The organism is Psychrobacter proteolyticus (genome assembly GCF_039762275.1).
GTDB lineage: Bacteria > Pseudomonadota > Gammaproteobacteria > Pseudomonadales > Moraxellaceae > Psychrobacter > Psychrobacter proteolyticus_C.
In genome coordinates, this window is record NZ_JBDLOB010000001.1 from 115,343 (window position 1) to 173,013 (window position 57,671).

Annotated in this window: 44 protein-coding genes and 1 tRNA gene (2 of these 45 running past the window's edge); 28 read left to right on the forward strand and 17 right to left on the reverse strand. The window is 43.3% G+C overall.

The genetic code is table 11. The features are described from left to right. From ABFV72_RS00485 to ABFV72_RS00495, 3 genes are all read left to right on the forward strand, one after another. Positions 1-251, forward strand: the 3' portion of a protein-coding gene (locus ABFV72_RS00485; RefSeq protein WP_347161781.1) for an extracellular solute-binding protein. 874 nt of this gene lie to the left of the window's left edge; only the last 251 of its 1,125 coding nucleotides appear in the window; the start codon falls outside the window, past its left edge; its stop codon occupies positions 249-251. A gap of 198 nt (positions 252-449) precedes the next feature. Next, a complete protein-coding gene (locus tag ABFV72_RS00490) occupies positions 450-2,126 on the forward strand; it encodes an ABC transporter permease (RefSeq protein WP_347161783.1) in 1,677 nt (558 codons plus the stop codon). A gap of 124 nt (positions 2,127-2,250) precedes the next feature. After that, entirely contained in the window at positions 2,251-3,576 is a 1,326-nt protein-coding gene (locus ABFV72_RS00495) for an ABC transporter ATP-binding protein (RefSeq protein ID WP_347161784.1), read from the forward strand. A gap of 33 nt (positions 3,577-3,609) precedes the next feature. Here the strand turns inward: ABFV72_RS00495 and ABFV72_RS00500 are convergent, their stop codons facing one another. Further along, entirely contained in the window at positions 3,610-4,461 is an 852-nt protein-coding gene (locus ABFV72_RS00500; protein WP_347161786.1) for a methyltransferase domain-containing protein, read from the reverse strand. Positions 4,462-4,517: 56 nt separating this feature from the next. Continuing rightward, the gene (locus ABFV72_RS00505; protein ID WP_101206189.1) at positions 4,518-4,799 is read right to left on the reverse strand and encodes a hypothetical protein; all 282 of its coding nucleotides are present in this window, start codon (positions 4,797-4,799) and stop codon (positions 4,518-4,520) included. A gap of 941 nt (positions 4,800-5,740) precedes the next feature. Here ABFV72_RS00505 and gyrA point away from each other — a divergent pair. From gyrA to ABFV72_RS00535, 6 genes are all read left to right on the forward strand, one after another. Beyond that, positions 5,741-8,539: a DNA gyrase subunit A gene (gene gyrA / locus ABFV72_RS00510; protein ID WP_347161789.1), complete on the forward strand. Its 2,799-nt coding sequence runs from the start codon at positions 5,741-5,743 to the stop codon at positions 8,537-8,539. A 176-nt stretch (positions 8,540-8,715) separates the two neighbouring features. Continuing rightward, the gene (rarD, locus tag ABFV72_RS00515; protein WP_347161791.1) at positions 8,716-9,786 is read left to right on the forward strand and encodes an EamA family transporter RarD; all 1,071 of its coding nucleotides are present in this window, start codon (positions 8,716-8,718) and stop codon (positions 9,784-9,786) included. Positions 9,787-10,026: 240 nt separating this feature from the next. Further along, positions 10,027-11,097 carry an EamA family transporter RarD gene (gene rarD / locus ABFV72_RS00520; protein ID WP_347161793.1) on the forward strand — a complete coding sequence of 357 codons (1,071 nt, stop codon included), beginning with the start codon at positions 10,027-10,029 and terminating at the stop codon, positions 11,095-11,097. Positions 11,098-11,309: 212 nt separating this feature from the next. Then, a complete protein-coding gene (locus ABFV72_RS00525; RefSeq protein ID WP_201605409.1) occupies positions 11,310-11,978 on the forward strand; it encodes a glutathione S-transferase in 669 nt (222 codons plus the stop codon). Positions 11,979-12,072: 94 nt separating this feature from the next. Next, positions 12,073-12,384 carry a hypothetical protein gene (locus tag ABFV72_RS00530; protein ID WP_347161795.1) on the forward strand — a complete coding sequence of 104 codons (312 nt, stop codon included), beginning with the start codon at positions 12,073-12,075 and terminating at the stop codon, positions 12,382-12,384. Between the two features lie 103 nt (positions 12,385-12,487). After that, entirely contained in the window at positions 12,488-13,612 is a 1,125-nt protein-coding gene (locus ABFV72_RS00535) for a ribonuclease Z (protein ID WP_347161797.1), read from the forward strand. Positions 13,613-13,652: 40 nt separating this feature from the next. On the opposite strand, the gene ABFV72_RS00540 is transcribed toward ABFV72_RS00535, so the two are convergent. Next, on the reverse strand, positions 13,653-14,624 hold the full coding sequence (locus ABFV72_RS00540; RefSeq protein ID WP_347161799.1) for an ATP-binding protein: 972 nt from the start codon (positions 14,622-14,624) through the stop codon (positions 13,653-13,655). A gap of 192 nt (positions 14,625-14,816) precedes the next feature. On the opposite strand from ABFV72_RS00540, the gene ABFV72_RS00545 reads away from it, so the two are divergent. The 3 genes from ABFV72_RS00545 (at position 14,817) to ABFV72_RS00555 (ending at position 17,031) form a co-directional block, all read left to right on the forward strand. Beyond that, positions 14,817-15,857: a serine/threonine protein kinase gene (locus ABFV72_RS00545; protein ID WP_347161800.1), complete on the forward strand. Its 1,041-nt coding sequence runs from the start codon at positions 14,817-14,819 to the stop codon at positions 15,855-15,857. Positions 15,858-16,012: 155 nt separating this feature from the next. After that, entirely contained in the window at positions 16,013-16,573 is a 561-nt protein-coding gene (locus ABFV72_RS00550) for a DJ-1/PfpI family protein (RefSeq protein WP_323969952.1), read from the forward strand. A gap of 59 nt (positions 16,574-16,632) precedes the next feature. Further along, positions 16,633-17,031 carry a ribbon-helix-helix domain-containing protein gene (locus ABFV72_RS00555; protein WP_347161802.1) on the forward strand — a complete coding sequence of 133 codons (399 nt, stop codon included), beginning with the start codon at positions 16,633-16,635 and terminating at the stop codon, positions 17,029-17,031. Positions 17,032-17,243: 212 nt separating this feature from the next. Here ABFV72_RS00555 and ABFV72_RS00560 read toward each other — a convergent pair. From ABFV72_RS00560 to ABFV72_RS00570, 3 genes are all read right to left on the reverse strand, one after another. Next, positions 17,244-17,328 (reverse strand) — tRNA-Leu (locus ABFV72_RS00560). Between the two features lie 218 nt (positions 17,329-17,546). Then, positions 17,547-19,328, reverse strand: a complete 1,782-nt coding sequence (locus tag ABFV72_RS00565; protein ID WP_347161803.1) for a sigma 54-interacting transcriptional regulator — start codon at positions 19,326-19,328, stop codon at positions 17,547-17,549. 98 nt (positions 19,329-19,426) lie between these two features. Next, positions 19,427-20,791, reverse strand: a complete 1,365-nt coding sequence (locus tag ABFV72_RS00570; protein ID WP_347161805.1) for a two-component system sensor histidine kinase NtrB — start codon at positions 20,789-20,791, stop codon at positions 19,427-19,429. A 135-nt stretch (positions 20,792-20,926) separates the two neighbouring features. Here ABFV72_RS00570 and rimO point away from each other — a divergent pair, with 135 nt between their 5' ends. From rimO to ABFV72_RS00630, 12 genes are all read left to right on the forward strand, one after another. Continuing rightward, positions 20,927-22,513: a 30S ribosomal protein S12 methylthiotransferase RimO gene (gene rimO / locus ABFV72_RS00575; RefSeq protein ID WP_347161807.1), complete on the forward strand. Its 1,587-nt coding sequence runs from the start codon at positions 20,927-20,929 to the stop codon at positions 22,511-22,513. A gap of 172 nt (positions 22,514-22,685) precedes the next feature. After that, positions 22,686-23,411 carry a UMP kinase gene (gene pyrH / locus ABFV72_RS00580; protein WP_057759121.1) on the forward strand — a complete coding sequence of 242 codons (726 nt, stop codon included), beginning with the start codon at positions 22,686-22,688 and terminating at the stop codon, positions 23,409-23,411. 112 nt (positions 23,412-23,523) lie between these two features. Then, the gene (frr, locus tag ABFV72_RS00585; protein WP_057759123.1) at positions 23,524-24,078 is read left to right on the forward strand and encodes a ribosome recycling factor; all 555 of its coding nucleotides are present in this window, start codon (positions 23,524-23,526) and stop codon (positions 24,076-24,078) included. 389 nt (positions 24,079-24,467) lie between these two features. Then, a complete protein-coding gene (gene uppS / locus ABFV72_RS00590) occupies positions 24,468-25,226 on the forward strand; it encodes a polyprenyl diphosphate synthase (protein WP_347161809.1) in 759 nt (252 codons plus the stop codon). Between the two features lie 186 nt (positions 25,227-25,412). Then, positions 25,413-26,222 carry a phosphatidate cytidylyltransferase gene (locus tag ABFV72_RS00595; protein WP_347161811.1) on the forward strand — a complete coding sequence of 270 codons (810 nt, stop codon included), beginning with the start codon at positions 25,413-25,415 and terminating at the stop codon, positions 26,220-26,222. A 179-nt stretch (positions 26,223-26,401) separates the two neighbouring features. Continuing rightward, positions 26,402-27,610, forward strand: coding sequence for a 1-deoxy-D-xylulose-5-phosphate reductoisomerase (ispC, locus tag ABFV72_RS00600; RefSeq protein ID WP_347161813.1), 1,209 nt, complete (start codon positions 26,402-26,404; stop codon positions 27,608-27,610). Between the two features lie 96 nt (positions 27,611-27,706). Continuing rightward, entirely contained in the window at positions 27,707-29,083 is a 1,377-nt protein-coding gene (gene rseP, locus ABFV72_RS00605; RefSeq protein WP_102094404.1) for an RIP metalloprotease RseP, read from the forward strand. A 262-nt stretch (positions 29,084-29,345) separates the two neighbouring features. Continuing rightward, the gene (gene bamA / locus ABFV72_RS00610; protein WP_347161815.1) at positions 29,346-31,745 is read left to right on the forward strand and encodes an outer membrane protein assembly factor BamA; all 2,400 of its coding nucleotides are present in this window, start codon (positions 29,346-29,348) and stop codon (positions 31,743-31,745) included. Positions 31,746-31,890: 145 nt separating this feature from the next. Next, a complete protein-coding gene (gene lpxD, locus ABFV72_RS00615; RefSeq protein ID WP_347161816.1) occupies positions 31,891-32,907 on the forward strand; it encodes a UDP-3-O-(3-hydroxymyristoyl)glucosamine N-acyltransferase in 1,017 nt (338 codons plus the stop codon). Positions 32,908-32,959: 52 nt separating this feature from the next. Next, positions 32,960-33,496, forward strand: a complete 537-nt coding sequence (gene fabZ, locus ABFV72_RS00620) for a 3-hydroxyacyl-ACP dehydratase FabZ (RefSeq protein WP_057759133.1) — start codon at positions 32,960-32,962, stop codon at positions 33,494-33,496. Positions 33,497-33,669: 173 nt separating this feature from the next. Continuing rightward, entirely contained in the window at positions 33,670-34,449 is a 780-nt protein-coding gene (lpxA, locus tag ABFV72_RS00625) for an acyl-ACP--UDP-N-acetylglucosamine O-acyltransferase (RefSeq protein WP_347161819.1), read from the forward strand. A 318-nt stretch (positions 34,450-34,767) separates the two neighbouring features. Further along, on the forward strand, positions 34,768-36,120 hold the full coding sequence (locus tag ABFV72_RS00630; protein ID WP_347161820.1) for a sodium-dependent transporter: 1,353 nt from the start codon (positions 34,768-34,770) through the stop codon (positions 36,118-36,120). A 141-nt stretch (positions 36,121-36,261) separates the two neighbouring features. Here ABFV72_RS00630 and tgt read toward each other — a convergent pair whose 3' ends face one another. After that, positions 36,262-37,413 (reverse strand): tRNA guanosine(34) transglycosylase Tgt, encoded by a 1,152-nt coding sequence (gene tgt, locus ABFV72_RS00635; RefSeq protein ID WP_057759140.1) that lies wholly within the window; start codon positions 37,411-37,413, stop codon positions 36,262-36,264. A gap of 361 nt (positions 37,414-37,774) precedes the next feature. On the opposite strand from tgt, the gene ABFV72_RS00640 reads away from it, so the two are divergent. Further along, the gene (locus ABFV72_RS00640; RefSeq protein WP_347161823.1) at positions 37,775-38,425 is read left to right on the forward strand and encodes an SOUL family heme-binding protein; all 651 of its coding nucleotides are present in this window, start codon (positions 37,775-37,777) and stop codon (positions 38,423-38,425) included. Between the two features lie 64 nt (positions 38,426-38,489). On the opposite strand, the gene asd is transcribed toward ABFV72_RS00640, so the two are convergent. After that, on the reverse strand, positions 38,490-39,623 hold the full coding sequence (gene asd / locus ABFV72_RS00645) for an aspartate-semialdehyde dehydrogenase (RefSeq protein ID WP_347161824.1): 1,134 nt from the start codon (positions 39,621-39,623) through the stop codon (positions 38,490-38,492). Positions 39,624-40,035: 412 nt separating this feature from the next. Here asd and ABFV72_RS00650 point away from each other — a divergent pair, with 412 nt between their 5' ends. After that, positions 40,036-41,166, forward strand: coding sequence for an endonuclease/exonuclease/phosphatase family protein (locus ABFV72_RS00650; RefSeq protein WP_347161825.1), 1,131 nt, complete (start codon positions 40,036-40,038; stop codon positions 41,164-41,166). A gap of 473 nt (positions 41,167-41,639) precedes the next feature. Here the strand turns inward: ABFV72_RS00650 and ABFV72_RS00655 are convergent, their stop codons facing one another. After that, positions 41,640-43,031, reverse strand: a complete 1,392-nt coding sequence (locus tag ABFV72_RS00655) for a peptidylprolyl isomerase (protein ID WP_341608888.1) — start codon at positions 43,029-43,031, stop codon at positions 41,640-41,642. A 156-nt stretch (positions 43,032-43,187) separates the two neighbouring features. Next, positions 43,188-46,265, reverse strand: coding sequence for an LPS-assembly protein LptD (locus ABFV72_RS00660; RefSeq protein ID WP_347161826.1), 3,078 nt, complete (start codon positions 46,263-46,265; stop codon positions 43,188-43,190). A 381-nt stretch (positions 46,266-46,646) separates the two neighbouring features. On the opposite strand from ABFV72_RS00660, the gene ABFV72_RS00665 reads away from it, so the two are divergent. Both ABFV72_RS00665 and murU read left to right on the forward strand, forming a co-directional pair. Beyond that, positions 46,647-47,750, forward strand: a complete 1,104-nt coding sequence (locus tag ABFV72_RS00665; RefSeq protein ID WP_347161827.1) for an aminoglycoside phosphotransferase family protein — start codon at positions 46,647-46,649, stop codon at positions 47,748-47,750. 46 nt (positions 47,751-47,796) lie between these two features. Next, positions 47,797-48,534 carry an N-acetylmuramate alpha-1-phosphate uridylyltransferase MurU gene (murU, locus tag ABFV72_RS00670; RefSeq protein ID WP_347161828.1) on the forward strand — a complete coding sequence of 246 codons (738 nt, stop codon included), beginning with the start codon at positions 47,797-47,799 and terminating at the stop codon, positions 48,532-48,534. A gap of 178 nt (positions 48,535-48,712) precedes the next feature. On the opposite strand, the gene ABFV72_RS00675 is transcribed toward murU, so the two are convergent. From ABFV72_RS00675 to ABFV72_RS00705, 7 genes are all read right to left on the reverse strand, one after another. Beyond that, the gene (locus ABFV72_RS00675) at positions 48,713-48,829 is read right to left on the reverse strand and encodes a DUF2474 domain-containing protein (protein WP_101206161.1); all 117 of its coding nucleotides are present in this window, start codon (positions 48,827-48,829) and stop codon (positions 48,713-48,715) included. Between the two features lie 95 nt (positions 48,830-48,924). Then, positions 48,925-49,941: a cytochrome d ubiquinol oxidase subunit II gene (gene cydB / locus ABFV72_RS00680; protein WP_057759155.1), complete on the reverse strand. Its 1,017-nt coding sequence runs from the start codon at positions 49,939-49,941 to the stop codon at positions 48,925-48,927. Continuing rightward, on the reverse strand, positions 49,941-51,437 hold the full coding sequence (locus tag ABFV72_RS00685; RefSeq protein WP_101206159.1) for a cytochrome ubiquinol oxidase subunit I: 1,497 nt from the start codon (positions 51,435-51,437) through the stop codon (positions 49,941-49,943). The genes cydB and ABFV72_RS00685 overlap by 1 nt, the downstream gene beginning before the upstream one ends. 451 nt (positions 51,438-51,888) lie before the next feature. Then, positions 51,889-54,366, reverse strand: coding sequence for an esterase/lipase family protein (locus tag ABFV72_RS00690; protein ID WP_347161829.1), 2,478 nt, complete (start codon positions 54,364-54,366; stop codon positions 51,889-51,891). A 299-nt stretch (positions 54,367-54,665) separates the two neighbouring features. Further along, positions 54,666-55,790 carry a tetratricopeptide repeat protein gene (locus ABFV72_RS00695; protein WP_347161830.1) on the reverse strand — a complete coding sequence of 375 codons (1,125 nt, stop codon included), beginning with the start codon at positions 55,788-55,790 and terminating at the stop codon, positions 54,666-54,668. A gap of 236 nt (positions 55,791-56,026) precedes the next feature. Continuing rightward, positions 56,027-56,665, reverse strand: a complete 639-nt coding sequence (coq7, locus tag ABFV72_RS00700; RefSeq protein WP_347162391.1) for a 2-polyprenyl-3-methyl-6-methoxy-1,4-benzoquinone monooxygenase — start codon at positions 56,663-56,665, stop codon at positions 56,027-56,029. A gap of 252 nt (positions 56,666-56,917) precedes the next feature. Continuing rightward, on the reverse strand, positions 56,918-57,671 hold the 3' portion of the coding sequence (locus tag ABFV72_RS00705; RefSeq protein ID WP_347161832.1) for an MFS transporter. Its footprint extends 578 nt past the window's final position; 754 of the gene's 1,332 nt are visible here — the last part of the coding sequence; the start codon falls outside the window, past its right edge; the stop codon is at positions 56,918-56,920.

Sequence of the window (57,671 nt, forward strand, 5' to 3'; positions counted from 1 at the left end):
CAGGTGCTGGTGTGGTTGCAGGTTCAGACAATCCAGATGGCACGCTTAAACTGATAGAGTGGTTGTCATCTGACGAGGCACAAGGTCTTTATGCTAGCTCTGACAAAGAATTCCCAGTAAAAGTAGGTATCGATGAGTCAGACATGCTCAGATCATGGGGCGAGTTCAAAAAAGATGATATCAATGTACAGAAATTCGGTGAACTACAAACTCAAGCTATCCAAATGATGGATAAAGCGGGTTATAAATAAGGGATCGCCAGTAATATTGATACCAATCTCAAAATCATAACTTTTAGACAATAGTTCTCAAAGCACGGCTTTTAAACAACAGCTTTTAAAGAATAGGTTCAAAGGTTAGTCATTACAGATCAGTTATTCATGTAATGACGATTTTAAGGTTGGTATAAGCTTACAAGGTCTCTATACGTATGACACGGTAATGATAATATGATCACAACGCCAGATGCGTCTGTTAGTCAAAACGATACTGTCAATGATGGTGTTAATGACAAGCAGACTGTCAGCCAAGACCACGCCCTTCGTAAACGTATTATTTCGAAATCAGTCTTAGGGCTGATTTCGTTGTTTATGCTAGTACCGATTTTAATCGTGCTGCTGTCGTGGACTCAGCCAGTGGCAGAGATTTGGACACACATGGCAGACTATGTACTGCCGCAAGTGCTCAAAAACACGGCGATTTTATTGCTTATGGTGACTGTCGTTTCAGGTACTATTGGTACTGCTCTGGCTTGGGTTACTAGTATGTATCGTTTCCCTGGTCAGCGTTTCTTTTCGTGGGCGTTGATGTTGCCACTTGCCATCCCTGCTTATGTGTTGGCATTTGTCACTATCGGCATTGTTGACTTTAGTGGGCCGCTACAGACAGCTTTACGCGATTCCGGTATTAGTACTGCCATACCGTCGATAAGAAATGTATGGGGCGCAGGCTTGGTATTATCGCTAGCGTTTTATCCTTATGTATATTTGCTCGCGCGTCAGGCATTTTTGTCGCAAGGCAGGCGAGCGATAGAAGCGGGACAGATGCTAGGTTTGAGTCGTAGCCGCGTGTTCTTTCGGTTGGCATTACCGCAAGCACTGCCTTGGATCATTGGCGGCTTGTTGCTAGCCAGTATGGAAACCTTAGCAGATTTTGGTGCAGTATCTGTATTTAATGTCGATACTTTTACTACCGCCATTTATAAGGCATGGTTTGGTTTTTTCAGTTTGACCACAGCGGCTCAATTAGCAGCCTTGCTCATTGGTGTGATCTTCATTGTGGTATTGTTTGAGCAGTATTGGCAAGCGAAGCGTGGTAGCTCACTTACCCAAGGTAGCAGCCAACGCTTTGACGCCAGTAAACCTGCTAAGCTCGCCATGACACTGCTGTGTACGCTGATCTTTTTAGTTGCCTTTTTAATTCCTTTCTTACAGCTCATCTATTGGACAGCACTTAACTTTCGCCAAGATTTTGATGCGCGTTACATTGATTTTGTTACCAACAGCCTCATGATTGCTAGTATGACCACGCTATTCATTGCCTTTTTGGCCATTATTATTGCGTGGATCAAACGGCAGTATCCTGATAAATCGACTAAGCTAATGACCACTTTAGCCAATTTGGGCTATGTCGTACCGGGGACTGTGTTGGCGGTAGGGATATTTATACCTATTGCGTGGCTTGATAATCAAATGATTGCGTTTGGTATCACCTCACAGCAAGTGCTTTCTGGCAGTGTCATTGTTATGCTACTGGCGCTATCGACACGTTTTATGACGGTGAGTTTTCAGCCAGTTGATAGACAGTTGCAGCGATTGACTGTCAATCAAGAAGCTGCTGCAAAATTACTGAGCGACAGTCCTTATCAGCGCTGGCGTCATGTGATGCTGCCTGTGCTTAGCCCTGGTGTATTGACTGCATTACTGATGGGCTTTGTTGAAGTGATGAAAGAGATGCCCATTACGCTAATGACACGGCGTCAAGGCTGGGATACGCTTGCAGTACGAGTGTTTGAAATGACGAGTGAAGGTATGTGGGGACGAGCCGCATTACCGAGTTTGCTAATCGTGTTAGTTGGCTTGCTTCCTGTCTGGATACTATTGCGTCAAAGCGATAAACACAGCTAATAGCAACAAAGTTAATAGCAATAATTTGTTATAAGTTTAACAGCACACTCGTAGTGTCAGCTATATTATAATTTGCTCTGTTTTATCGATGGTTTTACTTACTAATAGCGAACTGGTACCGTTTATGTACACTGATTCAATGAACGACTCAACAAATTCTAAGTCAGAAAAGGCTCGGGCTAGCCATACGCCTGTAGCAAAATCACCACTGTCACAAAATAGAATCAATCCAGTGCAGCCGAATAAAACTGTAGAACAAAGCAATACCTCACAACAAAATACTGAGAAATATATCGCGACAGATCCTTATTTTAGTGTGCAAAATCTCATCGTAGGCTACGACGATACTATCGTCGTCAACGGTCTATCGTTGATGCTAGAACAAGGCGAGATTGGTTGCTTCTTAGGTTATAGCGGCTGCGGGAAGACCACAGCGCTTCGAGCAATCGCGGGACTGGAGCAAAGTCGCGGCGGTACTATCTATCTAAATAATCAGCGCCTAACTGAAAAAAATGCTTGCCAATCATTTGCAGTGGCGCCAGCCAAACGTGGCATGGGCATGGTGTTTCAAGACTATGCTCTGTTTGGTCATTTAAGCGTGGCAAAAAACATCGCCTTTGGTCTTAATAAATGGTCATCTGCTGACAAAAAAGCTCGAGTGGCTGAGATGCTAAGCTTAGTTGAATTGACTGAGCATGCAGACAAACGTCCTAATGAGCTCTCTGGTGGTCAGCAGCAGCGTGTAGCTCTAGCAAGAGCACTAGCCCCCAAACCAAAACTACTATTACTTGATGAGCCCTTCTCTAATCTAGATGTGGTGCTGCGTGAGTCATTGGCAATGAATGTCCGTGATATCCTCAAACGTACTAATACCACCGCGATTTTGGTCACTCATGATCAAAATGAAGCGTTTGCGTTAGCGGATAAAGTAGGGGTAATGGATAAAGGGCGATTGGTACAGTGGGCAAGGCCAAGCGAGCTGTATCATGAGCCTGTCAGTCCTTTTGTCGCTGAATTCGTAGGCGAAGGCGCGATGATAGACGGCATTATCAAAGAAGGTCATGTTGAGACGGCACTGGGGAATATCTATCGCCGTATGGAAGTCTATGATGAATCAGGACAACCACAGTACTGCGAATATGATTATCCAAATGGTACACCGATCAAAGTACTCGTGCGCCCTGATGATATTATTCATGATGATGACAGTACGCAGACAGCTTTGGTTATCGGGCGTGTGTTTCGCGGTGCTAACTACTTGTACCGTCTGCAGTTAGATGACGGACAAACTGTCTTATCCTTGGTTGCGAGCCATCATAATCATGCAATCGGTTCTCATATTGGCATTCTGCCTTTGCTAGAGCATGTCGTAGTCTTCGATGAAAAAGACATCAATGCCACTACTTGGTCAGAATATGATAGATCATCGCGAATGGATGAAGAGGTTTAGTAGCATTTACCACTCTTGAGCTGTTGTCTCAATTTAACGTTTAGCTAGAATATGTAAATAACGGCCAAGCCATTTGTACGGCTCTAACTGTGAGTAGCGCAACTCCATTCTAATCACTGCATCTGGATCGTTATGACCGCCACGTTTGAGCGGTGCATAATCATGAAACACTCGTAAACCACTGCTACGTACCGTCTGATAATCATGCGCTTTGAGCCAAGACTCAACTTCTTCTTTGGCCACGGGATGGTTGGGGGTTAGACTTTTCTTATTGTCTGCCTTATAGTTTGTATTATCGAGTAGATTAAAATTCCCCATGATAAGATTGCGATAATCAAAACTCGCGGGGTTGTAGAAGCAGACGGATAGCGCGCCACCATCTGTTAAATGCTGATCAAAAAAGTCCATGACTGCCGCTGGTTCTGCCAACCATTCAAGTAGCGCGTGCGACATAATCAAATCAAACTTATCGTTTTCCTCTTTACCTAGCGTTTCTTCAAGCGCTTGGTATGGACAGACGTACCATGTGATATCCAGCGCTTGATCGATCTGTTCTGCGTTTGCTTTTGCCTTTTCAAGCATATTTTCTGAGATATCATTGATGACTACGCTATGACCTTGAGCAGCAAGTTCTATCGCAATTTGTGCAAGCCCTGCACCCACATCCAAGATATGTAAAGGTCGCCCAAGCGCCTCACTCATTTGTGCGCTATATTCGAAAATATCACGTCGTAATACGGCCAATCGAATCTCGCCTTTTAAACCACCATACACTTTCTTTTCAAAATGATCGGCGATAGCATCGAAACTACGATCTGCTCGTTTGTCTTCTGCTGGTATAGAAAGGTTTGAGTCAGGCTGGCTATCTTGATGTTCAGTTGTCATAAGGCGTTCAGATCAATAGATGAGAGATTGAGAGCAATAAAAATATCCAATATAGCCTAGCGTTTTAAACGTCTGTTAATTACCCATTTAAAAACGACCTTCGCTAAAACAATAACCACAAATACGACGATAACAAACACCCACATACCATTACCCTGTAGATTTTCTTGGTAGGCTTTTGACAAGTATGCTGATAAAGCCATAGCGACTAAAAGTGCTCCCCAACGGACATAAGGGACAGCGCGATTGTTATGGTTAGGAAAGCTAGCAACATAATCGCTCGAAAAGCTGTATAGCACCATTGCTAAAATCCAAACAATTGCAAGAATGATATCCATAGTAATAGTAGCCTGTTAGGTCGTTATTTAAGTGCTATAAAAGATGAGGTAGTGTAGCGTTTAGAATTTTTTTGTCCAGCATCACTAGAAAATAACTGCATCAAAGTGGTTTAAATCATAATGTGCTCATGAGAATAATATGATTTTGAAAGCTATTAGCTCATGGCAAAGCATTATGCTTATGAAAACAATATGACCATAACAACAATCAGTTCACGTCAGAGACAGTTGTAGGTGTTGTTGTATTGGCTAAATATTCTAAGCATCCTAGTTGCTTGGTCAATAGAGCTTATATGCAAACCACGTATGAGCCCTATGCTCAAGATTTTAGCGTTAAATTAAATGTCATGTTGAACTGTAGATAGAAATATAAGTATCCACTCAGTTAGCCAAAATAAATCTTGTCGAGCTGTACTGAATGAGTATAGTATTTTTCTATTTAATATCCATCAGATACGGAGAATAAACAATAAAATCAATCAGCACAGCACTACTAGCTCTAGTATTTGCCTTTACATCTATGAGCCAAGCACAAGCTCGAAATACGCCCTGTTCAGGTAAAATGGGCGGGGTATCTCATTGCTCAGCAGATGGTAAGTTTGTCTGTAAAAATGGCAAAATCAGCCAATCAAAAAAAACCTGCCATTAGAATTATTTTAGCGTGTATGGATAATTCAAAATATCACTGCGAATGAACCGCCTAGCTTGATTTTAATGGTACTCAGAACCCCCTAAATCAGCAAATTTGTGCTAAAATAGCTTCTTTTATTAAACATTAAAACTATCGCTATTTTCCTATTGTTTTGCACGTGTAGCAGTGTTTTTTTATGGTGTCTATTTTGGTCATGACTGCCCATTTATGTGGCAGTATTTTTATATGATCTATGGGTGCCATAAGCGATGTGTCAACGTTAGAAAAAAATGTGAGTGAAGGAGTGTATATGAGCGAATCGGTCAGTCCTATTGGCATCGTAGATGAACTAAAGCAGTCGTATTTGGATTATGCGATGAGCGTGATCGTCTCGCGTGCGCTGCCTGATGTGCGTGATGGGTTCAAACCTGTACACCGCCGCGTGATGTATGCCATGCACGTGCTATCAAACGATTATAATAAACCGTACAAAAAATCAGCACGTGTGGTCGGTGATGTTATCGGTAAGTACCATCCACATGGCGATAGTGCTGTCTATGATGCCATCGTCCGTATGGCGCAGGATTTCAGCTTGCGCTACCCAATGGTTGATGGTCAAGGTAACTTTGGCTCGATCGATGATGATCCTCCGGCAGCGATGCGTTATACCGAAGTACGTATGACCAAACTGACCCACCAGATGCTCGCTGATTTGGACAAGGACACGGTCGATTGGGAAGACAACTACGACGGCTCTGAGCGCATGCCAAGCGTGATGCCAGCACGTATTCCTAACCTATTGGTCAATGGTGCGACGGGTATTGCCGTTGGTATGGCGACCAATATGGCACCCCATAACCTGACCGAAGTGATCAATGCTTGTCTAGCCTATGCTGAAAACCCACAAGTTTCAGCTGAAGAGCTGATGTCGCATATCTCAGGTCCTGATTTTCCTACGGGCGGTATTATCTATGGTCGCGCGGGCATTTTAGATGCTTATCGTACGGGTAAAGGCCGTTTGCATATCCGTGGTCGCTATCATATCGAGCCGATGAGCAGTTCTGGCGTCAACCGTGATCGTGAGCGCATCGTATTTACCGAAGTACCTTATCAGGCTAATAAAGCCAAACTGATCGAGCGTATTGCAGAGCTGGTTCGTGATAAAAAAATCGAAGGCATTAGCGAAATTCGTGATGAGTCTGATAAAGACGGTATGCGTATCGCTATTGACTTGCGCCGCGGTGAGACTGCTGAAGTTATCGTTAATAACCTATTTCTACAAACGCCGCTAGAGTCTAGCTTTAGTATCAATATGGTGGCATTAGACAATGGTCAGCCTAAACTATTGACCTTGCGTCAGCTTATCGCTGCATTTGTCCGTCATCGTCAAGAAGTGGTGACCCGCCGTACGATTTATGAATTGAACAAAGCCCGCGTTCGTGGTCATTTGCTAGAAGGTCTAACGGTCGCACTAGCCAATATCGATGAGATTATTGCGACGATTAAAGCGTCAGCAAACCGTGGATTGGCTCGTGAAAGTCTATTAAATAATACATGGGGTTCAGGTAGCGTCGTTGCGATGCTTACGGCTGCTGGTAGTCAATCAGTACGTCCTGAGTTTATCGATGGCGAAGATCCTAAAGCGCCGTTTGGTCTGATCGAAGGCGAAGAGCGTTATCGCTTGTCACTTGAGCAGGTCAATGCGATTTTAGATATGCAATTGCATCGTTTAACAGGTCTTGAGCAAGATAAATTGACCGAAGAATACCAAGACCTATTGCGTGAAATCGCGCATTTAGAGTCTATCCTTGGCGATTTTGATAAGCTGATGGCTATTATCTCTAATGAGATGATCGAGATTCGTGATAACTTTGGTGATGAGCGCCGTACCGATATCATCGATTCACGCATGGACTTTAGTCGCGAAGACCTTATCCCTGAGCAAACGGTCGTCATGACGGTATCGCGTACTGGCTACGCCAAAACTCAGCCGATTGATGACTATGTCGCACAAAAACGCGGCGGTAAAGGTAAGTCTGCCACAGCAATGAAAGAAGATGATGTAATCGATCATTTAGTCGTGACATCAACGCATTCTACGGTACTGTGTTTCACTGATAGTGGACGTGTCTTTAGTTTACGTGGTTTTGAAGTGCCGATTGCCAGTCGCGGTGCTCGTGGTCGTCCATTGGTCAATCTAATTGGCCTAAATAGCGACGAAACCGTTACGACGATATTGCCAATTCCAAAAATCGTAGAAGAGCTACCTGCGAAAGGCGACGCATCACTAGCAGACGACTTAGTAGACAATAATGAGCTAGAAGATAGCAACCAAGCAGAGCCACCTTTTGTATTCTTTGCTACGGCCAACGGTACAGTGAAGCGGGTAGAGTTGAAGCAGTTTGCCAATATCAGATCGAACGGTTTGATTGCAGTTGGATTAGAAGACGGTGATAAATTGGTCAGCGCTCGTATTACTAATGGTAGCCAAGAAGTGATGTTGTTCGCTTCAAGTGGTAAAGCGATTCGTTTTGATGAGAATGATGCGCGTGCGATGGGTCGTACGGCAAAAGGCGTCCGCGGTATGCGTCTGGCTACTGATGAATTTATCAAGTCATTAGTCGTTATCGAAGATGATGTACGTGAAATCTTGATTGCTTGTGAAAACGGCTTTGGTAAACGTACCTTTATCGATGAGTTCAATACGCAAAATCGTGGCGGTGGCGGTGTGATCGCTATCAAGACCAGTGAGCGTAACGGCGCACTAGTACGAGCGACCAAGGTTGACTCTACCGATGATATCATTTTAATCTCTGATAAAGGGACGTTGGTTCGTACTCCAGTTGAGCATGTTGCTAGCTCTGGTCGTAATACGCAAGGCGTAACATTGATTCGTCTGTCAAAAGATGAAAAACTGGTTGCCATGGCACGTGTTGAGCACGAAGAGAGCGATGACGAGCTTATCGATGCCATGAGAGAAGACGGTACGTTTGAAGTAGAAGGTCAGGAGCAGATAGATATTGATGCGACAACTGACAATGCTGCAACTACTGACGTCGATGATGTGATTGATATTGCAAACGACCATAAACCAAGTGACAATCTATAATAGACTAACTATGCATAAGACAATGACGAGTAATAGTCTTGGTAATTAGCTTTTGAGTCTAGTCTCTTAGCATCTTTCTAGAAAAAAGCCTCTGACGTTATCGTCGGAGGCTTTTGTTTTTTCATTCTCATTTTTTCAATACTGTAAATAAGGTTCTATTTTTTAAGGCTGTTGTTATGCTTACGACCAATCAAACTTTTCAGGGAACGGTTGCTTCGGTATCATCGAGCTTTTTATTCTCGATGATGTTTTTGTTTGGACTGTTTATGTTGCCCTTAACAGGGACGCAGGTAGCATCATGGCGTGTGCTCATGATGTTACTCAGTTTGGTGATATTGGTCAGTTTGACTAAGCAGTGGCAACGTGTTTTTGATTATATAAAGACGCTAAAGACAGTCAAAGAATGGTTAATATTTATATTGCCTGCGCCAATCCTAGGTGGGCAGATTTGGTTGTTTATGTGGGCGCCGGTCAATGGGTTTGGTCTCGATGTGACGTTGGGCTATTTTTTACTGCCGCTAGTGATGATTGTGCTTGGTCGATTCTTTTACCATGAGTATATGAGCATCTTGCAGTGGGCTGCCGCGATATTTGCAGCGCTCGGCATCGGCTACGATATTGTTCAGTATGGCTCAGTCTCTTGGGTGACACTGTTTGTATGCTTGGGTTATCCACCGTATTATCTGCTACGGCGCACCCTTTCTGTACCGCCCATTACAGGGTTACTGTTTGATTTGACGCTGTTGACACCAGTCGTGCTCGTCGTGCTATATATGACGGGCGGTTTTGATGTTGCGGTGCAAGACATGAAGTTCTGGTATCTGTTACCGCTGCTTGGTGCTTTTAGTGCGCTTGCGATGTCGCTGACGATGATTGCCAGTAGCAAGTTGCCTGTTTCACTGTTTGGGGCGTTAAGTTATATTGAGCCAATGCTGTTATTTGTGTTGTCTATTACTATTCTGAGTCAAAGCCTTGAAGAAGGTGGTTCACTCTTTATGTACGGCATGATTACGCTTGCGCTACTGGTCATGATGGCTGATAGCGTAAAAGGCTATCTCGTTCGTCAGCGTAATGACCGCTTGCACGGCTATAGAGAGCTTCAAATTGGTGGCTTCCCACCGCGTCGTCATTTTATCAATCAGCGTATCGATGGCGTGCTAAAAGCCCATCGTTTTCGTAAGATTCGTCGTTATCAAAAAAAGATGGATAAGATACAGCAAAAAATCCAACAACTTGATGCAAAATAAGCACTTACCTGTATTAAATTTACTCAATTTAAAAGTTTAGACACTAGATGAACAGTGGCATTGCTTATTCATTCTGACTTTGACATAATGCCGACCATGATGTAAGCCTAATACATCAAAAGCGTTCAACTTAGATTGCGCGACGACCTTATATGCAAAAGCCTCAGACGTTCTCGTCTGAGGCTTTTGTTTTTTTTAAAAATTGCCATGGATGTGCCCCAATCTTTAAAGGCTGTTGTGATGCTGACTACTAACCAAACCTCGCAGGGTACAATCACTGCTGTCGCTGCAAATTTTTTATACTCATTGCTGTTCTTATTTGGTCTACTGCTGCAACCATTATCAGGTACGCAGGTCGCTTCGTGGCGCGTGCTGACAATGTTTTTTAGTCTAGTACTGCTGGTCAGCGTACTAAAGCAATGGCAGCACATTTTTGATTATCTAAAAACACTAAAGAACGCAAGAGAGTGGTTTTTATTTATATTACCCACACCGATTTTGGGCGCGCAAATCTGGATATTTATGTGGGCGCCAGTCAATGGTTTGGGGCTTGAGGTAACGTTGGGTTACTTTCTATATCCGATGATTATGATTGTTGTCGGCAGGTTCTTTTACAACGAAGACATGAGCTTACTTCAGTGGGCTGCCATTGTGTGTGCAGGTCTTGGTATCGCTTACGATATTTTTGAGTATGGCGCTATTTCTTGGGCGACTTTGTTTGTTTGCTTGGGTTATCCTCCTTACTATCTACTACGTCGCAAGTTGGCAGTACCACCTATTACTGGTTTGATTTCAGACCTTGTATTGTTATTGCCAGTGGTATTGGTCGCGCTGTATATGAATGGTGGTTTTGAAGTAGCAATCACCAACCACAAGCTTTGGTATCTGTTGCCGTTATTAGGCATTATCAGTACCGCTGCAATGTCACTAACAATGGTGGCCAGTCAGAAGCTGCCTGTCTCATTGTTCGGGACTTTGTGCTACCTTGAGCCGATATTCTTGTTTATCTTCTCAATCGCAATTTTAGATCGTAACTTACATGATGGTGGCTCCATGCTGATGTACAGCATGATTTTCATCGCACTGCTGATTATGATTGCTGATAGCGCACTGGGCTATATGGCACGTAAACGTGAAGACCGCTTACACGGCTACAATGAGCCACAAGTGGGCAGTTTCCCACCACGTCGTCGTCTTAAAAATCGCCGTATCAAAGGCGTGCTAATCGCGCATCGATTCCGTCAGATCAAAAAGTATCAGCAAAAGATAGATAAAATGACGCGCAAGATTGAAGCATTACATTTAGATTGATGTTGAAGAGTACAGTGTCTTAGGCGTAGGTTGAGATGTAAATTGAACTGACTTGGTAGACATTGTTTTCCAGTATGTCTGCCAACTCGCAGTATTAAACAAGTAGAAATTACGCTATTATCGAGAGCAGTAGTGTCGCGATTGAGTGAACGTATGGCGCTATATCTGAGATATTATGGCTGATTTACTACAATATATAACTAGGACGGTTTATGTTACATCTTCATCATTTAGCAAACTCGCGCTCGTTTCGTATTATTTGGCTGTTGGAAGAGCTCGGCGCCGATTATAAACTGACTTGCTATGAGCGCAATAAGGCATACCGTGCTCCTGACAGCCTAAAGCAAGTGCATCCGATTGGTAATGCGCCGATACTAGAAGCGGACGATCGTGTGCTGATTGAGTCAGGGTTTATCATTGAGTATCTGATTAAGCACTATGATAAAGAAAAGCAGTTCAAACCTGAAGATAATAACGAAGCAGCGTGGGAAGCCTACACGTTTTGGCTACACTTTGCAGAGGCTTCATTGATGCCACTGTTGGTCATGCGTTTGGTATTCACAAAAGTAGTGTCTCAGTCGCCAATGCTAATCAAACCTATCAGCAAAAAAATCCAAGGTCAGATTGAAAAAAACATGATCAGTAGCGGTTTGGAGAAGATGCTAGATATGATGGAGCGTCATCTACATGAAAACCATTGGTTTGCAGGTAGTGAATTTAGCGCCGCTGATATTCAAATGCATCTTGCAGTCTTGGGTGCCAATGCTGGTGCAGGTTTAGATCAGAGTAAATATACCAATCTTTTGAACTGGCTCAAACGCTGCGAAGAACGAGATGCCTTTAAACGAGCAGAAAAAAAGGGTGGCCGTCTGAATTTTTAGAGGATACTGGTATAATCCTCTCTCAACGCTTAAGTAGCCATGTAGACCAAAGGCTTTGTTTATGAATAAACAAAGCCTTTTTTAGGATAATGTTATGACAGACCTAAAGACCTCGAATAAAGACAATTTAAAGCAAGATAGCCTAGACAAAAATGACAATCAGGCAGCAACTCAAACATCACTCAATAAGCAAGATACCAGTATGCAAGAAAATAATAGACAACAGATTAATAGCCAACAAGTCTCTATCAAATCGTGGTCACAGAAAATTCTGGTGGTCATTCTATGTGTGGCAAGCTTTTATGGTGGCTGGAAATCTTACGAATCGAATATGGTAAATGAGTGCACTGCCAATGGTGGGCAAATGATTGAAGGTCAAAAGACCATGATATGCCAACTGTCGTAGCTAGGGCATACTCTTCGTTTATTCTACTTCTGTAATCGTTTTAGAGTGAAGAGACGCTCTCGTACTTCTGAGCCAGTACTCCTGATAAATAAAAGGCATCATTATGCTAAAGCTAACCTTTTTGGGTACGTCCGCGGGTGTACCGACCAAACAGCGTAATGTGACTGCACTGGCAATAGAGTGTCTGAATCCACATACCTCTGGCGTACAGCAAGGAAGTCGTCAACAGAATAATCAGAGTAAGAAATCGCGCCCATGGGTGCTGATTGATTGCGGTGAAGGCACGCAGCAGCAATTGCTACATACTAAGCTTTCATTACATCAATTAGCTGCTATTTGCATCACCCATGTGCATGGTGACCATTGCTACGGTCTGCCAGGGCTATTAGCAAGCGCTGCTATGTCAGGACGTCGTGAGCCATTAACTTTGATTGCCCCAAAAGCGATTGCTACTTTGCTTGATGCCATTACCGCCACTACAGAGCTGTATCTACCTTTTGCTCTCGATTTTATAGCGATTGAAGAGGTGTTAGCTGAGCAAGGTGATACGAACAAGGTTAACATTAGCTTAAGCGACCAACATCAGCTTGATATTGATATCACGCTGCTCTCACATCGGGTTGCTTCTCATGCCTTTGGTATTACTCAGACTATTAGCCGCCGCATCCTTAATACAGATAAGCTTGTGGCAGATGGTATTCCAGCAAGTGCACTATGGGGCAAGTTACAGCAAGGCGAAGATGTCACGACTGAGGATAATAGACAATTGCACTCAGTAGATTATGTTGACAATGAGATACAGCGGACGCGAATAGTGGTGGCAGGAGACAATGATACGCCAAATTTGTTAAGCGAAGCCGTTGTCGATGCGGATTTATTGGTGCATGAAGCCACTTATACGCATGAGGTCATGATGGCTATTCAAGCCAGAAACCCTGACTATGACCCAATGCATAGCAGCGCGAATGTGGTGGGCATATTCGCGCAAAAGATGAAACTGAAAAACATCATTTTGACCCACTTTAGCGCTCGCTATCAGAACTTTGATAATCCAGATAGCGAAACGCCAAATATGGCATATATTCGCTTAGATGCGCAAAGTGTCTATCAAGGCAATCTATGGCTGGCAGAAGATTTTGCTCAATATACAGTTGATGGGGCTACCGATTTGGCAGACGATCGAGTGGACAACCGCGTGCAGTATATAGGATCTGCACGCAGTGATTAGACATGGCTAAGCTTAGATATGATTTAGCGTTAAATATGACCTAGTGCTTACTGTCTTCGATAGCCAATTGTGTTTTACCACTCCAAAAGCGGCTGAACTGGTAAGCGACTCGTCCTGAGCGACCACCACGTTCTGAGGCCCAACGTAGCGCATCCTTTCTGATCTTATCAGGCATAGACTGACTTTCCAAAATGTCCTTAGCATCACTATCCATATCAGCTGAGATTTTTTGCTGCTCTAAATTTAGATAGTGCTGAACAATATGCAGATAAGTCTGCTGATCCATAGGATGGAAGGTGAGGGACAAACCGAACCGATCTGATAATGACACGGTTTCATCAATGGCCTCATAGGGATTGACTTCATCCGTCTGCCCATTATAAATATCGACATTGTCTTTCATCATCTGCGGTAGCAAGCGACGACGATTACTGGTGGCGTAGACCAGTAGTTTGTCTTGCTCAGAGTCTAGCGAGCCATCGAGTACGCTCTTTAGCGCACGATAGCTTTCGTCTTGACCATTAAAAGCGAGGTCATCACAGTATACGATATAGCGGCAATGACAATCTGCTGGTAGGGCATTAATAGCAGCACGGATCTTATCCAATACTTGCAGATCATCGCGGGCCACTTCAATAATACGCAAGCCTTCACTATGATGGGCTTGTAGCAAGGCGCGAATCAATGATGACTTACCGGCACCGCGTGTGCCTGACATCAATACATGGTTGGCAGGGTAACCTTTAATAAACTGGCGGGTATTCTGTACCAGTTTCGATTTTTGCGTATCGATACCATGCAAGTCATCTAAGCTCAAAAACAGGTTGACCGACAAAGGCTGCAGGTGACCAGTGCGTCCACCAACCCAGCGATAAGCAAGCTGGCTCGGGTCGATTTCAATAGTTGGTGTGACTCGCTCTTGTAAGTACTGACTGAGTAAGTCTAGCAGCGGTGCGGGCAGGGCATAAGTAGGTTGATCAGATGGCGTGGTTGGGATAGTTGGTTGTGACATAGTGGCTCTAGCAGTTAAGGTTGTCTTTAATACCATACCCAAAAATACAATTAACGCTGCTGAAATTTCAGTACCTACAATCTTAGTGCCTACTAAGCGTAGTACTTGTAATCATTATTCGCGCTATTATTATCTTTGGAAATTATACGAATGGGAAGGCAGTAATCTCACTATATTATGAGAAACAATACCATGGAAAATAGTGCCAGTAATCCGTCTATTACGCAAGCTTGGCAAGCGCAGGCGATACAGCTATTGCCCATTATTACCAAAGAACTAGACGCACAAGATTTTAGGAAAATAGTGCATCAACGTATTGCTCAGCAAAGCACAGAACAAACGCAAGATGAGCATGTGCAAGTTGTTAAAACACAAGGTATCGACAAGACTTACTTCCAAGGGCTAACACGTGCCCAGCATCCGCAATTTGGTAGCGTGATGATTAAATGGCAGTTGAGTGATGGTGCTTATCCTATTGCTGCCGATTTAACTCATGAAGCGGATATTTTAGCTGCTGTAAATGCTTCATCGAAAATCAAAGATAATGCTATCGCACCGCCGCTATTGGCTCATCATTGCGTGGACGTTCAAATACTAGAGTCGTCTCAACAGCTCGTGATAGTAGTTATGCCTTATTACTCTAATGGTAGCTTGGCAGGACAGTTGAGTGATCGAAATCAGCACTCATTGACGATGCAACAAAAGCATCATTTCATCATGAAGTCTGCATACTTGATAGCCAATTTGCATCAGGCTGGCTGGCTACATAATGATATCAAGCCCAGCAATATTTTGATTAAAGGTTCTGACGATGAGTGGTCGGCAGATACTATGAGCAATAGTCTGCCTCCTAGATTATTACTCACTGATTTTGCTTTATCACAACATATGACGATGGCTAATAGCCAACCAAATCCTGCTGGCACACCAGCATATCTCGCACCTGAGCGCTGGCAAGGACAGAAGGCAACTATACAAAGTGATATCTACGCGTTTGGCGTAATGATGGTTGAGATACTAACAGGGAAACGCCCGTTTCAGGTAAATGCCGACAGCCATGATAAATCAAAAGCGTGGGCGATTCAGCATTGCCAACAACCTATTCTAAAGCTGTCATCAGAATATAGTCGTTATCAATGTATGGTCGATAAGGCATTGGCGAAGCAGGTAGAGAGACGGTATCGGAGTATGGATGATGTTTTGATAGATTTAACATCATTAGACAGTCGCTAAGTTTATGATTTAATTTTCAAAAAGTGATTGTTTGTAGTATTCACATGTTACCCAGTCGTTGTTTTTTATGTTTGAATGGATATTCAGGCTCATTTTAAGCGAAGTCGCTATAAACTAATTTGGGTTCCCATATTTCATTACAATACAGTGAGAAGATCATGGCTAAAGTACTTATCATTACCGGTGATTTTGTTGAAGACTATGAAAACATGGTTCCGTTCCAAGCACTACTAGCAATGGGGCACGAGGTTGATGCGGTATGCCCAGATAAGGTTGCAGGTGATAGCATTGCTACCTCAATACACGACTTTGAAGGTGATCAAACTTATACCGAAAAACGCGGTCATAATTTTGTCCTTAATGCGTCTTTTGCTGATATCAATGTAGAAGATTACGATGCTTTGTATTTGCCAGGTGGACGTGCACCAGAATACTTGCGCTTGAATGCTAAGGTCATTGCGATGATTCAGCATTTCGCAAATACTGATAAACCGATTGCCTCAGTTTGTCATGGGCCACAAATGCTGACAGCTGCTGGCGTATTGAAGGGTAAAAAAGTATCTGCTTATCCTGCATGTCAGCCAGAAATAGAAATGGCTGGCGCTGAGTATGTCGAGTTACCTATGGATGGCGCTATTACAGATGGCCAACTGGTAACGGCACCTGCATGGCCTGCCCACCCAGCGATGCTAAAGCAGTTTGTTGCCTTGCTATAAGCATTAATTCGGGTTTGTTGAACGTTCAATAGACCCCAGTATCGAGAGAGGATATATATATGTGCCAACTTTTTATTAGTGCTGACGATAGCTTGTGGAGCTCTAAAACCAAATCGCTTCGAATTCAGGGCGTTGTCACTTCAATTCGTTTAGAAGTGTTTTTTTGGGATATATTAGAAGAGTTATCATTTCGCGATCAAATGACGGTTAATCAGCTGATTACCAAGCTATACCTTGAATCTCTCGATGCTGACCATGATATTGGCAATTTTACCTCTTTTTTAAGAGTTTGTTGTTCTCGTTATTTATCTTTAATAGCCGATGGCGATCTTTCTCGCGAAACAAGATTACCTTTAGAAAAAGTCGATGCCAAAAATATCATTCAACGTGAAGCTCTTCGTAAAAATCAACGTAGTGCAGTATTCAATGATAGTGAGGGAAACCTTTCTATTAATTAGTTCTGTCTATGGTAGGTGAATGAAAGCATTTATGCAGTGGGTAAGTGGGCGCTATCAGAGTATGAATGAAGTGCTAAAAGACTTATAAAGTGTAGAAAAGAAGATTAATGCTCTTGATGAGATGTTTTATAGTTTTAATATCAAATTCCAGACACAAAAAAACCTGCTAAAAGCAGGTTTTGATATTTGGTCTAAGATTTACTATCCGAAAATGGTGGGGCTGGAGAGACTCGAACTCTCACACCTTGCGGCGCCAGAACCTAAATCTGGTGCGTCTACCAATTCCGCCACAGCCCCATTTTCGTTACTCTATCATCAAAAGCGATTAAACTCAAACGCTATTTAGATAGTTAACTGATTCGGTAGTGCGTCTCAGTGGTTGGCTATTATATAGAGTTTTAATTGTTTGGCAACCCCTATTTGCAATTATTTTTAATTATTTATCATTTATTTTCGATATTAATTTTAAGTAATTGATATTTATATTAATTTAATATCGTGTTTTATGCGTTTATTTATTCTTTAGTTGGTACTCTCGGGGCAGAGATATCCAATTGCTGCAATTTGCGTGTCAGAGTATTGCGTCCCCAACCAAGTAAGCTCGCGGCTTCTATCTTTTTACCGCCGCTATGATTGAGTGCTGCTGTTAATAAAACACGCTCAAACTCAGGGGTTGCTGTTTGCAAAATATCAGTTTCACCCGTGCTTAACGACTCCTCAGCCCAATCAGCCAATGCTTGCTGCCAACTTTGGTTTTTAGGCAACGGGCTACTTCGCTCATTTTGATGACTGTTTAATGAACTGCCATTTAACACATCGCCACTTTGTGCCAAATGCTCTTGAGCATCTTCCTTCAATGAGCCATGCTCTTCATAAAGCACCGTATTAGGTGAGATGTTTTCAAGTAGCTCTGGTGGCAAGTCTGTCGCCATCACCGTATCACCAGTGGCCATCACCGTGAGCCACAAGCAGACGTTTTCTAATTGACGCACATTACCGCGCCAGTCAAACGTCTGCATAATTTGCAATGCGGCAGGATGGAGATGCTTCGGGGTAGTACTCATTTGCTCTGCGGCAGACTGCATAAAGTAGAGGGCTAATGCAGGAATGTCTTCAGGACGTGTACGTAATGGTGGTAGGGGTAATCGAATGACATTGAGGCGATAAAATAAGTCTTCGCGGAATCGGCTTTGTTTTACCAGCTCTTCTAAGTTTTGATGAGTGGCTGCGATGATACGCACGTCGACCTTGATTGGCTGCTGACCACCAACACGATAAAACTCACCGTTGGCCAGTACGCGTAACAGCCGTGTCTGAGTGCTAAAAGGCATGTCACCGATTTCATCTAAAAATAGAGTACCGCCGTCTGCCTGTTCAAAACGGCCTTGACGCATCGTCGTTGCACCAGTGAACGCACCTTTTTCATGACCAAATAGTTCAGACTCGATCAAGTCGTGTGGTATGGCTGCCATATTAAGTGCAATAAACGGTTGCTGTTTACGCGGAGAGTGTTGGTGCAATGCACTGGCCACCAACTCTTTACCTGTTCCAGACTCACCAGTGATTAAGACGGAAATGGGAGATTGTGCCAACCTGCCAATGGCACGAAACACCGTTTGCATGGCTGGAGATTGTCCAATGATGCCGCTAGGGTTACCATTATCTTTGGTTACGGCGGCACCTTTGCTCTTATTGTCTTTGGTTGTCTTACTAGCAGGTGCTACTTTAGGTTTTAGCAAGTTTTCAGTAGACGTGTCAGACGTTATATTGGTATTGGATTCATCTGCAAGGGAAACAGTCGTTGTTTCTAAATTCGGCTGATAGTTGATGGCTTTATAAATCGTTGCAACCGCGTCATCTAAGTCAAAAGGCTTGGGTAGGTATTCAAAAGCACCAGTCTGATAGCTATTGATAGCAGAGGTCAGGTCTGAGTGTGCCGTCATAATTACGATTGGCATTTTAGGGAAGTGCTGATGGACCCAGTCGCTAAAAGACAAGCCATCCATCATTGGCATGCGAATATCGGTCAATATAACGTCTGGCAATTGCTCAGCTGACTCTTGCTGTTTTAAAACATCATTAAGGCGAGTCCATGCTGCTTGTGCTTGAGTAAAACTGATAACGGTCAATCCAGCATCTTCAAACGTGTCTGCCAACACCATACGTAGGGCTGCATCGTCATCGATTAACCACAATGTTGCAGGGTGGTCGCTGGGTGCATTATTCACAGTTACTATTTGTGATTGTGTTGATTGATCATCGCTTTTAGGTTGGAGGTCGTCGCTATATTCAGTCATGTATTGGGCCTAATCAGCAATTATTGATGGTAAGTTGGGGATTGGGAGTTGGCGTTATGAAACTTAGCAGCCTTTAATTCACAAATTCATAATTTGTTTTATGTCTCAGTGATGGGTTGAGTAAATGGTAGATATAGCGTAAATCGGGTTTGCTTATCTTCTTGCTCTTTTGTCGAGCTCACATCAATCATACCATGATGATGACTGATAATATCTTGGACGATGGATAATCCAAGACCTGTACCGGCTGCACGGCTAGTGACCATCGGGAAAAATATCTGACCGATCAATGCTGGATCAATACCTGAGCCATTATCAGTAATAGTAATTTGCATCACTTGCTTGTGCTGCTGCCCGACGATCGTATGCTGAAAAGCAACCCGTGTTTGAATATGCAATGTCGGTTGATAGTCAGAATTGCTCTCAGTTTGCGTAGTAGCTTGTGGTGATTCTTGAGACTCTGAGATTTTATTTTGTTGTAGCGTTTGTTCGAACTCAGTCATCGACTCACAAGCATTGTTAATAAGGTTTAAAAACACTTGAATCAGCTGATCCTTATCTGCACACAACTCTGGTAATGATAAATCATAATCACGCTGTAACACTACCTGTGGATACTGATTGGTCACTAAGGTTAAGACATGCTCTAGGGGCTCGTGGATATTAAGCGTTTGCCAGTTTGGTAGTTGATTGGAACCCAGAAGCTGCCCAATAAGATGAGTCAATCGATCAGTTTCTGAAATAATAATGTCCGTATAGTTGCGCAGCTTTTGATTCATTTTTTGCAAATCATGCTGCGTGTCAGCGTTGGTGGTTATCAAAGCATTATCAGCGCTAGAGGTGTTAGTAGTAGATGCATCGCTGAATTTAATAAACTGCCGTTGCAACAGTTGGGCTGCCCCGCGAATACCCGCAAGAGGGTTTTTTATTTCGTGTGCCACCGAGCGCAGCATATGACGGGCCACTGTATACTGCTGTTGCTGGCGCTGCTCCTCAGAGATACGACTTTGACGATCTTTGCCCCACATCTCGATAATAAAATAAGGCTGCTGTTCATAGATGACTGGCGTGACGCTATAGTCGACTGACAATGATAAATTACCGTTTAGCGGTGTTTTTATGATGTGGTCATGATCGATAAAAGGCTGCTGATAGTTCTGTGCTTGCACAAAGCGCTCGGTCAACGAGTATGCTGGCTCGCTCGAAGGCTCATTTTCATTTATATCACCACTATCATTATTGATAAATGCAGTATCTTTAGTCTTCAACTCATCAGGTGCGAGCAGTGTCAAGATTGATTGATTGATTAGTCTGCCACTACTAATAGCGAGTAGCTGCTCGGCTTGAGCATTCAACCGTGTGATTGATAGCTCATCGTTGACCCAAAGAATAGCGGTGAATAAATGCTGAGATATAAATGCGAGGTCAGGGGTTGTTTTTGCGGTTATAAAATCAGCGTTCATCAGTAGGGCCCAAAAAAGTCAGATGCTTGAGATAATATTTAACCACAAATCAAGACTATAGAGCGGCAAAACTGGTGATTTTTGCAAAAAAAACGTACAATGCGCTCAGCCAATTTATCTCTAGCAAGGTCAGCCATGTCCAAAACTTCTACCGAGTCAGTGAATACGACAGCAACAGCTCCTCTATCTGCCGTAAAAGACACTGCCACTATCTTCAATCCTGCCGCGCCTACCATAGTACAAGCGCAGAGTCAGGCAGATGCCAGTCAAACAGACACTAAACAACCTTACCATCACAAAGCCAACCATAACCAAAACCGTAGTGTAGCTCAAAGCAGCGATGTAACGACTGCCAATGCGACTGCTACGATGCCAGTTAGTGCGGCGCCAAAGATTGGTTTTGTGTCACTAGGTTGTCCAAAAGCATTGGTGGATAGTGAGCGTATTATTACTGAGCTAAGCCGTGACGGCTATCAAGTAGCCAGCGATTATGACGGTGCCGACTTGGTCGTAGTAAACACTTGCGGCTTTATTGAGTCAGCGGTACAAGAGTCGCTCGATGCGATCGGCGAGGCCATTAGCAAAAACGGTAAAGTGATTGTTACTGGTTGCTTAGGTAAAGAAGCAGATAAAATCCGTGAGATGCATCCAGCTGTACTAGCAGTGACGGGCGCGCATGCCTATGACGAAGTGATTACGGCAGTAGCACAGCATGTGCCTAAGCCAAATCGCAGTCAGGACGCCAACTATGATCCAAAAATAGATTTGATTAATGAAGCGGGTATCAAACTGACCCCAAGCCATTATGCTTATCTAAAAATATCAGAAGGCTGTAATCACCGTTGTACGTTCTGCATTATCCCAAGCTTGCGCGGTGATTTGGTATCGCGCCCGATTGATAATGTGATGAACGAAGCACTGGCACTCAAAAAAGCTGGCGTGAAAGAATTACTTATCATCTCGCAAGATACCTCGGCATATGGTCTTGACCTAAAGTACAAGACCAGCTTTTGGAATGGCATGCCGCTCAAATCTAAGTTTTATGACTTATGCCAAGCATTGAATGATTTGGGCATTTGGGTACGCCTGCATTATGTCTATCCATACCCCCACGTAGACAAAGTCGTTGAGTTGATGGGTGAGAAGAAACTGCTCCCTTATCTGGACATTCCGTTCCAGCATGCTAGTCATCGTATCCTAAAAGCGATGAAACGTCCTGCACATAGCGAAAACACTTTGGCCCGTATCAAAGCATGGCGTGATATTTGTCCTGATATTGTGATTCGCTCGACCTTTGTGGTTGGCTTCCCTGGCGAAACAGAAGAAGATTTCCAGTGCTTGCTTGATTGGCTAGTTGAAGCACGCCTCGATCGCGTGGGCGCATTCACTTATTCAGAAGTAGAAGGCGCAGTGGCCAACGACTTGCCTGACCATGTCCCTGAAGACGTCAAGCAGTCTCGCTATGAGCGTTTAATGGCGCTACAGCAAGATATTTCAGCGCAAAAGCTACAAGAAAAAGTCGGCAAGACTTTAACGGTATTGGTCGATGAAATTGATAGCGATGAAAATATTGCTATTTGCCGTAGCTATGCTGATGCACCTGAAATTGATGGTCATGTCTATGTTGATGATATCAACGAGCAAGTTAAAGTAGGGCAGTTCTTAACCGTGACTATTGATGATGCTAGTGAATACGATCTATTCGCCAGTTATCAAGGCTAGATATCCAATAAGATATGCGAGTGAAAATTGCCCAATGGCGGGCAGTTTTTGCTACAATTAGCGCAATTTAGCCTTTTTAATACGCTTAGCTGTAAGTGTGGCGTTGTGGGCACACTCGATTTGTATTTTACCGATAATTTTCTTTATAATTTCATGATAACAAGGTGACCTCATGTCTGACAAAAACCCGCGTTACGCTCGTATCTTGCTGAAACTCTCCGGTGAAGCCTTAGCTGGTAGTAAAGACATGGGTATTGATACCGAAGTGCTTGATAAAATGAGCTTGTCTATCGCTCACTTGCGTGGACTTGGTGTCCAAGTTGGTATCGTAGTTGGCGGTGGTAACTTATATCGCGGTGCACAGTTACAAAAAGAAGGTCTCGTTGGCCGCGTTACTGGTGATCAGATGGGCATGCTAGCGACCGTTATGAACGGACTGGCAATGCGTGATGCGCTTGAGCGTCGCAACATCAAAACGCGCTTGATGTCAGCGTTACCGATTGGTGAAGTCACCGAAAGCTATAGCAGTCGTAATGCCATTCGTTATCTTAAAAACGGTGAAGTTTGTATCTTTGTCGCAGGTACGGGTAACCCATTCTTTACTACTGACACCGCTGCATGTTTACGCGGTATCGAGATCGAAGCTGGTTTGATTTTAAAAGCGACTAAGGTCGATGGCGTTTATGACAAAGACCCAAGTCTACATGACGATGCAGTCAAGTATGACGGTCTGACTTTTGATGAAGTACTAGAGCAAAAGCTAGGCGTCATGGATTTAACGGCTATCGCATTGTGCCGTGAGCATAACGTGCCGCTACAAGTGTTTGATATGACTAAGCCTAATGCATTATTGAATGTCATCATGGGTGAAAATGAAGGCACACGAGTTTTTCATTAATTGGTGCGATACTGGCAACTAACGTTAGTAAATAGTTAACGATTAGCAACAAATAATTAATACCCCAATAGCAAATAAAAAATTTGTCGGTAACGATAAATAAGGATACACAATGATTAAAGAGATTAAACAAGACGGCGAAGCACGCATGCAAAAGACATTGGAAGCGCTTGAAAGCACTTTCAGTAAAGTTCGTACTGGCCGTGCGCATCCAGGTATGTTGTCAGGTGTGATGGTTAGCTACTACGGTTCTGATACACCATTGAACCAAGTGGCAAGCGTCAACGTTGAAGATTCGCGTACTTTGTTGGTTCAACCGTTTGACCGTACGATGGTACAAGCAGTAGATAAGGCCATTCGTGAAGCAGATTTGGGTCTAAACCCAATGTCTGCTGATGTGATTCGCGTGCCGATGCCAGCATTGACAGAAGATACCCGTCGCGATATGCAGAAACTTGCACGTGGTGAAGCTGAGAGCAGCCGAGTGTCTATCCGTAACATTCGCCGTGACATGATGAATGACATCAAAGACTTGGCAAAAGAAAAAGAAATCTCAGAAGATGATGAGCGCCGCGCTAGTGATGATATTCAAAAAATCACTGACAAATATATCGAAACGATTGATGCTCGCTTGAGTAAGAAAGAAAGCGATTTGATGGAAGTTTAATACTGATATATCTGGTATTTATAGCAAGAATTAGTTCGGTAGATTATCTGTAATTGAGCAGCCAATACTTTATAGCTATTGGCTGTTTATTATTGTGTAGACTGATATAGTCAATCCTTTATAAAAGAGCGACAGCGTTAACCCCGCTTGAAGTATCACAGTTACATCTGCACTCGGTTGGCCTGTCTCTCTTTTAAACTGAATCAACTATATGAAGCCATATCTAAAGCAAGCCAGAGGTGTGGTTGATTGAACTGGATCCATCGCATTCTGAGTACTAAAAACTAACGACGCAATTATGATAAGTTAGTGAATTATATAAATGGCGCTTTTTAATCGCTGTTGCACACGTTATTATTATTTTACCTCAACAATAAGCAAGTTCGCCTATGTCCACTTCAGCCGTTTTGGCGCCCGCTATTCTTCCTCGTCATATCGCCATCATTATGGATGGTAATAATCGCTATGGTAAGGCCAATGATTTGGGCCACGGTCAAGGACATGTGGCTGGCAAAGATGCGCTCGACCCTGTCGTTGATTACTGTGTCAATACAGGCATTGAAGTACTGACTGTATTTGCATTTTCTAGCGAAAATTGGCAGAGACCGCCTAGTGAAGTGGCACTATTGATGCAGCTACTCACATCGACGATTCATGAGCAAATGCCGCGCATGAATGAGTATCGTATTCGCTTGCGTTTCATCGGTGACCGTAGTCAGCTTAGTGAGTCATTACAAACGCTAATGGCTGACGCAGAAGAAAAGACGGCAGAGTTTGACGCAATGACCTTGGTGATTGCGATTAGCTACGGTGGACAGTGGGATATCGCAAACGCAGCACAACAGCTGGCTCAGCAAGTGCAAGATGGCGAATTAAAACCTGAAGATGTCAGCGAAGAGCTGTTAGGTAACTACGTACAATTAGCCGATACGCCAGCAGTAGATATGCTGGTACGTACGGGCGGCGAGTATCGTATTTCTAATTTCTTATTGTGGCAATCTGCTTATGCTGAGCTGTTCTTCACTCCTACATTATGGCCGAACTTTGCAGCAGAAGAGTTAGCTTTGATGATCGCAGAGTTTGCTAAACGTCAACGCCGCTTTGGCAAAACCAGCGAGCAAGTAGTGATAGAGCAGCAAGGTCACTGAGCAGCGAGCTGATAGATAAGTCCGGTCGGTTCAGTTAGTATTGTATGACTGGTCAATAGGGTTGGTTTATGCAATGATAAACGGCTTGAATTGGTATTGAATGCGCTATCACTAGGCCATCGTTAGTTAGCTGCTATAATGCATTTTTTGACCATCTGTTCTTCATTATTATAAGGCTCGATAAGTATGTGGCAACGAATTAAGACGGCAATTGTTCTCGTTATTATCGTTGGTATTGCAATGTTTGCGAGCCAAACGCCTATTTTATTTGCACCACTGTTGGCCATTGGGGTCATTATCGCCGCTCATGAGTGGGCCAAATTGATGCCTAAGTGGCGCCAGCCTGCTGTATTTGTTTTGTTAGTGTTGGCGATAACGCTCATATCGCTGATGTTTAAAGTGATATGGCTGTTTTGGTGGGTGGCATCACTCGTTATATGGCTGATGGCACTGTCTTGGGTCAAGGTCTTCCCGACACAGACGAGATGGTATGGTAAACAGCTAGCTCTAATGGGTGTGGTTATTTTGACCGCGTCAATTACCGCAATGTTTTATCTCTGGCAGCTATCCGCATGGTGGCTACTCTATGTTTTCTTATTAGTATGGTGTGCAGATAGTGGCGCATATTTCGTCGGACGCAAGCTTGGTCGCCGAAAAATGGCACCCAATGTCTCACCCAATAAGAGCATGGAAGGGTTGGCTGGTGGCCTCGTCACAGGGCTGTTAGTTGTGGTGGCTATTAGCGTCTTCAAATTACAGCTGACCGGTTTACCGTTAATCGCATTTGTAGCGTTATCGGCCATCACTATTCTTGCCTCTGTACTTGGAGACTTGTTTGAGTCGATGCTCAAACGTCGTGCTGATGTAAAAGATTCAGGCACTATCTTGCCAGGTCACGGTGGTATCCTTGATCGTATTGATTCGCTGCTGTCTGCCACACCGATATTTGCCCTTGGCTTTTGGGCGATACAGCAGCTTGGTTTGATAGTGGTGTAAGGTTATATAGCAGCGCTGTTCTATTTGAGCCTGTTCTGTGGTACATCCACAATAATATTGGTATAAGTAAGCTGAGAGCGAGCAATGCATTAGTATAGCCAGCGAAGATATCAGAGCAGTGGCTTTATAGTTAACAGACGATATTCTATTTTTATTATTTTTAAGTATCATGGGCATTAATGGTTATGACGCAACGCATCGCCGTACTAGGCGCGACAGGCTCGATTGGCGATAGCACTCTAGCAATATTAGCGGCGCAACCGCACACCTATGAAGTCTATGCTTTATCAGGCTATCATCGCTTAGATAAGCTATTTGCACTTTGTCAGCAGTTTTTGCCGAAACGCGTCAGTGTGCCGACGTCAGCCGTGGATGATTTTGCTAACAGGCTTAAAGCAGCAGGGATTGCTAGTGATGTCGTAGGGGGCGAGGCAGGATTAGTAGATATTGCCACTGACTCACAGACTGATACGGTGGTAGCGGCGATTGTAGGGGCGGCAGGGTTGCCGTCTACATTAGCAGCAGCCCGTGCAGGCAAACGTATTTTATTGGCCAACAAAGAAGCCTTAGTCATGGCAGGTAAGGTTATGATCGATGCGGTCAAGACGCACAAAGCCACTTTGCTGCCGCTCGATTCTGAACACAATGCTATTTTTCAATGCTTACCACTTGCTATTCAGCAAGATAATACGCAAATCCATCAGTCAAATCATGGTGTCCGTAAACTATGGTTAACAGCCTCTGGTGGGCCATTTTTGCAGCAGTCGTTCGAGCAAATGCAGCAGGCAAGCGTCGCAGAAGCGGTCAAACATCCTAATTGGTCAATGGGTCAAAAGATATCTGTCGATTCGGCCACGATGATGAACAAGGGGCTTGAGCTGATAGAAGCCTGTCACTTATTTGATTTGCCTGAAGATAAGATAAATGTGGTCATTCATCCACAAAGTATCATTCACTCAATGGTAGAATATAGCGATGGCAGCTTTTTAGCACAGCTGGGCAGTCCAGACATGAAAACGCCCATTGCGCACGCGCTTAGCTACCCTGATCGGATTGATAGTGGCTCGCAGCCGTTAGACTTATTTGCACTTAGTGGTTTGGAGTTTATTGAACCAGACTTGCAAAAATTTGCCTGCCTGCGTTTGGCTCGCCAAGCTATGCAAGCCGGAACACAAGCCACGATTGTGCTTAATGCGGCAAACGAAATTGCAGTAGCGGCATTTCTCGATGGGAAAATTCGTTTGACTGATATTGCTAATATTAACGAACAAGCCTTAAATGACATACAGCTGCCACCATTGAACGAAACCACTGACATAGAAGATATATTGGCAATCGATAAGATTGCACGCCACTTGACTGATAAGTTGGTAGCAAAGCTGACATAATCGTAGCAAGCGTCTCTTAGCTGATACATGACATTGATAAACGATATTAGCGAAGATGTTGATAAAAATGCTGAGAGACAATACTGAGAAAAAATCATGACGTTTTTACTAACACTTCTTGCCGCCATATTTGTTTTAGGCCCGCTTATTGCCTTACACGAGTGGGGACATTATATTGTGGCGCGGCTTTGCGGTGTCAAAGTACTAACGTACTCTATCGGTTTTGGTCCTAAGGTTTTTGGTTGGACCAGCAAAAAGAGCGGTATCGATTATCGTATCTCAGCATTGCCACTCGGCGGTTATGTGAAGATGCTGGATGAGCGTGAAGGTAATGTCGCAAAAGATGAGCAGCATCTTGCATTTAATCGGCAGCATCCGCTCAAGAAAATTGCTATCGTTGCAGCTGGCCCTATCATGAATTTTGTTATCGCTATCGCGCTATTTTGGGTACTATTTATGACCCCATCTGAGCAGTTGGCGACTAAGATTGGACAGGTACTACCAGATACGCCTGCTGCAATGGCACAGTTACCAGTCGGTGATAAGATTGTTGCGATTGATGGACATGATGTGCAGACATGGGAAAATATTAACTATCGTCTTGCAGGACGTATGGGTGAGACGGATAATGTCAGCATTACCTTGCTGTCAGACGCCCAAACCAATCAGTCGACTAAAACATATCAAGCCCCCGTCACACAGTTTATGCAAGGTGAGGCTCAAGGCAAAGACGCATTGACTAGCTTTGGTATGTTGCCATGGCAGCCGCAGATTGCGCCGATTGTAGGCGGTTTGGCTCCCGATGGTGCCGCTAGCCGCCAAGGTCTAAAGGTTGGCGACCGCATTACTGCTATTAATAATGAGTCAATCGAAGATTGGATTACTGCGACGCGTATCATTCGTGATAATCCTGAAACGCTGTTGAACTTTACAGTGTTGCGTGATGACAAGCCTGTACAGTTGCAGATTATGCCCCAAGGTAAAAAAGACAACTTGGGTAATGATTACGGACAGATTGGTGCAATGGTGGATCAGACTGAGATTATTATCCCTGACGATTACAAGACCACTGTGGTCTACGGTCCTAGTGAGTCGTTAGTTAAGTCGTTTGAAAAGACTGAGCAGCTAGCAGTAATGACCGTAAGCTCAATGGGAAAAATGCTGTCAGGTATGATTGGTTTAGACAATCTATCAGGGCCAATTACCATTGCCAAAGTCGCCAAACAAAGCTTTGATATCAGTTGGCAGATGGTATTATCGACAGCGGCGCTTATTAGCTTAAGTCTTGCCGTCTTAAACCTTTTGCCGATTCCAGTATTAGATGGTGGTCATATTGTCTATCATTTTATTGAGCTGATTCGCGGTAAGCCACTGTCTGAAGGTGTGCAAATGGTCGGTCTAAATATCGGTTTACTCTTGCTGGCAGGTTTCATGGTGTTAGCAATTGGTAATGACATCAGCCGGCTCTTTTAGTCAGCTGATGAGCAATATGGCTGATAAAGCACGATATACTAATGGTTTTACGCCTATTATAGGCTGATTATTGTTATGATAGGCATGCTACTCTGTGTCGCAGCCTCTGTACTAATCGTAATTTTTAGTTTATTTTGTGATGCAATTTATATAAAGTGTTCTGAGTTACCCTTGCATGGGTTTATAACCTTATGCGCACGGGTTAGACAATACGTGCCTTTTAACTTAACTTAAGCAATTTTTTTATTGACGGATAGTGTTTATGCGTACGCCTTTAATTATGAGCGCGGCTGGGTTGCCGTTAGTTGTAGCGATGATGAGTATGCCAGTACAGGCTGCAGAATTTGTAGTAACTGACATCGGTTTTAATGGCTTACAACGCCTAACCCCTGATAGCCTCTATCCGGTCTTACCTGTTACGGTAGGCGATACGGTGAATGATAGTAGCTTAGCTGCCAGTATTAAGGCACTATATGCAACTGAGAACTTTGCTGATATTCAAAGCCGTGTCGAAGGTGGCAAGCTAAGGTTTGACGTCATTGAGCGTCCAACAATCGCTGAAGTTACCTTTGAAGGTAACAAGCTTATTCCAAAAGAAGGGCTTGAGCAGGGATTGAAGAATGCTGGACTGTCTGCTGGTGACGTGCTCAAACAGTCTACTTTGCAAGGTGTGGCCAATGAGCTACAACAGCAATATATTAGCCAAGGCTACTACAATAGTAATATCGAAGTAGATCAAACGGTACTTGATGGTAACCGCGTGAAACTTGACGTGCGCTTTGTAGAAGGCAAGCCTGCTAAAGTTGTCGATATCAATATCATTGGTAACAAGCACTTTAGTGATGAAGAGATCAAAGACGTTTTCGCAGTAAAAGAGTCTTCATGGACGCGTCTACTATCTAAGTCTGATCGTTACGCTCAAGAAAAACTAGCCGCAAGTCTAGAAAGTTTAAAGGCGCTGTACCAGAACGATGGTTATGTGCGTTTTTCAGTTGATAATGCCGTATTGAACATCAGCGAAGACAAGAGTAGCGTGTTTATCGAAGTTAGCCTAAGCGAAGGCGAGCAATACCAGTTTGGCGAAGTGAACTTTTTAGGTAAACCTACCTTTGAAAATAGTGAGCTAAAAGAGCTGGTTAGCTTTGCATCTAATGAAAAATACTCGCAAGCAAAACTAGACGAAACCACTGCTTCTCTTAAGAGACGCTATGGTAACGAAGGCTACTACTTAGCCCAAATCAGACCAGTACCACGTATCAATGACGATACTAAAATGGTCGATGTCGATTACTATATCGACCCTGCACGTCCTATCTACGTTCGCCGTATCAACTTTACGGGTAATATCAAAACGCAAGACGAAGTATTACGTCGTGAAATGCGTCAGTTAGAAGGTACGCTGTCTTCTAATGACAAAATTCAGCTGTCACGCACGCGTTTGATGCGTACTGGCTTCTTTAAGAATGTCACTGTTGATGTTAAGCCAGTACCTAACCAGCCAGATCAAGTTGATGTAAACTATGTGGTTGAAGAGCAGCCTTCTGGTAGCTCAACGATTGCAGCCGGTTACTCACAAAGCGGTGGTGTGACTTTCCAGTTGGATTTGACTCAAAACAACTTCATGGGTACCGGTAACCGCGTCAAGGCTGCGCTTTCTCGCTCAGAAACACGTGATTCTTATAGCCTAGGTTATACCGATCCGTACTTTACAGAAAATGGTGTTTCTCAAGGTATCAGCGGTTATTATCGCAAAACCAAATATGACGACGACAACGTTAGTAACTATGTGACCGATTCATATGGTGCAACGCTGAACTATAGTTATCCTATTGATGAAACCAAACGCCTGAGTGCGGGTCTGAATGTGGACAACACAAAGGTTCGTGGTGGTCGTTATCTGGGTATATCTAATGTTCAAGAGATTCTAGACGAGGGCGGTACAAAAACGCCTGAAGTTGATACTGATGGTGTTGCTACCTTCAAGAATGATTATCAGACCTACAACCTATTGTTTGGTTGGGATTACAGCACTTTAGACCGTCCAGTATTCCCTACCAAAGGTATGAGCCATGCGATTGATGCAACCATCGGTCTTGGCGATGCCAATTACCAAAAGCTAACTTATAGCGGCAATATATATTACCCTATTTATAAAGACGTGATTGCGCGTGGTTATACTAAGCTTGGTTATGGTAATGATTTGCCATTTTATGAGAACTTCTATGCTGGTGGTTATGGCTCAGTACGTGGCTATGAATCATCTACTCTAGGACCTAGATCACAAGTTTATCTTGATGCAGTCAATGATCCAGACAACCAAACCTTCACTGCAGAAGAGGTTGGTGGTAATGCGCTAGCAACGTTTGGTGCTGAACTGATTTTGCCAATGCCGTTCAAAGGTGATTGGGCAGATCAAGTACGCCCAGTATTGTTTGCTGAAGGTGGTCAGGTCTTTGACACATCTGACAAAGAAGATCGTACTTTTAATGATTCAGATGTTCCATTGCTGACCCAAGATAATGACTTCCGCTACAGTGCGGGTGCTGGTATCACTTGGTATACGCCAATTGGTCCAATCTCACTGAGCTATGCGGTACCATTTGGTGACAAAGAAGGCGATGAGACTGAAAAAGTCCAGTTCCAGATTGGTAATACATTCTAAATTAATGACATCATTCTCATTTATTTGAGCAGTTTTAAAGATTATCTCAAATAGACGGAAATATCATTAGAGCTTAGTAGGTCGTCAAAACGCATTGTATTTTGGCGACCGTTTCATTTATAACCATATTTTATTAATAGTCATTATGATAACGATTGAGCAACTCATTACTCGAATTGAGCAGCGTCAGCCTATTGTTAATAAGGCTGAGATTGATACTGAGCAATTGTGTCAACCATTCAGTAGCGTCGGTAGTTTGACGACGGCCAGTCAGCAGCAGTTAAGCTTTTTGGCAGATCCTCACTATATCTCTAGCTTGGCTAGCAGTGACGCAGGCGCGGTGTTGGTGACGGAAGCATATCGTGACCAAGTGCCTACCTCAGCGATAGCGCTAGTCGTCTCAAATCCATATTTGGCTTATGCCAGTGCCAGTCAGCTGTTTGCACGTCATTCTTTATCTAACGGGATTCATCCTAGCGCTGTGATTGCAGACAGTGCTGTTATTGGTGAGCAAGTCAATATTGGCCCTTTTTGCGTGATTGGTGACAATGTGCAAATAGGGGCGCGTAGCTCTCTCGATGCTCATGTCGTGGTTGAGGCCAATACTAGTATCGGTACCGACTGTGTGATTAAGTCGCAAGTCGTTGTCGGGCCTGAGTGTGTCATTGGCAATCACGTCAGATTGCATGCAGGGGTAAGCATCGGATCTGAAGGGTTCGGGTTTGCGCCTACTAAAGATCCTAGTAACGCAGGTTGGGAGCGCATTGCCCAGTTAGGCCGTGTCATTATTGGTGATTATGTGCGAGTTGGTAGCCAGACGTGTATCGATCGTGGTGCTATCGATGATACCGTTATTGGCAATCACGTGATTATTGATAATTTGGTACAAGTTGCTCATAACGTTCGTATCGGTGACGGCACGGCTATTGCTGCTCAAACTGGCATTGCGGGTAGTACTACGATAGGTAAGCGCTGTATAATAGGCGGGGCTGTCGGTATCACAGGGCATATTGAGATTACAGACGATGTTGTTCTGTCTGGTATGACCATGGTAACCAAATCCATTAAAACCGCTGGCTCATATTCATCTGGTACGGCTGCAATGCCAACTGCTAATTGGCGACGTGCTGCTGTACGTTTTCGTCAGCTAGGCAATAACTAATGCAAACACAAACAAATAATAGATATTCAAAACACAGCAAGGAAGCGTCATTATGAGCAATAACAATATAGATATCCCAACTGATGAAGACGTTAAAAGCTTGGCTGAGCAAGGTCTTACGCTACCATTGACGTATCATACGATTAAGCATTACTTACCGCATCGTTATCCTTTTATGCTGGTAGATCGTATTGTAGCTTGTACGCCAGGCGAGTGTATTACTGGTATCAAAAACGTGACTATTAATGAAGAGTTTTTTAACGGTCACTTTCCTGATGAGCCGATTATGCCAGGGGTATTGATGGTGGAGTCGATGGCGCAGGTGTCAGGAGTACTTGGTTTTATTAGTGCAGGGCTAACGGCAGAAGACGGTTACCTCTATCTATTTGCAGGTGTGGATAAAGTCCGTTTTAAACGCCGTGTGATTCCTGGTGATCAGCTTATCATTCGTGCAAAAACCGTGATGCAAAGGCATGGTATCTATAAATTTGATTGTACTGTCCATGTCGAAGATGAACTGGCTGCTAGTGCTCAAATCATGATTGCGCGTCAAGAGCAGCAAAAACCTGCTAACACGAAGGGTGCTTAAGTTTTTAATAATCCATACTGTACAAAGAGCGATATTGAAATCGCTCACTATCACTGCAATAAACAGCTATATGTAAACTCGACAACGCAACTGGTATTAGCTTCGTTAGTAAGACTGAAATAGCGATACTTTTTTATTATTTACTCGCATCAAATGATACAAGGGCCCATCTTATGAGTCAGATTCATCCTACAGCACTCATCTCACCGTCCGCGCAGATTGACGAGACTGCTATCATCGGGCCCTATTGTATCGTTGGTGATGAAGTAACAATTGGTGCGCATACGGTTTTGCATAGACATGTCGTTGTGACTAAGCTGACTCGTATTGGTCAACACAATGAGTTTTATCAGTTTGCTAGTATTGGCGAAGATCCTCAAGACTTGAAATATGCAGGTGAGCGCACTTGGCTTGAAATCGGTGATCACAATACGATTCGTGAAGCCTGTAGCTTACATCGCGGTACGGCGCAAGACGGCGAGCTGACTAAAATCGGCAGTCATAATCTACTGATGGTAAACACCCATGTCGCACATGATTGTGTCATTGGCGATCATAACGTACTGGCTAATAATGTTGGTGTAGCGGGGCATGTGACTATTGGCGACCATACAATCATCGGTGGTAACTCAGGCATACATCAGTTTTGTACAGTAGATGACTATAGCTTGATTGGCGGAGCCAGCCTAATTCTAAAAGATGTGGCTGCATTTACGATGGTATCTGGCAATCCAGCAAAGGCTCATGGACTTAATATCGAAGGTATGCGCCGTAAAGGTTGGTCAAAAGAAACTATTAATGTATTACGTCAAGCGTATCGTACGATTTTCAGATCAGGTTTGACCACTGCACAAGCGTTGGAAGTCTTACATAGTGAGCTATTGGCTAAAGAGCCAAAAATTCAGCTACTTATTGATTCATTACAAAATAGTAGCCGCGGTGTTGTACGCTAAAGAAAGCATAACACGATTAAAGCATAACTCGATTAATGATGAGTTTGATACTTTTAATAAGCTAAATTCTTATGGAATGAAGGCGAATTAGATAAAAGCCATAACTATTTGTTATGGCTTTTTATATTTGTGAGCACTTGACTTTTTTGGTCGCTTAGCAGAAACTGAGCGTTTACGATATTGTAATCAATTCTTTCTTAATGTTGCTGGGCGTTTCACATCGAAGCGTTTACTAAATAGTCCAATGGTAAGGCTGACTATTTATGTTGATCAAGGAAGATTATCAGTAACGTTAATCGAAGCACGAGGACGGAAAAAATGGCTATCAATAAACAAGAACATGCCCAATGGAGCTCAAGCTTTGGCTTCGTATTGGCAGCAGTAGGCTCAGCAGTTGGTTTAGGAAACATATGGAAATTTCCATACATGGTTGGCGAAAGCGGTGGTTCAGCTTTCGTTATTGCCTATTTGTTCTGTATCGCGCTGGTCGGTTTTCCGATATTAGTTGCTGAATGGTTAATTGGTCGACGTGGTCAAAAAAACCCAGTCAACACTTTTTCAGACGTAGCAGCGAATGAAGGTAAGTCACGTAGCTGGGGCATCGTTGGTGCTACTGGTATCTTAGGTGGCTTCTTAATCCTATCGTTCTATAGTGTGATCGGTGGTTGGGCGCTGAACTATATCACTAAAGTTGCAACAGGTAGTTTTGCTGGTCAAGACAGTGATTCTGTTGCTGCAACCTTTGATGCTATGCTTGCATCAGCTGGTACATTGACGATCTGGCATACGGTATTTATGATTTTAACTGCTGTCATCGTTGGTATTGGTGTGACAAGTGGTATCGAAAAAACAGCTAAGATTTTAATGCCATTATTGGGTGTGATTCTGTTCGTTATCGTTGGTTACAACGTGATGAACGGTGGATTTGGTGAAGCAGTTGCTTACCTATTTACGCCAGATCTTAGCAAACTAACGGCTGATGTTATGCTTGCAGCATTAGGTCATGCATTCTTCACTCTATCAATTGGTATGGGTATCATGGTTGCTTATGGTTCATATTTGGGCCGTGAAGTGAACTTGCTAAAAACAGCACGTACCGTTGTTATTTTGGATACGGTTATTGCGTTGGCTGCTGGTCTTGCCATCTTCCCAATCATCTTTAGCAATGGTCTAGATCCTGCATCAGGTCCTGGTCTTATCTTTGTAAGTTTACCAATTGCTTTCGGTAGCATGGGTGCGGGTACTATCATTGGCGCATTGTTCTTCTTACTTATTACCTTTGCCGCTATTACCTCATCTATCTCGTTACTTGAGCCAACCGTTGAGTTGTTAGAAGAGCGTACGTCGATGAGTCGTACTGTATCGACTATCGTGGCAAGTACAGTAATCTGGTTGTTAGGTATTGCAGCATTGCTATCGTTTAACCTATGGTCTGACTTTACTATCATGGGTAATGGTATCTTTGATGCATTAGATAAACTCACTAGTAAGTTCCTATTGCCTCTAACAGGTCTGGCTGCGATTGTATTTGTTGGTTGGAAAATGGATCAACGTAACATTCAGCAAGAGCTTGGTTTATCTAATGGTACATGGCAGCTGTGGCAAATCGTTGCAAAATTCATCGCGCCAATCGCTGTTATTGTAGTATTTGTGACGTCATTGATGGGATAGTAGTCAGAATTGACACTATTTGAATCATTAAGTGATGACCATTAAGTGATATAAGCAGCACAGAAAAAGGGCTTAAGATTATTCTTAAGCCCTTTTTTATTTTAACAGATATCGTTATACGTTCATGAATATTAAACAGGATTAACGCAAGTTTAACTCAGGAACTGTTTGACCGCGTTTGGCATAAAACTCGCTGACAAACTCATCAAATTTATCTTGCTCGATAGCATCTCTGATACCTTGCATCAAACGTTGGTAATAGCGTAAATTGTGAATAGTAGCTAACTGAGCACCTAGCATCTCTTTACACTTATTAAGATGATACAGATAAGCACGGCTAAAGTTTTGGCAAGTATAACAGTCACATTCAGGATCTAATGGGCCTTCATCATTGCGATATTGGCTATTACGAATACGTACCACACCAGCATTGTCTGCATCGCCCGTCACAAAGTAATGACCATTACGCGCGTTACGAGTTGGCATCACACAGTCGAACATATCTACACCGCGGCGTACGCCTTCAACTAAATCCTCGGGCTTACCAACACCCATAAGATAGCGCGGCTTATCTGCTGGCATATCATCAGGCAGGTAGTCTAGGACATCTATCATCTCTTCTTTAGGCTCGCCAACTGATAGACCGCCAATAGCATAACCATCGAAGCCAATCTCTAACAGGCCTTCAAGTGATTGCTGACGCAAATCAGGATACATACTACCTTGTACAATACCAAATAATGCGTTGGTGCTGCCCAGTCTGTTGTGCTCATCGATACAGCGTTGTCCCCAACGTAATGATAGCTCTAACGACTTTTTCGCTTCATCATGAGTGGCTGGATAAGGCGTACACTCATCAAACTGCATGACGATGTCTGAGTTCAAACTATACTGAATTTGCATAGATTTTTCTGGTGAGAGAAATACCTTTGCGCCATCGATAGGAGATTTAAAATTGACACCTTCTTCGGTGATTTTACGCATTGCGCCGAGGCTAAATACTTGGAAACCGCCCGAATCAGTCAAGATAGGTTTGTCCCAATGCATAAACTTATGCAAGCCACCAAATTTATCAATGACTTCGGTACCTGGACGTAACCATAGATGAAAGGTATTGCCCAAAATAATATCAGCACCGATGGCTTCGATATCACGTGGCAGCATGCCTTTGACCGTACCATAAGTACCAACAGGCATAAAAGCAGGCGTTTGCACATCGCCATGATTGAGATGAACCGTACCACGGCGTGCACGCGTTGCACCGCTGGCCGTTTTATGTAAGACAAATTGCATATGATAACCGCTATTTAAGCTATGAAAATGGCGCTAATTATAGCATTGTTAGCGGTTTTTTTGGACATATAGTCAGAGAATCACTGAACTGCTACGGCGTTACTCTCCCTAAATGTACTACTTGTATGACTTTCAATCGGCTGCCTTGCATACATTTTAGCGTTCTTTGACTATAGTTATTAGGTGTCATCGATATACGCTCGATATACACTTTGGTCAATACCGCTTTACCATAACTAAAAAATACAGATAGCACGCCAAAAGACACAGACAGTGCTAGAGGTCTATTGATACAGTAGAAGTTATACAGGTGAGGTGATAATCATTACCACATCATGCTTTTAGATGCTGGAGACATAATATGAAAAAGACAGCTTACTTATTATTGAGTGGTTCATTATTGATATCAGGAGGGGCTATGGCTACCGAAGAGCCGAAATACACAGTATTGACGCAAGTAGATGACTTTGAGCTGCGTCGTTATGATAAGCAGCTAGTAGCGCAAACGTGGGTGAGTGGTGACCAAGACTCAGCAAGTCGTGAAGGATTTAAGGTTTTAGCGGACTATATTTTTGGTAATAACACAGCACCAAGTGGAGACAGTAGTAAACTTAGTATGACGGCACCTGTCACGATGCAAGCTGATAACAAAGAAAGTGATAATGAGTCACAGAAAATTGCCATGACAGCACCAGTCAGTATGCAACAAGACGATGGTAAGTGGCGCGTGCAATTTACGATGCCTAGTAAATATACAATGCAAACGTTGCCTAAACCAAACAATCCAAACGTTGAGATTATTGAAGTGCCTGCACAGACATACGGTGTGATTAAGTTCTCTTGGCTCGCAGGAGAAGATAAAGTAGCGGAAAAAACCGAAGCGCTGCAAACATGGATGCAAGACCAGAATTTGATGCCTACAGGCAAGCCTGAATTGGCCCGTTATAACCCACCTTGGACGCTACCATTCTTACGTCGCAATGAGGTGATGATTGCGTACCAAACTGAATAGTAATCAGCCCATAAAAAAAGACAGCAATCGCTGTCTTTTTTGTGCTTAATTTAAGCTATCTGAGTTAGACGTTTTGCTCACGGATGATATTAAGCATGCGACGTAATGGTTCTGCTGCGCCCCATAACAACTGATCACCAACAGTAAATGCGCCTAGATACTCAGGGCCCATATTAAGCTTACGTAAGCGACCTAGGGCAACAGTTAAGGTGCCAGTCACTGCCACTGGAGTTAGGCGATTCATGGTAGCTTCTTTGTCATCTTCGACCAAGTCCAACCACTCGTTGCCACTGTTTTTGAGTGCAGCTTCGATTTCTTCTAGCGGAATGTCTTTTTTTAGCTTGATCGTTAGGCCTTGCGCATGACAACGCATGGCACCGACGCGTACACACATACCATCAATAGGAATCGTACTGGTTTCATCATTACCCAAGATCTTATTGGTCTCGACGCCGCCTTTCCATTCCTCTTTTGACTGTTTGTTTTCTAGCTGAGCATCGATATAAGGAATCAAGCTACCTGCCAATGGTACACCGAAGTATTGTTTAGGGAAGTCTGCTGAACGCTGAGTCTGAGCGATTTTTTTATCAATCTCAAGAATAGCACTAGCAGGGTCAGCCAATTCTTCTTGGACGGCATCACGTAACACACCCATGCCATTGATGAGCTCGCGCATGTTGTTTGCGCCAGAGCCACTAGCAGCTTGATATGTCATGGCGCTGACCCATTCGACCCAGCCTTTATTAAACAGCTCACCGATAGCCATCAGCATCAATGATACGGTACAGTTACCACCGATAAAGTCTTTTTTGCCATTGGCTAGGGCACTATCAATAACGTTACGGTTGACTGGATCAAGAATGATGATGCTGTCATCTTTCATGCGCAGCGTACTTGCCGCATCAACCCAATAGCCGTTCCAACCACTATCACGCAATGGCTGATGGACTTTTGACGTATAGTCACCACCTTGGCAAGTAATAACCACATCACAAGCAGCAAGTGCGTCAATATCATGAGCGTCTTTTAGTTGGTCGGTTTCAATACCATCGAATTTTGGTGCATCACCACCAGCATTACTGGTTGAAAAAAACACGGGTGTGATACCGTTGAAGTCGTTTTCTTCCTGCATACGTTGTATCAATACTGACCCTACCATACCGCGCCAGCCTACCAAACCTACTGTTAAATCACTCATGAAGTTCAATCCTATTTACAATTATTTGTTGCATCGTCAACCGATAACAATGCCGTGAATGGCGCGAAAAAGCAAGGCGTTTTGGCTATTATTTGGTCGTTTTCCATATACTATTAACTATGTCGACTATAACTTTAAGTTATTACTATTGAAGAGGTACTTGGCTATCTGACGACCTTAAAAATATGATGTTAATAAAGCACTCATTATATTGAATGAGCCAATATTGTAACGTTTTATGATAGTTGTCGCATAATTGAGACTCACCAGTAGGCGAGAATCTTCTGAAATGCTAAAGTAAGTCTCAAACACAATTACTCGACGTTAGTTATTTAACGTCAGGTGAGTTACAGCTTAACCAATATACATCATCAGCTCTATCGACACTTTAATCAACGGTTAGTACCTACTTATGGATCTCTCACTATTATATTACGCCTTACAAGGTCTAGCAGGATTCATCGCCTTTGTCACAATCTGGGGCTGGTTGCCACTGGATAACTGGTGGGTGCGCGGTGTTGAGTTTCCACGTATTCAAATCATGGTGCTTGGTATTATCGCTTGGTTTGGCATGTTAGTGTTTTTCTCAGAGTGGGAGTTATGGCAGTGGATATTGTTTGTTGTATTGAGCGGTACGTTAGCATTTCAGCTGAGAATGGTACTGCCGTATACTAAGCTGTGGAAAAAAGAAGTTCAAAAGGCAAAAGATAAGCCAGAAGGGCAAGCGCATCAGATAAAAATCATGGTATCAAACGTATTGACACCCAATGACGAAACGCAAAAGCTGGTCGATTTGGTTAAGCAAAAACAGCCTGATATCTTAATTACATTAGAAAGTGATAAGAAATGGGAGCGAGCCTTACAGCAAGTCGAGTCTGACTATCCCTATACCGTGAAAGTGCCACTAGATAATTTATATGGTATGCATTTGTACTCTAAGCTTGAGCTGATTGATCCTGAAGTTAAGTACTTGATGATTGATGATATACCGTCTATTCATACTCAATTGCGTTTGCAAGGAGGCCGCGTCATTTGGTTATATTGCTTGCATCCCATGCCGCCTAGTCCAACTGAAGCTGATAAGTCCACCACGCGTGATGCTGAGCTGCTCATGGTAGGTAAACATATAAAAGAAAACGACCAAACGGCGATACTGGCAGGTGATCTCAATGATGTCGCATGGTCAAAAACTACTCGTCGCTTTCAGCGTATTTCTGGCTTGCTAGATCCTCGCATTGGTCGACATTTTATTAATACCTTTCATGTTAAATACCCATTTCTGCGTTGGGCTCTAGACCATATTTTCCATAGTGCCTGCTTTACGGTAGTTGATATTCAGCGTATGCCGTCCGTAGGATCTGATCATTTCCCTGTGATGACTACCTTGCAATATGAGCCAGAAGAAGCAAGTAAGCAAGAAGGCAATGCGCCTACTGCACAAGCAGAAGATATCCAAGAAACTGACAACAAAATCGAAGAAGGCAAGAAAGAAGGCGAAAAAGTGTCAGAAGAGCACAGACAAGAGCAGCGCAGTTTTGGTTAATAAAATAGGCTGTTTATTAACGGTAATACATAGAGATAATGTAAGCATATGCTTACGCAAAATAGAGTCTTTAGCTTCTATCGGCACCAAATTCATTGGCCTATAATACATCCATCAACACAAGGATACGCATGGATGTAGTGTTGAGACAGTATCAATAAAAGCACAGGTCAGCCCGCTGTCTTATATAATACTGTTAAATGACTTAGGATGAGTCAGCACGGAAGAGAGATAATAACAATAACATGAAGTATTGAAACCCTGAACCAATCGCCCTAGGTTCGGGGTTTTTCTTTGTATGGATTTTGATTTGGTAAAGTTTAGAATGCTTAACTTTGAGATTTTTTAAAGCCTCCAGTTAAATATTTAACTGCGCAAACAAAAGAAGGGTATATGCCATTGCATATACCCTTCTTTATTTAAATCGATTCAATATTCTAGCTAACTTAATACTATTAGCTTATTGCAACATATTAGCCAAGTATCTGAATATAAGCGCCAGCACGTAGCTCTTGTAACCAGTCTTCTTGAGCTTGTGGTGCTAGGCGTTGATACAATGCTTGACGTGCCATATTGCGACGATATTGCTCGCTAATATCTTGATCGCGCTTACCATCAACTTTGAGGATATGCCAACCAAATTGCGTCTTAAATGGCGCAGAATAGTCGCCAACCGCCGTATTCTTCATTGTGGCTTCAAATGGACCAACCATATCTTCTTCGCTAACCCAATCAAGGTCACCGCCACGTCCCGCAGAACCTGGATCGTCTGAATACGTTGAAGCTAAACTAGCAAAGTCAGCGCCGCCACGAAGTTGCTCGTATAGATCATTGATTTTTTGTTCAGCAAGCGCGTCAGTTTGTAGGTCATCGACTTTAACGAGGATATGGCGAGTATGCCACTGTGGTATCAGCATCGTATTGCTGGCTTTTTTATCAGCAAGCTTAATGATGTCAATACCTTCAGGAGTCAATAATGGCTCGCTTACGGTACCAACGTCTAACTTGGTAATTTTGCTAGACAGCTCTGTCGGTAAAGAGGCTGCCTTATGAAAGCCCATATCTCCACCTTGCAATGGAATCGGATAGCTACCTTGGCTAGCAGCAACGGCTTCAGCGACGTTGACATTTGGCTCAAGCAAACGCGTACGTAATGCCTGCGCCACTTTTAATGCTTCTTCACGTTGAGCGGCCGATAGGCGACTATAGTCATCTATATAAGGCACACGTACGTGAATGGTTTGATATTCGCTTTGATTCAGACGTTTGGCTTCAGGTGAGGCCAAAAATGCATCAATATCTTGCTCGCTAATACGTACTCGGCGAGTAATTTGACGCTGCTGAAGCGCTTGGATAGAAGCCTCTTCGATCAGTTTGGCGCGTAGATTGGCATAACTACCAGGTTGCGCTGCATCTAGACGTTGCTGTAATGCTGCGATGCTATTAAGGCCTTCAGCTTGAGCGATTTGACCAAGACGTTGATTGATCTCTGCTTCATCGGCAGACAGTCCCGCGCGTTTGACCATAGACAGTTGCAGTTCACGCAAAATAAGTGCGTTTAGCACTTCAGACTGTAGTTGTGCTGAGTTTGCAATAGGCTCACCAGCAGCTTTGGCACGTGCTTGAGTTTGCTCGATAGCATCAACCAGTTCGCTTTTTAAGATAGCATTTTCATTGACTAGGGCAATAATACCGTCTGTGCTGTTGGCTGGCGTCAAGCGATCAACTGAGCTTTGCGCAGCAGAAGTAGAAGCTTGAGCCGCTGCAGGTTTGACAGTAGCAGCGTTGGCACTTAACGTAAGCGTAAGGCCTGCCATAGATAGCAATACTGCTCTGCTAGTCTGACGTAAAGAAAAAAATCTCATGATGCTCCTCATCAATGTCATTGCATCGGATGGTAGTTGGTCAACTCTATCCAATACTCTTAATAATAAAATATTCGACAGCGTTTCCCATAATAGGGGTTCAAATAGTGTCTTATAAATATTTACGTAAATAACTCTAATCTAGCAAAAAACTGGTTAGTCTTTCCATGCCGTCTGTACAGGTTCAAAGCCCAAAATCTTATCAGCAAGCAATCGTGTCAAGCGGCTACTACCGCTGCCAAGACCATTCAATCTAACTTCTGCCATAATAGCTTGTGTTGGCTCGTCTTTTACGTTTAGGTCATTGTAATAGCGGCGACCATAAACAGCAAAGCCGAAACAGCAATCTTCGTAATCAACGCCGATAAGTGAATCAAGCATCTTGTTACGATTATAATCGTACTGACCCTGAGCCAATATACGCCAGCTGTTATTGATAGGGAAAACAGCAGAAGCGGTAAACGCAGATAATGGCAACTGATCGGTATTGTCATCACGCTGACGTTTAACATAACCCACATTAAATAAGCTATTGTCTGATGGCTGATAACGAAGTTCAGTCGTAATGTAGTTCAAATCATAATTACTGGTTAGGGCACCGCTGACATCAACCCAAAAATTATTGTAAGGCTGAGTGCTGGTATCCCATACCATACCTGAAGAAGACGAGGTAAAAACTGGCTGATCATCATCAAGTGTTACGCGTCCATCATCTAGATAGAACTGTTCTGCAATGCTACCATCAAAACGTGTCACACCCGTTGCATCGATGTAACGATAATTGACGCCAGGCGTAATAGAGTGCAAATCCTGCAAACGATCATGACCTAAGAACCAACTGTCCGAAAACAGCTGCTCATAGTTAATCGAGGCAATACGCGTATTAAAGTTAGGAATGTCGTTTTGGTTCTTATACGGTGAATACGTATATTTTACGCGTGGGCTAAGTAAACGATAGCCGCCCATCGTATCGTCAAACGCACCAAATGGTGAGCCTGCTTGATAGAAGTGTAGACCTGCATCGATACTGGCTTGCGGAACAAACACCGATTGACTGCCATCTTCTTCACTAAGCTGATTATCTTCTAAACTATCTTCATCATATGACGTATATAGATGCTGCAAGCTCAGCTTAGGTTTGATATAACCCCAAGAGGTTTCCATCGGGTAGGCGGCGCTCAGTTTATTATAAATACGTGCGCCACTTTTTTCGTTTTCAGAGCCATCATCGATAGATTTTTTGAAGTATGCAGAATCATGAATACCAGTGATATCGAAGCGCTCGGCCCAAGGCAGGCGATAATTTAATTTGAGCTGTGGCAAGCGTGAGTACGGTTTGTCTTTGTCTTCTAACGCCTCACCGCTATCAGTGAATGCATCTAGAGTCTGGAAAGTTTCTACTTTTAGTTCACCATCGACATAATCATTGTAATAATTGACGCGGGCACGACGTGGCAAGTTTATGGTGCTGTCTGACAAGCCCAACGTATCAAAATCATTAAGGTAATCGGCATCTGATACATAGTTGTATTCAGCGTCAGCGCTTAATCGTGGAATGCTTTTCGACGACCAAGTATGGTCATAAAACAAGCTGGTACGATCTTCGTCGTCATACTCTTTGTCGTTAGGTAAGTATGAACCGTTTAAAATACCTTCTCCATAACTCTCAGTCAGATAGCGGAACTCACCTGATAGCATGGGGTTACGGTCAGTATAAATATGCGTGTTAAGAGTGGCATCATAGTTAGGTGCTAAGTTGAAATAATAAGGGATATCAACTTCAAGACCGCTTTCACTACTGACACTGGCACTTGGTAATAAAAACCCACTACTACGGCGACTGTCGATTGGGAAGTTAAAATAGGGGAGGTAAAATACGGGTATGTCAGCCACACGGAAAGTAGTGTTATACGCTTCGCCGCGCCCTGTATCAGTATTTAGATCGATACTTTTGGCTTCAAACTGCCATTTACGGTTGGTAGGTGGACAGGTACTAAACATCACCTGATCCAGCTCGTATTCACTCTCGTTCGGTTTGTTTAAGCGTTTGGCATAGCCGTGCGCTTGTAGTCCAACACTAGCAAATGCCACATCATTGGCCGTTGATTGACCAGTCTCAGTATTGTAATTCAAGCTATCTGCAACGCCAATTAGGCCGCTTTGTGCCGCTCTATCATTAAAGCTGGCTTGGCCGTTTTTTGTAGTGGCATTGCTTGTACGCTGTCCAGTCGCATTATCTGTAAACATGACTTTGCCTTGAGCAGCTGCAACGCCATTGCTCAAGTCAATCATGACTTTTTCTGCTTCGATATGCTGAGTGCCTTGGTCAATTTTTACATTGCCTGATAGCTCAGCATAATTAATATTATTGTAATAACCGTAATCAGACTCAGTAAATAAAGGGGCTTGATTGTTCGGAACGCTAGCCACATTTGGTGCTGGTTGTCCGTTTGCCGTACCAGCTTCATTCACAGCACGTTGATAATTAGGGTTACTCTGCGGATATACCCATTGACCTTCACAGCGCTGGGCACTGTCCACGGCATTTGGCAGTAGACGTAAATCTCTACCGACCTTTGGAATCGTCTGTGCGGCAGGCATGGCATTATTATGAGTATTGTTTGCTTCAGTGCTGATAGTGTCATTGTTTAATGTTGAAGCATCGGTATCTGGTGTTAGCTCATAAAACTCTGCTAAGCGCATTAAGCTGGCTTGAATACTCTCGTCATCAAGATTCAGCTTGCCATTGTCTGTTGTTATCGCTTTAGGGACAAAGGCATTGCTATCTGGTGTATTACTGCTTGGTTGGTTGCTAGTTTCTGTATTTAGATTAGCAGCATTAGAAACTTCATTGCTAAAAGCTTCAGAGTCAGCAACTTCATTAATCTCTGTGATATCCGTAATATCTAGGTCATTGTTCTCAGAGAGTCTGCCATCTAACGCCGTATCATTCGATAAAGTAGCGTTATTCGCATTAGCAGAATTAGCATTGTCTTGATAGCTGTCATTTAGAATATCTGCTTCTTGATAGCCATCATTGCTTTGAGTACGACTAATACTATTGGCGTCAGTCGCCACACTATTAGAAGCATAGCTGCCTGTACTATCCGTAGTGAGTGGTTCAGTTTTTTGCGTATTGGCATCACCAATGGCAGCACTGACAGTTAGGCTAGATAAGCCTAAGGCACCAAATAAGATCAAGCGGATGCTTTGGTAAAGCGGAGAATATAACAAGGGCACACCTATGATTGCAGAGCTTATTGGATTGCATGACTGAGTTTAGTAGCGGTATCACCGAACGATATAAAGCAGTGAACGAGCGACTAAAATATGACTAATGTATTCTCAAAAATTTGGATGTTTTACATATAATGACGACTAATCATAGTCAAAAAAAACCAAATCAGCTACACTATTTACCAAAATTTATAATATAGCCATGCTGATTTTTAAGTAGCGATAGCGATTCTATCCGACATCAAGTATTGAATGATATAGCAATACGTCTGTGGCAGCTTGTATAGCACCGACACATATCGCTATTTTAGCAAGTATTTGTCAGACTTATCACTACTTTAATTATTTATGACTTATATTTAACCAGCGATGCCCAATATGACTGACAAAACGACTTTAGAGACTGATATGATCGATGAAAATAACAACCGTCAACAGCAATTAGAACAATGGTTACAGCAAGTATTTTTAGATCAAACTTTTAGTCTAGACAGCTTACCTGGCGACGCTAGTGCCCGCCGATATCATCGTATCGAACTATCAGAGACAGACAATAGCACCAATAAGCATTATATCGTCATGGACTCCGCTGACGAGCAAGATGCGATGCTGCAGTTTATCAATGTTGCTAAGCTGATGGCGCCTGCTGTCAACGTGCCGACTCTGACGGCACAAAATGTGGAAAAAGGATTTTTGGTATTACAAGATTTTGGCACAGTAGAGTTTGCCCATTTGCTTGTTGATGCCACCTCAGACCAAATCAATGACTACTATCAGCTAGCAATGCAGACATTAGTGGCGCTACAAACGGTACCAGTAGAAACGGCAAAGTCGCAACATCAGCTGCCAGATTATGACACAGCACTACTAGACCGTGAGATGGATTTATTTAGCGAATGGTTTATGCCTTATATTGGTATAGCGCTAAATGAGCAAATTTGGGGAAACCTAAAAACAGCGTTAATGAATGAGATTTTGCGACAGCCACAAGTAGTGGTACATCGTGATTATCACAGCCGCAACCTTATGCAAGATCAAGCAGATAAATCAAAGTTGGGTGTGATTGATTTTCAAGATGCTGTCATTGGCTCGTATGCTTATGATTTAGTGTCGTTAGTCCGCGATGCTTATGTTGAATGGCCAGAGAGCCAAATATCTGCATGGATTGATGACTTTTGGCAGTTACAAAAACAGAAATCACTAACCACTGCTGATAGCGCGGTGCAGTTTGAAAACGATGTGAATGTCATAGGCGTACAACGTCACTTAAAGGTATTAGGGATTTTTATTCGTTTGTCTGAACGCGATGGCAAAGACCGCTATTTGGCGGATATTCCTAAAGTCATGCGCGATTTGATTATTGAATTAAACTGGCTTGCTGAACATGGTAATGATGAACTAAAGCAATCAGTTATACCGTTTAATCAATGGCTACAAGAGGCAGTGCTACCTGCTTATAAAGAGCAGTTTGCTTCAGCGTAGATGACGCTCAGCTAAATTAATTTAAATAATAAAGATAGGAGCGCAGATGTCTACCTCTACGATTACACAAGCCATGATTTTGGCAGCGGGCAAGGGCACACGCTTACGTCCATTAACACTTGAGACACCTAAGCCTTTGGTTGAAGTCGCAGGTCAGCCGCTTATTGTATGGCATATTAAAGCGCTACAAGCAGCAGGCATTACCGATATCACGGTCAATGCATCATGGTTAGCAGATAAGCTAATGGATACCTTAGGCGACGGCTCACAGTATGGCGTAAAGCTGCATTGGTCAGTAGAAGATGATGAGCCACTTGAAACTGCAGGCGGCATTTTTCAGGCATTACAATCAGGTAAACTAAAGGATGAGCCGTTCATTCTGGTCAATTCTGACGTATGGACTACCTATGACTTCTCTCAATTAACAGATTATACATTGGGAGCGGATCAGCGCGCGCACTTGTTATTGATAGATAATCCAGAGCATAATAATGGCGGCGATTTTGCGATTAATAATGGCCTCGCTAGTGAACAACCAGTGGGCGATGCAGATAAGTATACTTTCGCTGGTATTAGCGTAATGTCACCAAAATTGGTAGAAGGGCTCGTATCAGGACAGCCTGCTGCATTGGCACCATTACTAAAGCAAGCAATGATAAAGTTTCAGATTACCGCTGAAGTGACGACAGATAATTGGATAGACGTGGGGACACCAGAGCGTCTAACACAGGTTAATGAGTTTATCGAACAGAATGATATCGAGCATGCAGGTAAACCAAACTGATAAATTTAAGATAAATAAAAAGCAGCGTCGATTATTCAACGCTGCTTTTTTTATGCATATATAATTATTTCTTACGACATGTCTAAAAGGTATATTGGTAAGACAAAAATGCAAGTTTAGCATCTAGCAAGCTATTTATTAGCTAACTAGCACTCAATCATATGATTAGGTAATGATGCTAAACACCCATGGCCAGTTTAATTAGCTGAGCAATGGTAAACACCACTAAAAACCCTGCCAAATATAGACCTACAAACCATGCCCATTGGGATTGTTTTTTACTGAACTTTTTCATAGAGATCTCCTGATTAGCGTATGAAGTGTGACTACCATCTATAAACGACGATAGCCATCCTTTTTAGCCGATCCGTTGCTCACCGCGATTAGCGACTAGTACATCGGATTGTGATCAGATTTACCTTTGAAGGTATAGTAAGCAAATGCTGTATAGCTCAAGATAATCGGTAACATGATACAGGCGCCAATCAGCATAAATGATAATGAAGTATCGGCAGCAGCAGCCTCATAAATCGTCATTTGATACGGTACGATATAAGGGAATAGGGCGAAACAAACCCCAATATAACCCATTAAAAATAGAGCCACCGTTAGTAAAAATGGACGATACTCACGCTCAGTTTTTAAGTCTTTACGCATGATAAAGAATAAGAGCATGACAATGATAGGCATAGGAGCGAGGTATAATAAATCTGGGAAACTAAACCAGCCTTCTAATGCGTCGATGTCTGAGAAGTACATAAACGCTGTGACCACAACCATCGCTACTAGTAACGCAGTAAGCATCCATCTAGAAACTTGGCGCGCCCATACTTGTAATGTGTGCTCTGTTTTTATGATAAGCCACGTTGAACCAAGTAAAGCATAGCCGATAATCATGGCAAATCCGCACACAATCGAGAAGGGCGTGAGCCAATCAAATGGGCCACCAGTATATAGACGATTACTGGCTTCTAAACCTTGCACTAACGCCCCAAGCATAATGCCTTGAGAGAAAGTGGCAACGACTGAGCCGACAAAGAAAAAGGTATCCCATACATGCCGACGTGAAGAGGATTTGAAGCGAAACTCAAACGCCACACCGCGCATGATAAGGCCGAACAACATGGCAGTCACGGGTAAATATAAGCCTGTCATGATGATGCCATAAGCAACAGGGAATGCTGCGAATAAACCACCACCCCCTAGCACTAGCCACGTCTCATTACCGTCCCAAAATGGCGCGATAGAGTTCATCATTCGGCTACGGTTTTTATCTGAGCCTGCAAAGGGGAACAAAATACCGCAGCCTAAATCAAAGCCATCAAGCAGTACATAGACAAAGACAGACAAAGCAATCAAACCGCCCCAAATGAGAGGTAAATCTAATACATCACCGAAGTTAAACATTAGCGTAATCCTCCATCATCGACATCGTTTGCAGGCTCATCTAAGCCTTCTTCAGTACCTTTGGCAGGATTACTATCACCACTTAATGCGCGGCCTTGACTCTCGGTCACTGAGTGCTCGTAGAAGTTATCTTCTGCAGGATCTGTATAAGGTTTCGGCCCTTGAGCAATTAAGCGCAAGATATAAAAGCTGCCTGCACCAAAGACAAATATGTACAGTACGATAAAGCCAATCAACGTCGTCGCTACTTGCTGTGCTGCAAGCGGAGACATACTTTCAGCAGTACGAATCACACCGTAAACCGTCCAAGGCTGACGTCCCGTCTCGGTTACGAACCAACCTGATAGTAAGGCGATAAAACCAAGCGGTGTCATCATCATCCAAGCACGGTGGAACCACACACTGTCAGTATTGAATTGCTGTTTTTTGAAGTATTTGTATAGACTGAATAGGCCGACCAGTACCATAAGCATGCCAATACCAACCATGATACGAAATGCCCAAAACACAATAATGACGGGTGGTTGATCTTCAGGTGCCCAGTTTTTGAGCCCTTTAACTTCACCATCTAATGAGTGGGTAAGAATCAAACCGGTCACATAAGGAATTTTTACTTCGTACTTATTGGTCTGATTTTCTTGATCGGGAATCGCAAAGAGACGTAGTGCGGCACCGCGCTCATCCTCCCAGAGCCCTTCCATCGCAGCCACTTTAGCAGGTTGATGCTCAAGGGTATTTAGACCATGCTCATCACCAATCAATACCTGCGCAGGCGCAACAAAGATGGCCATAATCATCGCCATGCCTAGCATCACACGACCATGCGCGCGGTGCTCGACATGCTTTTTGGATTGAATATAATATGCGCCGATACCGCCGATGACAAAGGCAGTGGTTAGAAATGCTGCGGTCATCATATGAGCGTAACGGTAAGGGAATGAAGGGTTAAAGATAATTTCAAGCCAGTCGGTAGGATAGAGTAGGCCATCTGCACCCATCATAAAACCCTGAGGGGTCTGCATAAAGCTGTTGGCGGCTAATATCCAAAAACCTGAAATCAAGGTACCGATAGCAACGATGGCGGTTGAGGCAAAATGCATGCGTTTGCTGACGCGGCCCCACCCAAATAGCATAATACCTAAGAAGGACGCTTCCAAGAAGAACGCTGTCAGTACCTCATAGGCGAGTAATGGGCCTAAAACGTTACCGGCTTTATCAGAGAATACAGCCCAGTTGGTACCGAACTGGTAGGACATCACCACGCCTGATACCACGCCTAAACCAAAGACGACAGCAAATATTTTGACCCAATGCTTGTAGACTTCAGCATAGATAGGTTCACCAGTTCTTAACCAGCGGAATTCAAGCACCGCAAGCCAGCTGGCAAGACCGATAGAAAAGGCAGGAAAGACGATATGGAACGAGATAACAAAAGCGAATTGGATACGCGCAAGCATCAGCGCATCGAGCTGGTCAATCATAAATGTAGCGAACATAAACGGTTACTCTCATCTGTTAGCTGAATAGCGCTGACTTCCATACAACGCTCAAGTAACTGTCCGTAACTATCCATCGATCAAAGTGGCAAACATTACGGGCAATAGCTCAGTGACGTGGACTTAGCTCCATTAGACATAAATTGTGGCTAAGTTTGCGACTCACTGTTTAGCTGAATTGAATAATTTATGTCCTTATAAATTTACATATTACTGTCATGTGCTATAGATATATTATGCGCTCACCTAGATACACACGCAAGCAACCCAGTCTGTCTGTTGCAGACCTCAGAGTCACCAAAATAACATAATTCAAACATTGAAAAATAAAATTAATATTATTAAAAACAAAGCAGTATGCGTGAACATACTGCTTAGTTGAAACCTATGACTGATATTTAAAGGTTGCGATTTATGCGCCAAAAACTTTGTAAAATAACAAAAATCTACATCATTCTTGTAGCTGCTTATGCAAAATTCTTCGCAACGTCAAAATGGTCTGCGGATTGGTCTGAATACTATGACCACCATTGATAATTGTCTCAGACGCAGCGCCGTCGAGATGGGCGCTGTTATAAGGAACGATACCATCTGACAACCGTTCGGTCAGTGCCTGACTGATATCATCATTGACTGTCACAGCGGCAACAAGTGGCTCGGATGGTAGCTGTGATGTCTCAGTATTATCACTCACATCAACGCTCGCCTTTTCATGTCCAGAGTTGTCTTCTACCGCTTGAGACAAGTCAATCTTGGCACCGTTTGGTTGCGTTTGCGCTAGTCCTTTAGTGATATCGGCATCGTTATTGGCAATGATTGAATGGTAAGTAACACGCTCATTAATAGTGATGTCTTTGGTTAACTCTATAAAAGAAGACTTGTCACTTAACTGGCTGGCACCGTTCTGCAAATATAATGCGCCGAGCGGGTTTTGCGCCAAATCGCCTTGTGTGGCGATGGTCGCTAAATTATCCGTGAATGTTTTGACCAGACCTACAGGTAAGTAAACGATACGGCGTAGCGCACGGGTAAACCAACGATCTGCATAATCGGTACCACGGAAAGGTGCAGATAGAAAGACAGCGGTGTCTACTTGTAGCAATGCCTGTAGCTCAAATCGTTCCTTTAACTCATCTTCGCCAAAAGACGTCTTGAGCGCGTTACGGATTTGCTGTTTCTCATTGCTAGAGAGGATATCTTTGTCATTAAGCTTATCTAAATCATCGACTAAATTTTCATCAGATAGCATCATACGAGCGATGATGGCACCCATACTATGACTAATAATCACACTATTTCGACTGGCACGATTTTGTCCATTGGGATCAGTCTGCTGATACGTGCTGTTGATTAACTGCTGAATCTGATAACGATTTTCTAAAATAGGCAGGTTGGTTGGATAGAATATTTGCCAAACTTGGTAATTATCACGCAGCTTGTCATCATTAAGAATATCATTGGTTAGATTGACCCATGTGGCCGGACTAGAGGCTAGCCCATGCAACATAATCAACACGCGTTTATCAGGATCATAAGGCTCAAGCATGAAGAGTTTGGGCAGCTGAGCATCTGGCTGGCGCGTAATCAAGTTTAAATAACCCACACCATCTAACTGATTTTCTGATAACCATAAGCCATATCCCGCCGAAAAGTTGGCTGCCAGTGGGTAATCATCATTGAGGATATTTACGGATTCAGTTTGGTACGGGTTATATAAATGAATATCAAGCTTACGACTGCCTAGCGCATCTAATACGCTATCACCGTCTGGTTTAATCAGCCCAGTCAATAGCAGATGTCCCGTGGGATAAATACGTGAGCTTGGCTCGCTGTCGTCCGTGTTTTTATCTTGATTTGTCAGCCGACCAGATAAGGAGGCGACCAACAATTGACGGATCGTGGTGGTGTAGCGATCATCCAACGACGCCACCAAGCTGATGCCTAAACCGGGACGCTTACTCACAGAATTGAGACCAGATAGTCGCAGCTCATAAGTGGATGATAAGTCTGCCAAAGCGGAAGTTTGTTTATGAGCGTTTTGCAGATAGTTGTTTTCGTTGGGCAAATAAATATCAAGGTTATAGTTATCTACTGTCACTTTCATGACTTTGACTTGGTCTGTTGCTTTGCCCTTTAGTGGAGGTCGATTGGCAATCGCTGCTTCATCCGTGTTGTCACGCTTGGTAGAGGTTATCGGCAAATACTCTACTGTCGTATCACCCATCAATTTATTGGCGTTTTCAGTCGACTGATAAATTTGAGTAATAACGTCATTGCTAGCAGCGTTATAAATATCTTGGGTTTGGATGTCGTTGTCATTTGGAATACGGTTTTGCGCACGAGTGCTATTGCTATTTTGTTCTGCACCTTCGAAGTCATGGGTCAAGCTGTCATAAAATAGGTAGGTGTAGCTGTATTTGACGGCATCAAATAACCTTGCTTGATAGTCGGTCAAACACAGGTCGGTTTCTTTTTGCTGCGTTTTGGCGTCATCATCACTTAAGGGCGCGTTGGCGTAATACGGATCAAGTGGCGGGCGTGCAAGCGCATTACGACAGTTTTTTGAATCAGATAGTTGACGCGCTTTTGCATAGTGCAGTTCTGCAAAAATAGCCAAAGCAGGGCGATAGTGTCTGTTAAGCATACTGTCAGAGAGCTGAGTCAAGCATAAGTCAAATTGCTGCATACAGGCTTGCTCATTCAGTCCTGCTGATAGTAAAGCAGATGCTGTGTCGCTACTTAACGCATTGTCAGTGACGATATTGCCGCGCTGCGCTGAAATGGTTTTGGCCGAGGCTTGTTTATCGACCGTCACCGTACTACACGCTGGTAGCAATACTGCTGCCGCCAAAAGCATAAGTGACGTAATGGGCAGAGTTTTTTTATTAGTATGCATTACTGTATGTTTGCTAAAGCCAGCGAAAATCATAAGTCAGTCCAATAAACGGTGGTTATGAGAGTATGAGTAATGAAAGTAGCAATTGATAATGAGTGTAGCGCAACTTTTGACGTTAGACTATTCATTTGCAGTTCTACAAAAACATGTGTTAAAACGAATGGGTTTCTACTAGTCGAAAAAAAGCGCTTTCGTCTTATAGAGATAAAACAAAAGCGCTTGGTATTTGAAGCTTAGATTATTTATTAGAGATTTGACCTAGTGAAAGTCTTATGAAACAAATATCTTGTGAATCAACCCCTCAATAGCTAGTCTCAACAAGTACAGCGTTTCTAAGCACCTGGTTTTACACTGATATCAGGAGCAGGGATATCCCAAATATAGAACTTACCTTCTTCAACGAGTTTGATTTGTTGAGGAATAACAGTATTGTTAGGGTATTGCCCTTCAAGACGACGTAAGCGTTCTAACGCATTAGCGCGGCGGTCACTAAGTAGATCTGACTGTGCCAAGCTTTGTTCTGCTTCGGTGTACCCTAAAGCGACAGCGCGGTCTAGATATTTTTGACCTTCTTTGAAGCCGCCGCCTTCTGATAGCATCATGCCGTATAGGAAGTTAGCCTCACCACTATCAGGTTGCAGCTTGATAGCGCGATCGACGTACTGGCCACCACGTACCGTGTAGTCTGAACCCAAGTCTAGGTTACGACCCATACCGTTTAGCTTAGCGGCACGAAGCAATACATCAAAAGACGCATCTGGCGACTTGGCATATGGTTCGATCCAATCAGCCAATACTTTGATTTTTTCACGTGTGTAATGGCGCTGTGAGCGGTTAGGGAAGTTTGGTGGATAGTGACGCGCGTTAGGAGATACGTCAGCGATGAAATCATCTAACAAACTGACATCAAGCTTATCAGTACCTAGCCCTTTTTGTTGCGGAATCAGTACGGTTTTGACAAAGCTCATGTCTGAGAGCTGTACTTGCGGTGTAGGAATATTCGGAAGTTGTCCGCTACGCAAGTCGATACCGGTAGCTGTCATTGGACCAGGCTCGTAAACGCGGGTAGTGCCGTTCATGACAGGTGCAGCAGCAGGCGACATCATTTGCGGTGTTTGAGGTTGAGCAGTACTAACAGATGCATTGTTTTGCAGAGTACCGCTTAGTTGCATGTTAGTTGTTTGTACATTAGTCGGCTGGTTGTTGCTCGCAGGTGTTGCTGGCAAGCTTGTTTGTGCGGCATTGGCTTGAGCAGGACTGATAGCTGCATTAGGACGAGCAAGACGAATCACACGTTTGCTTGAGTCCATTGCACTAGGTACAGCCGTTGCAGTGGCGTCAGTTTCTGCTGCATTCACAGGTGCAGATAATAACATGGCACAGGTTGCAGCCATGACGGTCAACGTTGCAAACTTCGGTGACTTAATAGAGTGGCTACTAGAGAGAATCGCTTTCATAAAAATCGTTACCTTGTTTAATTTATTTGGTTGTTATTCATTGATTGGACGGTAATATAAATAGCGCATTGCTGCAAAATCGTACAAATTTTTAATACCGTAGCAAATTAAGCTTTACGCTATCTGTGGTAGGATTGTTAATCACTAGAATTAAGCAAACCTACGTAAATCTGTGCAGCCACTGATGAGTAAGAAAATCGACAACAACAGCTAATCACAGTACCTGTAACCATAAGCTATAAGTGATAAGCAGTGTCTTTCATGCGATTTGCCATCCATCGCATGGTTCGACGTACTGGAGGAGATAAAGCAGCACCGCCACTTGCAAGTGCTAGCTCACGATGATGCAGCTCCTCTTTATCCATTTGTGCCAGTATTTCTTTTGAGCGCTGATCATGTTCAGGTAACTGCTTGATATGATCCTGTAGATGCTCGCTGACCTGTGCTTCTGTCTCCGCTACAAACCCTAGACTAAACTCATTGGAGATCGCGCCTGCGACTGCACCAAGTCCAAAAGACATACCGTACCAAAGCGGTGTAAATATGCTGGCATGGCTACCAAGTTCACTTAAGCGAGTCTCGCACCAGACCAAATGATCGACTTCTTCTTCGGCCGATTGTTGCATGGCTTGTTTGACACCAGTGTCTTTTGCGGCAAACGCTTGGCCATGGTATAGACCTTGCGCACATACTTCACCTGTATGATTGATACGCATAAGACCTGAGACGTGCCGCGCCTCTGTGATGGTCAGCTCAGGAATCTCATCGCTACTGACGGGCAACGGCCGCGTGCTTTGATTGGAATGGGGCACGACAGCTCGTAATGCCTTATCGACCCCAAGTAACAACTGGTCAATTTTAGATAAAGGACGCAGGGTCATAACTCACTCCTGATGGTGTTAAAAACTGTCAATAAAATAAAGTATGTTACCGTCTAAATGCAACGGTATGATGCGTATTACTATAACAAACAATCTAAATTATCGGCTCGAATATTACTGTCTAGATAGCTCATAAATAACCTATAGATAGTTCGTAGGTTGCTATAGCAATAAAAGCAACGAAGTCATCAGCCCAACATCAGACTATATCTATAGGGCCAAACGTATTTACGGCGCTAAACGTATTTACGGCGCCATACCATCGTTGGTTTGGATAATGGCATGCTTAATATGTTTATTGAGCTTAATGTATAAAAACGCGCCAAATACGATATTCAATAGCCCTGTCACCAAAAATAGCTGCGGCAGCGTAAATCCTAAAACGTTTAAGATAACAATCGCAAAAATCGCTGAGGTAACCATAAATATCGCGTTAAAAATGTTATTTGCGCCAACAATACGTGCTCGATGACTCTTAGGTGCGTAGGCTTGCATAGAAGCATATAGCGGTACGATGTACAAACCCCCGCTGAACCCTAATAAGAATAAATCCGCGAAGACACGCCAGCTACCACTTATATTAAACAAATCACCGATGCCAAGTAATGTGTCATTATTCACATTTATATCTAAACCTGAAAGTGAAAAATACAAATCAATAGCAAAGATACTTAATCCAGCAATACCGAAAGGTAATAGACGCAAGCTGACTTTGTTCTTGGTCAATGTTTTGCATAGCACTGAACCGATCGACACACCAACAGAAAACAATGTAAGCAAGAAAATAACGACTGACTCATCACCAAGCAAAATCACCTTGCTGAACTCTGGCACTTGGGTCAAAAACGTCGCCCCATAAAACCAAAACCAGCTGTTACCAAGAATGATAAAGAACAAAAAAGGCAAAGAGTATAAGTAACGGACAGTGGCTAAGCTGGTCGTAATAATATTCCAGTTAATCTTCAGGTCAGGCTGCATCGCTGGCATATTAGGGATATAG

Bases quoted from the DNA above. Each gene is read 5' to 3' on its own strand.
- ABFV72_RS00490 (WP_347161783.1), top strand. From the start codon at position 450: ATGATCACAACGCCAGATGCGTCTGTTAGTCAAAACGATACTGTCAAT.
- ABFV72_RS00495 (WP_347161784.1), top strand. From the start codon at position 2,251: ATGTACACTGATTCAATGAACGACTCAACAAATTCTAAGTCAGAAAAG.
- ABFV72_RS00500 (WP_347161786.1), bottom strand. From the start codon at position 4,461: ATGACAACTGAACATCAAGATAGCCAGCCTGACTCAAACCTTTCTATA.
- ABFV72_RS00505 (WP_101206189.1), bottom strand. From the start codon at position 4,799: ATGGATATCATTCTTGCAATTGTTTGGATTTTAGCAATGGTGCTATAC.
- gyrA (WP_347161789.1), top strand. From the start codon at position 5,741: ATGAGCGAATCGGTCAGTCCTATTGGCATCGTAGATGAACTAAAGCAG.
- rarD (WP_347161791.1), top strand. From the start codon at position 8,716: ATGCTTACGACCAATCAAACTTTTCAGGGAACGGTTGCTTCGGTATCA.
- rarD (WP_347161793.1), top strand. From the start codon at position 10,027: ATGCTGACTACTAACCAAACCTCGCAGGGTACAATCACTGCTGTCGCT.
- ABFV72_RS00525 (WP_201605409.1), top strand. From the start codon at position 11,310: ATGTTACATCTTCATCATTTAGCAAACTCGCGCTCGTTTCGTATTATT.
- ABFV72_RS00530 (WP_347161795.1), top strand. From the start codon at position 12,073: ATGACAGACCTAAAGACCTCGAATAAAGACAATTTAAAGCAAGATAGC.
- ABFV72_RS00535 (WP_347161797.1), top strand. From the start codon at position 12,488: ATGCTAAAGCTAACCTTTTTGGGTACGTCCGCGGGTGTACCGACCAAA.
- ABFV72_RS00540 (WP_347161799.1), bottom strand. From the start codon at position 14,624: ATGTCACAACCAACTATCCCAACCACGCCATCTGATCAACCTACTTAT.
- ABFV72_RS00545 (WP_347161800.1), top strand. From the start codon at position 14,817: ATGGAAAATAGTGCCAGTAATCCGTCTATTACGCAAGCTTGGCAAGCG.
- ABFV72_RS00555 (WP_347161802.1), top strand. From the start codon at position 16,633: ATGTGCCAACTTTTTATTAGTGCTGACGATAGCTTGTGGAGCTCTAAA.
- ABFV72_RS00565 (WP_347161803.1), bottom strand. From the start codon at position 19,328: ATGACTGAATATAGCGACGACCTCCAACCTAAAAGCGATGATCAATCA.
- ABFV72_RS00570 (WP_347161805.1), bottom strand. From the start codon at position 20,791: ATGAACGCTGATTTTATAACCGCAAAAACAACCCCTGACCTCGCATTT.
- rimO (WP_347161807.1), top strand. From the start codon at position 20,927: ATGTCCAAAACTTCTACCGAGTCAGTGAATACGACAGCAACAGCTCCT.
- pyrH (WP_057759121.1), top strand. From the start codon at position 22,686: ATGTCTGACAAAAACCCGCGTTACGCTCGTATCTTGCTGAAACTCTCC.
- frr (WP_057759123.1), top strand. From the start codon at position 23,524: ATGATTAAAGAGATTAAACAAGACGGCGAAGCACGCATGCAAAAGACA.
- uppS (WP_347161809.1), top strand. From the start codon at position 24,468: ATGTCCACTTCAGCCGTTTTGGCGCCCGCTATTCTTCCTCGTCATATC.
- ABFV72_RS00595 (WP_347161811.1), top strand. From the start codon at position 25,413: ATGTGGCAACGAATTAAGACGGCAATTGTTCTCGTTATTATCGTTGGT.
- ispC (WP_347161813.1), top strand. From the start codon at position 26,402: ATGGTTATGACGCAACGCATCGCCGTACTAGGCGCGACAGGCTCGATT.
- rseP (WP_102094404.1), top strand. From the start codon at position 27,707: ATGACGTTTTTACTAACACTTCTTGCCGCCATATTTGTTTTAGGCCCG.
- bamA (WP_347161815.1), top strand. From the start codon at position 29,346: ATGCGTACGCCTTTAATTATGAGCGCGGCTGGGTTGCCGTTAGTTGTA.
- lpxD (WP_347161816.1), top strand. From the start codon at position 31,891: ATGATAACGATTGAGCAACTCATTACTCGAATTGAGCAGCGTCAGCCT.
- fabZ (WP_057759133.1), top strand. From the start codon at position 32,960: ATGAGCAATAACAATATAGATATCCCAACTGATGAAGACGTTAAAAGC.
- lpxA (WP_347161819.1), top strand. From the start codon at position 33,670: ATGAGTCAGATTCATCCTACAGCACTCATCTCACCGTCCGCGCAGATT.
- ABFV72_RS00630 (WP_347161820.1), top strand. From the start codon at position 34,768: ATGGCTATCAATAAACAAGAACATGCCCAATGGAGCTCAAGCTTTGGC.
- tgt (WP_057759140.1), bottom strand. From the start codon at position 37,413: ATGCAATTTGTCTTACATAAAACGGCCAGCGGTGCAACGCGTGCACGC.
- ABFV72_RS00640 (WP_347161823.1), top strand. From the start codon at position 37,775: ATGAAAAAGACAGCTTACTTATTATTGAGTGGTTCATTATTGATATCA.
- asd (WP_347161824.1), bottom strand. From the start codon at position 39,623: ATGAGTGATTTAACAGTAGGTTTGGTAGGCTGGCGCGGTATGGTAGGG.
- ABFV72_RS00650 (WP_347161825.1), top strand. From the start codon at position 40,036: ATGGATCTCTCACTATTATATTACGCCTTACAAGGTCTAGCAGGATTC.
- ABFV72_RS00655 (WP_341608888.1), bottom strand. From the start codon at position 43,031: ATGAGATTTTTTTCTTTACGTCAGACTAGCAGAGCAGTATTGCTATCT.
- ABFV72_RS00665 (WP_347161827.1), top strand. From the start codon at position 46,647: ATGACTGACAAAACGACTTTAGAGACTGATATGATCGATGAAAATAAC.
- murU (WP_347161828.1), top strand. From the start codon at position 47,797: ATGTCTACCTCTACGATTACACAAGCCATGATTTTGGCAGCGGGCAAG.
- ABFV72_RS00675 (WP_101206161.1), bottom strand. From the start codon at position 48,829: ATGAAAAAGTTCAGTAAAAAACAATCCCAATGGGCATGGTTTGTAGGT.
- cydB (WP_057759155.1), bottom strand. From the start codon at position 49,941: ATGTTTAACTTCGGTGATGTATTAGATTTACCTCTCATTTGGGGCGGT.
- ABFV72_RS00685 (WP_101206159.1), bottom strand. From the start codon at position 51,437: ATGTTCGCTACATTTATGATTGACCAGCTCGATGCGCTGATGCTTGCG.
- ABFV72_RS00690 (WP_347161829.1), bottom strand. From the start codon at position 54,366: ATGATTTTCGCTGGCTTTAGCAAACATACAGTAATGCATACTAATAAA.
- ABFV72_RS00695 (WP_347161830.1), bottom strand. From the start codon at position 55,790: ATGAAAGCGATTCTCTCTAGTAGCCACTCTATTAAGTCACCGAAGTTT.